The following is a 57,671-nucleotide window of genomic DNA, read 5'->3' as shown; positions in this document are numbered from 1 at the left end:
CTTTATATCTAATTTCCAACGTTTCTCTATTGAATCGCTTTCCTTGACAGGTTTCACACTCAACATATACATCTGGTAAAAAACTCATTTCAATGGTTCGAACACCAGAACCTTCACAAGTTTCACAACGACCACCAGAAACATTAAAGCTAAAACGACCTGGTTTGTAACCTCGAATTTGTGCTTCGGGCGTTTGGGTGAATAGTGAACGTATTTCGGAGAAAACATCGGTATATGTTGCCGGATTTGAACGAGGCGTACGTCCAATCGGACTTTGGTCGATATCAATTACTTTGTCTATATGTTCTAATCCTTCAATTTTCTTAAACGGTTGTGGTTTTTTAACGGCGTTGAAGAAATGCGTGTTTAGTATCGGATAAAGCGTCTCATTAATTAAAGTTGATTTTCCACTTCCGGACACACCAGTTACACAAATTAGTTTACCTAAAGGAAATTCGACAGAAACATTTTTAAGATTATTTCCCGTTGCTCCCGATAATTTTAACGATTTTCCGTTTCCATCTCTACGTTTTTTAGGAACTGCAATTTCCATTTTGCCATTCAAATACTGAGCAGTTATGGTGTTTTCCTTCAATAATTCTGCGGGAGTACCTTTACTAATTATTTCGCCTCCAAATCGTCCAGCTTTTGGTCCAATGTCTATAACGTAATCGGCACGTTCAATCATGTCCTTGTCGTGTTCAACAACAATTACCGAGTTTCCAATATCCCGTAACTGTTCTAAAGAACGAATCAGTTTTTCGTTGTCACGCTGGTGTAAACCAATACTTGGTTCATCTAAAATATACAATACACCTACCAATTGCGACCCAATTTGCGTTGCCAATCGAATACGTTGTGCTTCACCACCCGATAATGATTTTGAACTTCGGTTTAAAGCCAAATAATTTAATCCAACATCAACCAAAAAACTTAAACGTGCTTTGATTTCTTTTACAATTTCAGAAGCAATAGCCTTTTGTTTATCGGTTAGGTTTTCATTTAAATTGTCAAACCATTCGCTAAGCTCATCAATATCCATTGCAGAAAGCTCGCCAATATTTTTAGCATTGATTTTGAAATAAAGGGCTTCTTTTTTCAATCGGCTACCATGACACTCCGAACATTCAATTTCGTCCATGAATTCCTTAGCCCATCGTTTTATTGAAGCCGAGCCACTTTCTTCATATTGGTTTTTAATAAAATTTGATATCCCTTCAAAATCAATTTTATAATCTTTAGTGATACCCATTACTTTGGATACCACTGAAAATTTTTCGTTCCCACCGTTTAATATCATTTCCATGGCATCTGCTGGAATTTTATCAATGGGGTCAGTTAGTTTAAATCCGAATTTTTCTCCAATGATTTCCAATTGTTTGAATATCCATGAACTTTTTTGTTCACCAATTGGTGCAAATCCACCTTGTTTTATTGATAATTTCGGATTTGGTATGATTTTATTTAAGTTGATTTCGTTTACGGTTCCTAATCCATTACAATGTTCACAAGCACCTTTAGGGGAGTTGAACGAGAAGTTGTTGGGTTCTGGATTTGGATACGAAATACCGGTTGTAGGACACATTAAATTTCTACTGAAATATCTAATTTCCTGACTATCTTGTTCTATAATCATCATGATGCCATCACCATGATACATAGCAGTCTTGATGCTTTCGGTAAGACGTTTGTCGTTATCTTCGTTGTCTTCGATAACTAAGCGATCGATTACGGTTTCGATGTCGTGCGTCTTATAGCGATCGACTTTCATACCGTATTCTAAATCTCTGATTTCGCCATCAACACGAACTTTTAAAAAGCCTTGTTTTGAAATTTGTTCAAAAAGCTCGCGATAATGTCCTTTTCGGGAACGAATAATTGGAGCCAGAATATTGATTCGTTTTCCGTTGAAATTTTCGAAAATCAACGATTTAATTTGATCATCCGAATAGGAAACCATTTTCTCGCCCGTATTATAACTATAAGCTTCTCCGGCTCTAGCATATAATAAACGGAGGAAATCGTATATTTCTGTAATGGTTCCAACAGTAGATCGCGGACTTTTACTGGTTGTTTTTTGTTCTATTGCAATAACGGGAGATAAACCATCAATTTTATCTACATCGGGGCGTTCCAATCCGCCCAAAAATTGACGAGCATATGCTGAGAACGTTTCAATATAACGGCGTTGTCCTTCGGCATATATAGTGTCAAATGCAAGCGAAGATTTTCCCGACCCGGATAGTCCTGTAATCACCACAAGTTTTTCACGAGGAATGACAACGTCAATATTTTTAAGATTATGAGCGCGAGCTCCTAAAACTTCAATAGTTTCTTCAGAATTAAACATAATTAGCTGTGTAGTTGTGCAAAACGCAAAGGTACAGTTTTGTGGCTAATTTTTAGGTATTCGATGCAAAAGAAAAAGCAGGAATTATTCGATACGTAATGATTTAAGTTTTTCACGATAGGTGTGAAGTACATCAATCTGCTCGATATAACCCAAACATTTTTTGTCTTTTAAAACAAATAAGATATCATCATTAGAGCTTTCAAATTTATCCATCACTGTTTCCATAAGTTCATCGTAACAAATGGTTTCTTTTGGCTGTGTCATTACATCGGTAAGCAATGAATATTTCAATTGAAAATTATTGAAAAGTATAGGCCTGATTCGATTAAAATCGATTATTCCTTCAAATTCATCGTTTTCATTTACAATGGGAAAAACAAATTGTTTGGTTTCGGATAACAGTTTAGCAACATCCTCCAATTTTGTTGTATTAGGGATACTTATGAAATCTGTTTTAATATGTTTTGACAGTTCAATTGAAGATAAAATATTTCGGTCTTTATCACTTGTAAATACCGTTCCGGTCTCGGCTAAGGCTTTGATATCCATTGAATGGCCTTCCATCTTTTTCGATATTGCAAAACTTATAGAGGAAACAATTAACAAAGGTACCATTAAACCATAACCGCCTGTGATTTCGGCAATAAGGAAAATAGAAGTTAATGGGGCGTGAAATAATCCGCTTAGTAATCCAGCCATACCCACTACCGAAAAATTGGTAATAGGAATATCTTTATCGATACCTGTAAGTTGAAAAAATTTAGCAACAAAATAACCTAAATACGAACCAACAAAAAGAGAAGGGGCAAAGTTTCCACCGTTTCCACCACTACCTAAAGTCAATCCCGTGGCAATGGATTTAATCATCATGGTTAAACCGATAAAGATTAATAAAATCCATTCGTTGGCTTTGAATTTTTCTAAGAAAGTATTGTCTAGAAGAACATTAGGTGTAGATGAAGATAGTACTTTAATGCTTTCATACCCTTCACCAAAAAGCATTGGGAAAAAGAAAATTAGTACTGCAAGCATGCTGGCTCCAACCAACGCTTTTTTGTATGTAGATGATTTGAATTTATTAAAGTAATGTTCAACCTTTCTAAAATTTCGAGCATGGTAAACAGATACCAGTCCGGATAACAATCCTAATATAATATAATACGGAATGTTGTGGTAGTCGAATGATAATTGGTTTTTAAAGGATAATAAAATATCTTCTTTTAAAAGAACCGTTGCAACCAATGAACCTGTAGCTGCAGAAATCATAATAGGAATGAATGCTGTAACACTCATATCGGCTAAAATAACTTCTATGGCAAACAAAACTCCGGCAATTGGAGCGTTAAATGCTGCAGCAATACCGGCAGCAACCCCACAAGCCAACAATAGTGTTCTGTCTTTATAGTTGAATCTATATTTTTGAGCATAATTGGAACCAAAAGCAGCACCTGTAATGGTAATGGGCGATTCTAATCCTGCCGAACCACCTAAACCAACTGTAAGTGAACTGGTAATAATTTGAGCATACATTTGCTTACGCGGCATGATTCCTGAATTTTTCGCTACAGCAATCATGATTTGTGAAGTTCCTTTTTCAATACTACCATCTAGGAATTTCTTGATAATGAATGCGGTCAAAACAATTCCGATTACAGGAAGTAAACTGTTGGAGTACGGAAGATGTAAATAACTGTCTATATAATTGGCAAAACGAAAAACCCAGTGCGCAAATGTCTTCAAAACAATTACCGCTAATGCAGATGAAATCCCAACTAAAACACAGGATAAATATAAGAATTGACGGTTATTTAAAACAGATTTTAACAGCAATAAGGTGCCTTCCAATCGCTTAAACTGTTTGCGAATGAATAATGTGATTGGAGAAACTTTCCGAGTGGGCATTATAAAGGAGTACTTTTGTATTTAAAATTCAAAAATACACCTTTTTAAACGAATAGCGAATTAAAAAAAATCATAATTTTCGCAATGCCTCTCTTTTGCTTAAGGGTTTTAGTTCGGTTTTGTTCACAAATTGAGTGACGCCATTAGGGTTAAACCGACTGTAATCACGGAGTGCCCAGCCAATTGCTTTTTGAATAAAAAATTCTGAAGAGCCAGCATGTTTCTCACAAATTGAAAATAACAATTTGGCATTAGTTTTTGCTTTGTAATCCAATTGAAATAGAATCGCCGAACGATTTAACCACATATTTTCTGAATTCGAAAATCGGTTTACCACATTAATAATTTCTTCAGGAAACTGGTTCAGATAGTTGCCTAAAAGGTATTCGCCGGTTCAATAATCTAACGCAACTTTTTAAAGAAATTTATAAGTTCGTTAATTATGAAAAAGTACAGCCGATTAACTCTCAAAGAGCGTATTGAAATTGAAAAACTATTAGCTTTAAACCTCTCCTGCCCTGCCATTGCTTTAAGGCTTGGAAGACATAAGACTTCCATCTACAGAGAAATCAAAAAGTACCAGAAAAAAACTTATCAGTCTTGGGAAGCAAACATGAATTCTTATGACCGATGCATTAATAGAAAATATGGGAAAAGTAAAATAAAACTAAACCCAGAACTTCAAAATTACATTCATGACAAACTGGCTAAGTTTTGGTCACCTGATCAAATTTCTGTAAGTTTAAAACGTTTATTTCCTAACAACAAAAACATGCAGGTAAGCCACGAAACGATCTATCTTTACATCTATCTACATTCTAAAAAAGAACTCAAAAGCACGCTCATTTCCGAGTTAAGACAAAAAAGAAAATACAGAGGAAATACCCGAAGAGGAACAGATAAAAGAACAACCATTAAAGACCCTATAAGAATCGATGAACGCCCGGAGGAAGTAATCGGAAGAGAGATTCCTGGACATTGGGAAGGAGACTTAATTTTAGGTAAAAACAGAGAATCCGCAATAGGAACTTTAGTGGAAAGATCAACCAGAGCGGTCATATTGGTACACCTAAAATCAAGAGACGCTAAATCCGTTAGAAAAGCTTTTGAAAAGGAATTTAAGCAACTCCCTACTCTAATGAAAAAATCGCTTACTTACGACAACGGAACCGAAATGGCACAACATAAATTATTTACCAAAAACACCAAAGTACAGGTATATTTCACTCATCCATACAGCCCATGGGAAAGACCTACCAATGAAAACACAAACGGCCTTTTAAGAGACTATTTCCCAAAAGGAACAGATTTATCAACCGTAACAAAAAAACGCCTCAAACAAGTTCAAAATGAACTCAACGAAAGACCCAGAAAGGTACTCGACTATCAAACTCCAAAAGAAGTTTTTGATTCTATGATTTTAGAAATTATGTAATCTAAAAAAAGATATATTTGTGATACTCTAGCGTTGCGCTAGAAATTTGAAACCGCCATTTAGCAATTGTATCTACACTATCCCACCATGAATGGGTAACGATTACCATTTCAATGAGTTTAATGTCTTCTTTTTTGTAGTTTTTCTTGAGTTCTTTAATCAGAATCTCAATAGCACAATAATGAAATTCACGTTCTTTTTTTCCAAACAGTTGTTTTGCAATAACACGTGCATTTTCATTTATTTCTGTTTTGTGATTATTCCATATTGCTTTGAATAAATCGCGCCTAGGTGTAGTTTTGATGCCTAAAAAAGGAAAATTGTTTTTCATGTAGGCTTCCATAGGAGCAGCTAATTCTGTGGAAGCGTTCTTGTAAAAAGCGTTTTCAAGTTCGGTAACAAAGTTCATTACAAAATGGCAAGTTTTTGTTGGGCATGTGCACGTAATTCTTCAAAAAAAGTGGTAAATTCTTCTTCAAATTCAGTATAAAATTCTTTTAATTCCTGAACAGAATTTTGCATATGTGAACGATTTTTAGTGCGGTGATCCATCTGAAATAAAATTTTTCCAATACCCTCAACGGTAGCATACGAAACCAACCAATTTCTACCAATCATATAAGGCATCATGCTCTTGGTTTTCGGCGAAAGCCAGTCGTAATTTTTTTGTAATGATTGATAAAACCTATCTGCATAATGTTCTAATGTTTCTGCAGAATAATTTGACCAATTTTTAGCTAAAAAGTGATCATAAAATATATCCATGATAACACCGGAATAATGACCGTATTTTTCATGTAAACGATGCTTACTTTGCCTGAAAATGGGGTGGGCGTCCGTAAAAGTATCTATAGCTCGATGCAATAAAATTCCTTTTTGAACATCTATCGGGAATTGCTCATAGTCATGACCGCGAATACCATCGGCCATAAAATTGCCAATTTTTATCAGGTCGTTTTCTCCGGAAAGATAGATGTGTGCTAAAAAGTTCATAGGACCAATTTAATAATTTTAAATGATGAAATTTAAATTTTAAATGATTTTCTCAAAACCACAATTCGTTATATTTGTGACTCATTTATAATTTAAAATTCAAAATTTAGAATAAATCATATTATGACATTAATAAAATCAATTTCTGGAATTCGTGGTACAATTGGCGGAAAAGTTGGGGATAATCTAACTCCGGTTGATGCCGTGAAATTCGCTTCGGCTTACGGAACATTTTTAAAGCAAAACATTAAAAAAGATAAGTTAACGGTTGTTATTGGTAGGGATGCAAGAATATCTGGTCCAATGATTCATAATCTAGTTGTTAATACCTTGATAGGGTTAGGAATTGATGTAATCGATTTAGGGTTGTCGACCACACCAACCGTTGAAGTGGCAGTTCCTTTGGAAAAAGCCGATGGTGGAATTATTTTGACAGCATCCCACAATCCGAAGCAATGGAACGCTTTAAAATTGCTAAATGCAAAAGGTGAATTTTTGAGCGGAGCTGATGGTGCTAAAATTCTTGAAATTGCCGAAGCAGAAGCTTTCGATTTTTCCGATGTAGATAATTTGGGAACGATTACCGAAAACGAGGCATACATGGATATTCACATCGACGAAGTGTTGAATTTACCTTTGGTTGATGCAGATGCAGTGGCTAAACGAAAGTTTAAAGTGGTTGTAGATGGTGTAAATTCATCGGGAGGTATCATTATTCCTAAGTTATTAGAACAAATGGGAGTTGAAGTGGTGAAGTTGTATTGTGAACCGAATGGACATTTTCCACACAATCCAGAACCTTTAAAAGAACATTTAGGAGATATTTGTAAATTGGTTGTAGAAGAGAAAGCCGATTTCGGAATTGTAGTAGATCCAGATGTAGATCGTTTGGCATTTATTTCTAATGATGGAGAAATGTTCGGTGAAGAATATACTTTGGTAGCTGTTGCCGATTATGTGTTGAGTAAAACTCCAGGAAATACGGTTTCCAACATGTCATCATCTAGAGCTTTGCGTGATATTACCGAAAAACACAACGGAAGTTATCAGGCAAGTGCAGTAGGAGAAGTGAATGTCGTAGAATTGATGAAAGCTACAAATGCTATCATTGGTGGCGAAGGAAACGGTGGAATCATTTATCCGGAAATCCATTATGGTCGTGATGCATTAGTTGGAGTAGCGTTGTTTTTAACACATTTAGCAAATCAAACGCAAACCGTAGCCCAAATGAGAGCCGCTTATCCGCAGTATTTCATGAGTAAGAATAAAATAGAGCTTACGCCTCAAATAGATGTGGATAATGTGATGAAAGAAATAGCAGTGAAATATGCTTCGGAAAATTTATCAACTATTGATGGTGTTAAAATTGACTTTCCAACAGAATGGGTTCATCTGCGAAAATCGAATACCGAACCAATCATCCGTATTTACACAGAAGCACCAACGCAAAATGCGGCCGATGTTTTAGCGGAACGTTTTGTGAGTGAGCTGAAACAAATAGCTGGAATATAATAGAAAACCCTGAGTAACACTCAGGGTTTTTTAATGAAAATGCTGCCGTTTGTTAAAAATCAACCAAAGGTGTTTAAAATCAATAGAATCAAAGAATCAAATTTCCAAAAAACTGTATCTTTGAACTCAAATGCAAAATGAAATGACTACAACTGAAAAAACCACACAACTGGAACAGTATTTTCAGCAGTTTAGAGAGAATATTATCGGAATAAATCAGGAATTCCAATCACCGTTTGGGACTCAAAAAATAATTTATACCGATTGGACGGCTTCAGGGCGTTTGTATCGACCTATTGAAGAGAAGTTAATCAACGAATTCGGACCTTTTGTTGCCAATACACATACCGAAACTACGGTTTCTGGTACAGCTATGACAATGGCATATCACGAAGCGCGTCACATCATCAAAAAACACGTGAACAGTAATGCTGATGATGTTTTAATTGTTGACGGTACGGGTATGACTGGCGTAGTCAATAAATTTCAGCGTATACTAGGACTTAAAGTTCCTGAAAATCTTCAAAAATATACTCAAATACCCGATGAGAAAAAGCCTGTGGTTTTTATTTCTCACATGGAGCATCACTCCAATCAAACATCATGGTTGGAAACTATCGCAAAAGTTGAAGTAATCCCAGCTTGTGAAAAAGGGTTGATTTGTTTGAATAGCTTCAAAGCATTGTTGGAGCAATATAAAGATAGAACTTTAAAAATCGCCTCAATTACAGGATGTTCTAACGTAACAGGAATTCGAACACCGTATCACGAAGTAGCCAAATTGGTGCATCAGTACAACGGAGTTTGTTTTGTGGATTTTGCTTGTTCAGCGCCATATATTCAAATTGATATGCATCCTGCCGATAACCCTGAAGGATATCTGGATGCGATTTTCTTTTCACCACATAAATTCTTAGGTGGACCTGGTACTTCGGGTGTACTTATCTTTAATAAAAAACTATATAAAAATATGGTTCCGGATCATCCAGGTGGAGGAACTGTAAGTTGGACAAATCCTTGGGGAGAGCACAAGTATTTAGATAATATTGAAGAGCGCGAAGATGGTGGTACTCCTGGGTTTCTTCAGGTTATTAAAACAGCTTTAGCGATTCAGTTAAAAGAAAAAATGGGAGTGGCTAATATTTTAAAAAGGGAGCATGAAATTGTTGCCTATGTTTTTGAACAACTAAAAGCGATTCCTAATTTAAATATTTTAGCAGGTCAACACGAAGAACGTTTGGGTGTAATTTCATTTTACATTGATAATCTTCATTTTAATTTAGGTGTGAAATTACTAAATGATCGTTTTGGAATTCAAACCCGTGGAGGTTGTAGTTGTGCGGGGACTTATGGGCATTATTTATTACATGTAGACCAAGAACAATCACATTATTTAACCGATAAGATTACGGCGGGTGATTTAATTGAAAAACCGGGATGGATTCGTATGTCAATTCATCCAACAACCACTTCTGCAGAAATTGAATATGTTTGTAATAGCATAAAGGCATTAGCAGAAAATCACGAAGTATGGGCTAAAGAATATGAGTACAATAAAAACTCTAATGAATTTGTTCATAAACACGCCTTAAATAAAGAAAAAGAAATGGTAAACAATTGGTTTAAATTATAAAGAAAAAGCTCAGTATTACTGAGCTTTTTCTTTTCTGTGTTTCCAACGTTTGTGTGTCCAAAAATAATATTCCGGCGCTTCATAGATTTGTTTTTCTACTTCTTTTATGAACCTGCGACTAATTTCATGTTCGGGTAATGAAGCTGCATTATCACTTATAGGTATAAAAGTAGCATTATAATGACCTCTTTTTACTTTAGCAACTTTCATGTATAAAACATTCATGTCAAGGTTTTTAGCAAGATTTTCACCTCCTACATGAATAGGAACAGTATAGCCCATAAAAGTATCCCAATAATTTGTGCGGTTAGGCACAGGGTTTTGGTCACTAATAAAACCGTAAACACCCAATATTCCTTTTTCCTGATTTTTAGTTACCGTTTTAACCGTTGTTTTGGTGTCAATTAAAGTAGCATCAAATTTGGAGCGTATATCTTTTACAAGCTTATCAAAATAGGGGTTTTTGATTTTTTTATAGATACCAAATCCTTTAAAAGTAGTATAAGTACCTAATGTTGTAGACCATTCCCAACTGGCATAATGCGCATAAAAAAGAATGATACTTTTGTTTTTCTTTTCGTATTCGTGAAACAATTCAATATTTGAAAATGTAAAACGTTTTTGCATCTCTTTTTTAGAGATGGTCATCGATTTAATCATCTCCAGAAACATATCACACATATGGTGGTAAAACTTTCGTTCTACTTCTAATTGCTCGGCTTTTGAAAGATGAGGAAGTGTAAGTTGAATGTTTTGTCGAACTACTTTTTTACGATATCCTATTACGCGGTACAGTAAAAAGCAGATACAGTCGGATAAAAAATAAAACAAGGGAAATGGTAGAATGGAAACCAACAATAAAATGGGGTATACCAATAAATATATGATAAACTGCATTCGTTTAATTTTTTACAAATATACTTTTTAAACCTATTATTCTTTCATTAAATTAACATTCTGTAAAGAAACATTGGTTATTTTTACAAGAAGAAAATTCAAACCATGAATCCAGTTTTATTAATTCTAATAGCTATTACGGGCATTGTAAGTTACAAAGGTTTTACCGACCTGTCATTTTTTAAAAAATATGAGTTTCATGTAGGAAGCATACGAAGCGGAGAACATATACGTATGATTACTTCTGGATTTTTACACGCTGATTTTGGACATTTGTTCTTTAACATGTTTACGTTGTATTTTTTTGCCCCGGTGGTTATTGATTATTTGGGCGAGATTCATTTTTTAATAATTTACTTCGGAAGTTTAATTTGCGGGAGTCTTCTGAGTTTGTATTTTCATAAAAACGAATATTATTACTCAGCCATTGGAGCCTCTGGAGCAGTTACAGGCGTATTGTATTCAGCGATATTGTTAGAGCCGAATATGAGTCTGTATTTGTTTTTTATTCCAATTCCAATTCCGGCTTATCTTTTTGGTATTGGGTATTTGCTGTATTCTATATACGGAATGAAATCACGAACCGACAATATAGGACATTCGGCACATTTTGGAGGCGCTGTTGGAGGATATATTATAACCTTGTCGCAAGTGCCTTCAATGTTTCAAGACAATACAGAAATGGTTGTATTGTTATTTATTCCCATTGTAGCTTTGTTTCTGTTACATAAAAGCGGTAAGCTATAGTTTGGCATATTGTTTGACTTACAAATTGCAACAAAAAAATAATAGTATGAAAAAAGTATTTTTAACTCTAATGCTTGTTTTTGCCATGACAACATTTGCACAAGAACAAAAAAACACACAAGTTCCTCAAATTTCAGTAACAGGTGAAGGAAAAGTAAAAACCGTTCCAGATATTGCCGTTATTCGATTAGGTGTTCAAAATTCGGGAAAAGAGGCTGCCGAAGTAAAAAAACAAAACGATATTGCTATAGAAAAAGTTCTGAAATACATAAAAAAGTTTGGAATAGCAGCGTCAGATTATCAAACTACCCAAATGAATTTGTTTAAAAATTACGATTATCAAACCAAGAAATATTCGTACCAAGCTAATCAAACGATTACTGTAACGTTAAAGAATATTTCAAAATATAACGAATTCATGATGGATGTTACCGATACAGGTGTTAATGCTATTAACGATGTAGAATTCAGATCATCTAAAATGGTAGAATTGGAAAGTGAAGCGCGAAAAAAAGCAATGCAAAATGCCAAGAAAAAAGCAGAAGATTATGTTTCGGTATTAAACCAGAAAGTTGGTAAAGCACTTTTAATTTCAGATAATACCCAAGTGTATATTCCGCAGCCAATGTATAAAGGAGCCGCTATGGCAATGGCAGAAGATGCTTCAATGCCTAGAGAAACTCTTGCTGTTGGTGAAATTGAAATTACAGCTACCGTGCAAGTGAGTTTTATTTTGGATTAATTCATAAATAATAAATTAAAAAAGCCTGAACAATGTTCAGGTTTTTTTAAATACCTTCAAGAACAATATTGATACATCAATTATATTTGTATTCAAAATAATTGTGCTAAGTTTATGTAATTACTTATTGATAATATTGTAAACAATTATCGTTATAAATAGATATAAATGAAACGAAGCTTTTTAATTATTCTATTCGTTTTAAGTTGGAGTTTTATTTGGGGGCAAAGAACAATTCAATACGCAGACTCCATTCACAAAGCTTTTAACATACCTGAGATTAATTACGCAGTAATTGATGGTAAAACTATTTTTGAAATTGCATCAGTAGGGAAGCATTCTGTCAATCTGCCAGATTCTGCTACTTTGAACGATAGATTTCATATTGGCTCGAATACTAAAGCATTAACAGCTTTTATTATTGCTAAGTATGTAGAAAGAGGAAAATTGAAATGGACTTCAAAATTTTTCGATTTGTTTCCTGAATGGAAAGAATCTTCGAGGCCAGAATACGCAGACATAACATTACATGATTTATTATGTCATAAAGCTGGAATTCAGCCTTTTCAAGGTATAGAAGGTGATGATCCAATTATTCCAAATTTTAAAGGAACAAATCAACAAAAAAGAATCCAGTTTAGTCATTTTGTCTTAACCTTAGAGCGTTTGCAACTCGATGAACAAAATCCATTTATTTATTCTAATGCTGGTTATACTTTGGCTGCGTTAATGGTGGAAAAAGTAACGGGAAAAAGTTGGGAAAAACTAGTTGAAAAAGTATTTAATAAAGATTTGAAGTTACATGTAAAATTTTCTTGGCCGGAAAATCAAAAACAAAAAGATACTTGGGGTCATAGTACTGAAAATGGTAGATTAATACCTATTCCTTCTACTTTTGATTATCATCTAGATTATACTGAACCTGCAGGCGATTTGAATATTTCATTGAAAGATTATATTAAATTTATTCAGCTAAATCTGCAAGGACTTGAGGGACAAAATAATTATTTAAAATCCGAAACATACAATTTTATTCATAAAGGAAGTAGCAATTATTCTATGGGTTGGTTTAATATTTTCGAAAACGGTAAAGAGCTTTCTGTACATTCCGGTACAGGTGCAGAAACGTATTTTACAATTGTACATATTGATAGAATTAGTCTTAAAGCATATATTATTTTTACTAATGCATTCAATTCAGACATACAGCAAGGAGTCAGACTTTTAATGCGAAAACTTAAAGAAAATTACGGCAGTTAATTTGACAGCTTTTTATTTTAGAAAAAAAATAAATAGAAAGAGTATAAAAACAAAAAAGCAAGCTTATTTAGCTTGCTTTTTTATTTATTTGTGGGGAGAGCAGGATTCGAACCTGCGAAGACTTAGTCAGCAGATTTACAGTCTGCCCTCGTTGGCCGCTTGAGTATCTCCCCAACGCAAATCAGTATTGCGGTTGCAAATATAGAACTGTTTTTTCAGTATGCAAATTTAAAATAAAGATAATTGATAACTTTTTTTTAATGCATTGTATTTGAATTATATAAAAAAATCTCCCGAAGGAGATTTTAGTATAAAATAGCGTAAAGCGAGCCTTATTTAGCTAATAATTCGGCTACTTTAGCTTTCAATTCTTCTCCTCTAAGGTCTGTTGCAACAATTTTTCCAGTTGAATCCAAAAGGAATGTAGCAGGAATTGACTTAACATTATATTGTTTTGCAATAGGCTCATCCCAGAATTTTAAATTCGAAACATGTGTCCAAGTCAAATTGTCTTTAGCAATTGCTTCTTTCCACTTATCAGCGTTTTTATCTAATGAAACACCAATAATGTTTAAACCTTTCGCATGAAACTCATTATAAAGTGCTACAACATTTGGATTTTCTGCGCGACAAGGACGACACCATGAAGCCCAGAAATCAACGATAGTTACTTTACCTAAAGATTCTTTTAAAGAAATGGTTTTTCCATCTGGAGATTGTGCAGAAAAAGCTGGTGCTTCTTTACCTATTTCAACAGCTCCTAAAGCTTTTAGATATTCTTCTACACGAATTCCGCTTTTAGATTTTTTAATGTCTGATGATAAAGTATTGAAAAACTTCTGGATTTTTGCATTATCCATAGTTTGTCTGTTCATAAAGTTTTCTAACAATAATATAGACAAGAACGCTTGCGGATTTTTTTCGATGAATGATTCAGAAACTTTGTCCATTTCGGTTTGGAAAGTTCTGTTTTCTTTTTGTAAAGCATTGACAGTAATAGTATCGTTAGCTTTACTTGCTGCAACAAACTTGTCTTGATTTGCTTTTTGAAAAGCTACCATACGTTTGAAAATCGGACTAGTCTCGTCGTTATAACCTTGAAATTTATCGTTGTTACTTGTACCACCAATTCTAGACTTTTGAATAGTGTCTTTATCTACTGTAACAGTAATTTCGCCATTTTCAAGAATAAAAGGTACCATACCAGATCTCATACCCTCGATCATAATAAATCCAATTTCCGGTCCGTCGGTGTATTTACCTTCTAGTACAAATTTTCCATTTTCTACTTTAGCGGTATCTTTAGGCAACATACCCATTTCGTTTTGTACTTGTAAAATAGCCATTTTGCCATTTTCAATTCCTGTAGCAGTACCTTTAATTAGATATTCGTCTTTAGCAACTTTACTACAAGAAACAAAAGCAAATACTGCAGATAATAATAAAAATTTAGTATTCATTTTTTGAAATTTGTTTTTTTAATTTGTTTTCGATGCAAAAGTATTTAAAAAATAGTATCAATAATCATTTCCGTTTGCCAAATTTTTGTTAGGATGCGGAATAAAAAAAATCAGGACAAAGCCTGATTTTATATAAGTTAAATTGATTTAATTACTTTAAAGTTGATGGACAAACAAAGTTGGTCAATGCAACGCCAGCATTTCGAATCCCTGCAATTCCTTTTTCTACATTAATCATGTTATGATATCCTCTGGCTTTTAAAATAGAAGCCATAATTACCGAACGATATCCACCAGCACAATGCAAATAGAAATCACCATTTGTTGGTACTTCAGCCAATTGACTATTAACAAAGTCTAACGGAATGTTTATTGCGTTTTCAACATGTTCTGCACTATATTCCCCGGGTTTTCTAGAATCAATAACAGGAAGTTTGGTAGTGTCTTTTTCGTTGGCAAATTGCTCCGGTGATATGGAAACAATACTGTCGGTTTCGAAACCGGCGTTTTCCCATGCTGTTACACCACCATTTAAATACCCTAAACAATTATCAAACCCAACACGAGCTAATCTTGTTATAGTTTCTTCTTCACGGCCTTCTGGAGTAATTAATAAAATAGGCTGTTTAACATCCATGATTAAAGCTCCAACCCAAGGGGCGAAATTACCATCTAAACCAATAAATATCGATCCAGGAATGTGTTCTTTCACAAAAGCATCTTGGTTTCTAACATCTAAAATCAAAGCTTCTGTTTGGTTGGCAACAGCTTCAAATGCAGCAGGCTCTAAAGCAGTGTTTGCTTTATTCATAACCATTTCTAAGCTATCATAACCCTGAATGTTCATCAAAACATTTTGAGGAAAATATGCAGGAGGAGCTCCAAGACCGTCTAACAATTCGGCAATAAACTCTTCTTTAGTCATATCTGCACGAAGGGCGTAGTTGTTTTTCTTTTGATTCCCTAATGTATCGGTAGTTTCTTTACTCATGTTTTTACCACAAGCACTTCCAGCACCATGATTAGGATAAACAATTAAATCGTCCGAAAGCGGCATGATTTTGTTGCGTAACGAGTCGAATAACATACCAGCCAATTTTTCCTGTGTTAAATCGGTTACAAGTTTTTGTGCTAAGTCAGGTCGTCCAACATCACCAATAAATAAAGTATCCCCTGTAATAATCCCGTGCTCTTTTCCGTTTTCGTCAATTACAAGATAAGTTGTGCTTTCAAGCGTATGTCCAGGAGTGTGAATAGCTTTAATGGTTACATCGCCAATTTTAAATTCTTGGTTGTCTTCAGCAATTATTGCATCAAAATTGGGTTTTGCGGTTTGCCCGTACACAATTTTAGCTCCGGTTTTTTGTGCTAAATCCAAATGTCCCGAAACGAAATCTGCGTGAAAATGCGTTTCAAAAATATATTTAATGGTAGCATTATCTTTTGCTGCTTTGTCTATATAAGGTTGAACTTCGCGAAGCGGATCGAAAATAGCGGCTTCACCATTGTTTTCAATATAATATGCTGCGTGTGCAATACAACCGGTATAAATCTGTTCAATTTTCATAGTATTTATTTTTTTTTGTAAAAGTATTTTATTTCCAAGTATTGGAATGTGACAAAAGTCACAAACCAAAAATCTCTTTAATTAAAATAAAAACCGACATTAAAAGTACAAAGAAACCAAAACCTTTTTTAAGTTGGGCATCATTTAGGAACTTATTAAGATAAATGCCGATAAAAATTCCAATTACCGAAATAGAGGTAAAGACCAATAAAAAGGACCAATCTATCGTTAAATTTTGTAAATCCCCTAAAAAACCAATAAGCGAATTTAAGGTGATAATTAATAAAGATGTTGCTACTGCTTTTTTCATTGGAAGCTTTGCAAAAAACACCAACGAAGGAATAATTAAAAATCCGCCACCGGCTCCAATAAGACCGATTAAAACCCCTACCATAATAGTTTGAAAGTAGAATGTTAGTAATGATTTTTCGGAATCGTCAACAATCTCTTTCTTTTTTCGCAACATAGAAAAAGCAGCTAAAAGCATGATAATCCCAAAAAGTACCATTAAGAAAAACTCTTTGGTGATTTCAAACTCAAAAACCGAAAAGAAAACATCGGGTAGGGCAGGAACGATATAACGTCTGGTAAGATAAACCGCAGTAAACGAAGGTATAGCAAAAGCAATTCCTTTTTTTAACGCTACTAAGCCCTTAAAATAATTTTGAGTTGCTCCAAAAGCCGAAGTAGTACCTACAATAAAAAGGGAATATGCTGTTGCAGTAACAGGGTTGTAACCTAAAACATATACCAGTAACGGAACGGTTAAAATCGAACCACCGCCACCGGTAAGTCCTAAAATAAGTCCGATGCATAAAGCGCCAATGTATCCAAAAATTTCCATTTAGAATTCTAGAATTTCGATTTTGTTTCGGTTTAATTTTATTTTCCCTTCTAGTTCCAAACTCTTTAATAAACGGGAAATAACCACTCTCGACGTATGCATATCGGTAGCAATTTCTTGGTGGGTATTGGCAATTTCGGTCGAACCTAAAACTTTAGCCTTATCGGTTAAATATTTGTACAAACGTTCATCCATTTTCATGAAAGCCAGTGTGTCAATGGCTTCGAGCATTTCCATTAAACGGATGTTGTAACTTTCAAAAACAAAATTGCGCCACGATTTATAGGTAATAAGCCATTCTTCCATTTTAGCAATCGGAATCATGAGCAATTCGCCTTCCGTTTCTGCAATAGCGGTTATTTTACTTTTATTTTTTCCAAGGCAACAACTTAGCGTCATAGCGCAAGTATCACCTTTTTCCAAGAAATAAAGCAACAATTCATCGCCGTTTTCATCTTCACGTAAAATTTTGATAGCCCCATGGAGTAAAATGGGCATAAATTGCATTTGTTGTCCAACCTCAATAAGAATTTCATCGGGACTAAACTTTTTATAAACTCCTACAGCTACCATTTCGGTTAACAATTCTTCTTCAAATAAATAACCGTAAGATTCCCGTAATAATTGCTCTTGCATCTATTTGTAATTTTTAAACAAAGGTATTATTTATAAAAGCTCGCAGCGTAACTTTTGTTACTTAAGCACAGTAATATACAAAGTATTTCTAAAGGTTTGTTAAAATGTTTATTTGGGTGTTATTTTTATTTGAAAAATGATTTTGAGTATAGTAAAAAACCATATATTTGCTTGCTTTTTTTGAAAGCAAAAAGAACAAACAAACAAAATTTAAGTTGTAAATAATCAGAGTATGGCAACAGCAACAAAGCCTCAGCCTAGCATGTACGAGAACGTAAAAAATCAGTTCGACAAAGCAGCTAAAGTAATGGGATTAGACGAAACCGTTAAAAAAATCCTATCATCAACCAATAATGAAATTGTAGTACATTTTCCAGTAAAAATGGATAACGGGACTGTAGAAGTTTTCACAGGATACCGTGTACAACATAACAATGCCTTAGGACCTTACAAAGGAGGTTTACGTTACCACCCAACTGTAGATATCGATGCTGCTAGAGCATTAGCTACTTGGATGACTTGGAAAACATCGTTAGCGGGATTACCGTACGGTGGTGGAAAAGGAGGAATTCAATTGGATCCTAAAAAATATTCTCAAGGAGAATTAGAAAGAATTACACGTCGTTTTACATATGCTTTAGGTGATAATATCGGTCCGGAATATGATATTCCAGCTCCAGATGTTAACACAAATGCACAAATGATGGCTTGGATTGCAGATACATACATGTCTACAAAAGCACCAGCAGAGCGTTCTAAAAACCAACACGTTGTTACTGGTAAACCAGTTGGATCAGGAGGTTTAGAAGGTCGTGACCGTGCAACAGGATTTGGAGTAGTAGCTACTTTAGAGTCTTGGGCAAAATTAAGAAACACAACTTTAGAAGGTAAAACATATATTGTTCAAGGTTTTGGTAACGTAGGATATTGGGCTGCTCACTTCATGAACAAAAACGGAGCTATTTTAGTTGGAGTTCAAGATGCAACAGGAACAATTTATAACCCAGAAGGAATCGATCCAGAAGCGTTATTACGTTTTCAAGCAGACAACGGAACTATTTCTGGTTTCAAAAACTCACAAGATTATATTTCAGCTAATTTCTTCGATATCGATTGTGATATTGTTGTTCCAGCTGCTTTAGGAAACCAAATTACTGCTGATAATGCAGATACAGTTAAAGCTAAAGTAATTGCAGAAGGAGCTAATGGTCCTATCGATACTGAAGGTGAAGCTATCTTATTGAAAAAAGGTGTAGAAATTATTCCTGATATTTTATGTAATTCAGGGGGTGTAATCGGTTCATACTTTGAGTGGTTACAAAACCGTAACGGTGAAATCTGGACTATGGATGATGTAATCATCAAGTTAAGAAAGAAAGTAGAAGACGCTTTCAACCGTGTTGTAATTACAGGAGGTCAATACAAAACCGATTGGAGAACAGCTGCTTACATTCAAGCATTAGTTCGTATCGAAATGGCATACAAACAAAGAGGTATCTTCCCTTAATAGATACTTTATCAATAAAAAAAACCGCTCAATCGAGCGGTTTTTTTATGGTATATCTTTACGGTTACCAGATTTTAACACGTTTGTTTTCCGGTAAAAACATTTTACTGCTTTCGGTTACACCAAACGTTTTATAAAACTCAGGCATATTGCTTAATGGACCGTTAATGCGCCATTGCGCTGGAGCATGTACATCGGTCATGATTTGATTAGCCATAGCTTCATTCTTCATGTTTACCATCCAAGCATAACCATACCCTAAAAAGAAACGCTGATCGGGTGTTAAACCACTAATTTTTTGTTGCTTTTTGTATTGTTCTGTTTTCTTGAATGCTTCATACCCCATAACAATGCCACCTAAATCGGCAATATTTTCACCTTGAGTAGCATCACCGTTTAAATGCTTGTTTCCTAAAACCGTATAGTTGTTAAACTGTTCTACGATAAGTTTGGTTTTTTCCTGGAATTTTTTCAAATCTTCGGCAGTCCACCAATTATTTAAGTTACCGTTTTCGTCGTATTGCGCACCTTGGTCATCAAAACCATGAGTAATTTCATGTCCAAATGTAGAACCACCAATAATACCATACAAAATGGCATCGTCTGGCATACGACCTTCAAATCCTGGAACAATAATATTACAAGCCGGCACAACAATTTCATTATTGCTTGGGTTGTAGTACGCATTATAAGTTTGTGGATACATACCCCATTCGGTACGATCTACCGGTTTCCCAAATTTGTTAACCATATAATTATGATTCCAGATATTAGTGCGTATCACATTGGCACAATACGAACTACGATCTATAGTAAGATTACTCATGTCTTTCCATTTGTCAGGATAGCCCACTTTCATAACAATTTTACTCAATTTGCTTAAGGCTTTTTGTTTCGTTGCCTCGCTCATCCAGTCAAGCTTTTTAATTCGTTCGGCATATACATCACGAATGTTGTTTCCTATTTCTAACAGTTTTTCTTTAGAACCTTTCGGAAGGTATTCAGCAACGTAAATCTGACCAATTAGTTCCCCTAAAGCACCGTCAGTTTGTTCAACTACACGTTTCCAACGCGGTTTTTGTTCTTTAACACCATTCATAACTGTGCTAAAGAAATAAAAGTTTTGCTGATCTATAGCTTTAGGAAGGTAAGACGCATACGCATCAACCAAATGCCATTTTAAATATACTTTCCAGTTATCAATGCTATAGGTTTTAACAGCAGCATTTAAAGCCTTAAAAAACTCTGGTTGCCCAACAATAACTTCGTTTGCATTTTGAACCCCCATGGCTTGAAAAACCGATTGCCAGTTTACTGCAGGAGCAATAGCATTCAATTCGGAAACCTTCATTTTGTTGTAATTGCGAATTGGATCACGTAGCTCTTCCAACTTACGAGAAGCTTTTGCCAATTCGGTTTCCATTTTCATGATTAATTGCGCATTGGTCATAGCTGTTGCAGCATCTTGACCTGTAAGCTTTTGCATAGCTTCCAAATGCTTAACATATTCATTTCTAATGTTTGTAGTTTCTGCATCGGTATTAAAGTAATAATCACGATTACCCATACCCAAACCACCTTGCATCAAGAAAATGGCGTATTGCGTACTTATTTTATCATCTTGACCAACATAAAAACCAAAAGCAGGACCAGAACCTTGTGTTTGTAAGTACCCAATGGTAGTCATTAACGACGGAATATCTTTAATGGCATCAATGGCTTTCATTTGTGCTGAAAGAGGCGATAAACCCGCTTTTTCAATTCCGGCTTCATCCATACCGGCAGCGTAGAAATCTCCAATTTTTTGTTTGTTGCTCCCTTTTTCGGCGTGAGTGTCTTCCGACGCTTTAATACAAATCTGCTTGATTTGCGAATTGATAGTGTCGGCAATGGTTCTAAAAATTCCATTGCTTCGTTCTGAGTTCGGAATCGGATTGTCTTTAAACCACTGACCGTTGGCATAATGGAAAAAATCATCAGCCGCATTTACCGTAGTATCGCGGTGTGTAATTAAAGGATCGGGCAATTCGGTTTCCGCAATTTGATTGTCTTTTTTACAACCTACTAAAACCGTAGCCGACAAGCACAGCGAAAGTGCAAGTGTATTTGTTTTCATATTTAGTTTTTAGGTAATTAAATTTAATGCAATAAGTAGCAAAATACGAAATTTGTTACAAACTGATGAGTAACAAGAACCAGCCCGTAACCAATAACAAACCGCCTAATGGGGTAATAGGACCTAAAAAGCGCCATTTGTTACCGTTCATAGAGGTTAAACATAAGCCGTAAATGCTAAACGAAAAGAGGAAAGTTCCAATAACCATGCAATATACCACGGCATTATGCACGCTATCATTAAAAGGTAAAAGTAAACCTACCAGTAATAAAGCTAGGGCATGATACATTTGGTATTTCACTCCTGTTTCAAAGCTAGCCAGTAATTCGGGTTCCATTCTTTTTTTTAAAGCATGGGCTCCAAAAGCACCAAAAACTACCGCCAATCCACCGTAAAGAGCCCCAACAGTAAGTGCAATCTCTTTCATTTAAAATGTTTTTTTTCAAAGATAATTATTTAAGTTTAAGCTAAGTTTAAATGAGGTATTAACTACTACACTTTTCGACCTAAGAACGTGGAGCCGTTAAGAAAAATTATGAGTAATTCCGTTAAAAATTATTTTCTGTTTGAGCAGAGCGAGTTTAAATAATTTAGGGATTGCTCTTATTTTTTAGGCGAAGCGTTCTAGTCTTGATCTTTTGTTTCTTTTGTATCAAGACAAAAGAAAATAAAGTAATTTTGAAAATTATAAAACAATATAACAATCCATACCAAAATAAAGCCGAGTAATAAAAGCAACTATGCTAAAAACATACAACAAACATAACTTCCACAAACACACTTTTTGCGTATTTACCGAAGTCGCACCAGCAGCAGTAAGCACGTTAAAAGCCAATCATACCAGTAAGTCGGGGAGTACCTATTATTTTACCGAAAGCGGTGTGTATCGGGTTTCCAATCATTGGGGACGAGCCGCAAATTGCAGATGGCGCTTGGAGTCAGATAGTGAAATTGTGAACCAACATGTAAAAATAGGCTATGCCAATTGGACCGACTTTTACCCCAACAACGAGCAAGAGAATTTATTTTATATCGATGTAAATTGGACCACGCAATCCGTAACCTTTCAACACAAACAAAACCCGAAGTACAACGGTATGGCTCAGTTGCGCAATGCATCAGAAACTGCTAAAGTAATCCGAACAATTAATGAAGTTTTACAAACCGAGGGTTGGGCCAAATATTTAAGTTACAAATCGTTAAACGATTTGCGTAAAGAAGTGGTAACCCAATTAGTAACAACCAACGCCACGTTTATGGCTATAAAAAGAAAGTACACCACATAATGGGACGACGTAACGAAACCAACCGCTTGGCACACAAAAAGAAAGTGGATCAAAAAAAGAATAAATCCAAAGAAGCAGAACAACTTCGAAAGGAGAAGCTAAAAGCCATAGCACGACAATTCAATAAAAATAACTACAACAACGAAGAGGCATAACCATTACCCCTTCGTTGCTGTAGGGTGAGCTAACTTAATCCGGACGAAACTCCAATATATCAGCCGGTTGGCAATCCAAAGCCTTGCAAATAGCTTCCAACGTACTAAACCGAATGGCTTTCGCTTTCCCGGTTTTTAAAATCGATAAGTTAGAAAGCGTTAAATCGACTTTTTCCGAAAGTTCGTTTAATGACATTTTTCGTTTTGCCATCATAACATCTAAGTTTACAATTATAGCCATGGTTTATATGGTTAATTCGTTTTCGTTTTGCAATTCAATTCCTTTGGCAAAAATTACCGCAATAATATAAATTACCGCCGCCATTAAAATAAAAGCCTGACTGTCTTCCCAAAAAGAGTTTAAATGGTCTAAAGCATAACCACGGTTCACTAAGTTTTTACAGCATTGTCGGGCAATATAGCTTATTAAACCTATCGAAAACGTGTAGTAGCTTATTTTTAAGATTTTTTTCGAAACGAAATCATTAAAAGGTTTTGTCAAATCAATTTTATGCATCAATACCACAACAGTGTAAAACAGTAAAGCTTTTAAAAAAGCAAGCACAAGTACAAACGAATACATCTGAAAAAAAGCCGCTTTACTATAGGAGTACAATTCCCTTAAATCTAATTTCTGATATAAATTTTGTACCATGTCTGGTTTAGACAAACTGAAAATAAAATTTACCAGTAAAGCACCCGCTTCAATGCATAAGCCTACAAAAATAATCCAAGCTACAATATGTAACCCTTTAAATACGATGTTGTTTTTTTTCGACATGAGTATGAATGTTTTTTTTAGTTTAACGATACAAATTTATTGAAAAACAATAAATAAACAATGTTTTTAAATAAATATTTTTTGTTTTTGGTTAAATATTAATTGAATTACATTGTAAGAACAAGGTTGAATGTCCTGTAAATACAAGCCTTTTTCTAACAAGGGCATAGTATGAAATAAATAGAGGCTATCTGATAAAAATTCCTAAATTTGAGCAACACACAATCAATTTACATGATACCAAAGAATAAACTACGTGAATCCATTTTTCGTCATCTTGACGGTATAGCCTTAGCTCCAGTAGCTGTAACGCTTAACAACAAAGGCGTTTTACAATATCTAATCGATAAAAAAGCAACAACACTTACCGAAGTAAGCACCGCATGTAAAGCCAACGAAGGATATATGAATGTTGCCTTGCGCTTATTGGCTTCACAAGGTTTTTTAGAATATCAGGTAGATAATACCACAAATACGGTTAGTGTGGCTACCAATGCCGTTTCAGAATATGCTTTTTCATTAGTGCCTTTGTATGACGATGTGGTAAAGCTGTTACTAACTACCGATGTATTTACATCAAACACCATAACCGATAGCAGCATCGAGCAATTAGAGCCATTATTCAACAAGTACCGCAAGCATTACAATATGGTTTCTCATGAAAACGAAACCTATAGAGCTGTACAGGAGCAAATGCTTATGCATATAGAAGGCTATTTGGTAGCACCTTTAATTGTTAGTTTAGGTATGAGTGGTATGTTTCACAAGTATTTTATGGAAACCTCGTTTCGTGCAGAAGAGTTTCATAAAAACCCTGAAGCATTTACCAAAATGCTCGATTTCTTTACCCATTTACAATGGTTTACCGAGAAAAACGGAAACTATCAGTTTACCGAAGACGGATTGTTTTTTGCCAAACGCGCCACAGCTTATGGCGTAACGGTATCCTATTTACCCATGTTTAAACACATGAACAGCTTGTTGTTTGGTAACCCGAACGAAATACGCGATCTGGCACCCAATCAAGATGAAATTCACGTAAACCGCGAAATGAATGTATGGGGTAGTGGCGGTGCACATGCAACCTATTTTAAAGTAATAGACGATATTATCATTGCCTTGTTCAATCAGCCTATTGCCGAACAGCCTAAAGGAATTTTAGATATGGGCTGTGGTAATGGTGCCTTTTTGGAGCATATTTTTAATGTAATAGAACGCCATACGTTACGCGGTAAAATGCTAGACGAGCATCCGTTGTTTTTAGTAGGTGCCGATTATAACCAGGCTGCCTTAAAAGTAACCCGAGCCAATTTAATTAAAGCCGACATCTGGGCTAAAGTAATTTGGGGCGATATCGGCGACCCTAAACGCTTGGCCGACGACTTACAGGAAAATTACAACATCGACTTAAAAGATCTTTTAAACGTACGTACCTTTTTAGATCATAACCGTATTTGGGAAGAACCCAAAACCCGAACACCAAACCGAGTTAGTACTTCTACGGGAGCTTTTGCCCATCGAGGGAAACACCTAACCAATGCCGAGGTAGAAGACAATTTACTGGAACATTTTAGCAAATGGGCACCGTATGTGCATCGTTTTGGGTTGTTAATGATAGAATTGCATACCGTACCACCAGCATTAACCGCAGCCAATTTAGGAAGCACTGCCGCTACCGCGTACGATGCCACACACGGCTTTTCCGATCAGTATATTGTAGAAATTCCGGTATTGCATGCCATTGCTGCCGAGGCGGGACTACAACCTGATATGGCGTATTTCAAAAAGTATCCGGCAACCGATTATGCTACGGTAAGTATCAATTTATTAAAAGGCTAATAGGAGCGGGGCTATTCAAAAACTATCTTTGCCATAAATTACATACTATGGAAATCAACTTCACCGAACTTCAAATAACGGTACAGCAAATTATCGATTTGATTGCTGCCAAAGACATAAAAGCAGCTAACAATAAACTGGTAGACGCTAGTGAAATACTGGACGAATTACTGGATCATGCCGAAGAAGACGAACAACTTATCGAAATCAGCAAGTACCAAGTACTGTTAAATCAGTTGCATCAAAAAATAAGCGCGAGTAATTAATAGGGGAGAGTAATTAGGAGTTAGTGATTAGTTAAAAGCATACAGCCTACAGCCAAGTATTCAGTCGCAGTCGCAGTGTTCAGTAAATAAAAAAGCTTACAGCCTACAGCCTACAGCCAAGTTAAACAGTCGCAGTCACAGTGTTCAGTAATTAAAAAAGCTTACAGCCAATAGCTAAAAGTCAACAGCCAACAGCTAAAAGCTAACCGCTAAAAGCTAACCGCAAAGTAAGCATTCACAGTATTCAGTAATTAATAAGTAGCCATCAGTTATAAGCAAACAAAAAATGCAAAAAATTCTACTTTGTTTAGTAATCTTAACTTTTTGTTCTTGTGAAAAGGCATATAAAGTAATTTCCGATGAAAAATTTCAAAAGTTAACGGTACAAGAAATTTTGCTAAAAAAGCCAAATCTTATGGTAATGAAAGTTGGGGATTCTATGTCAGATGAATTTCCAAGACTAGTGGTAAAATCAGATCAATTGTATCTTTTTGATGATGATTGTGAATTAGAGTCCGATTCGACAATTCTTTCCTATTATCCTGCCTTTATAGTTGATGGAGATGGCGAATTTCGTAAAAACGGAATATGGGTTTATACAGAATTTTACTCAGAAGGAACTTTCCCTTTTCATGTTAATGGTATGAAATTCAGTGTAGATTCAATTCCTAAAAACTGGCATAAAAAAGTACCCACTGCAGAAGGTATTTACTTTTACGAAAACAATTCGTTAAAGCTGATGTCAAAAGAACAATCTGAAGAAAAATTTAAAGAGAAGAGGAAAAATGGCTTTTACTTTTTCCCCAACACAGGTAGACTTTTCGATAGATTATACATAAATCAATTAGAGTAGAAAGTAATTGCTTACAGCCTACAGCTTATTGCTTACAGCCAAGTTAAACAGTCACAGTCACAGTATTCAGTAATTAAAAAAGCTTATAGCCTACAGCTTACAGCTTATAGCCTACACAAAGTAAACAGTCTCAGTCACAATGTTCAGTAATTAAGAAAATCTAAAAGCTTACAGCTAAAAGCTTACAGCTAAAAGCCAACAGCTAAAAGCCAACAGCTAAAAGCTAACCGCTAACCGCCAAAAGCTAACCACTAAAAGCCAAATTAAAATATGTCCAAACCTTGTTTTTGTAGTTCCGAAAAACCCTTTTCGCAATGTTGCGAACCCTTTCTGTTAGGTACACAAAAACCGCCAACAGCCGAAGCTTTAATGCGGTCACGATATACCGCCTATTGCCTTCAAAATGCCGAATACTTGCTGGCAACTACACATCCGTCTACACGCAAATACCATAACCGTAAAGATATTTTAGCCTTTGCTTCCCAAAACCATTGGGTACGACTAGAAGTGCTGCAAGCCTCCGAAACCAAAGTTACCTTTAAAGCCTATTATCTGGATGCCCAATTACAACCACAATGCCACTACGAAAAATCTACGTTTAAAAAAGAAGGCGAACAATGGTATTATGTAGATGGGAGGTATGAGTAGTTAGTAGTTAGTAGTTAGTAGTTAGTAGTTAGTAGTTAGTAGTTAGTAGTTAGTAGTTAGTAGTTAGTAGTTAGTAGTTAGTAGTTAGTAGTTAGTAGTTAGTAGTTAGGGATTAGTGATATGCTAAATGCTTACAGCTTACTGCCTAAAGCCTACAGCCAAGTATACAGTCGCAGTCTCAGTGTACAGGGATTAGGAGTTAGGAATTAGTGATACGCTAAATGCTAACAGCTAATCGCTAGCAGCAAAGTTTTTAGTTGCAGTGTTCAGTTGGGTTTGTTTTCCTTTGTAACTTCTCCCTTATCCCTTTTAACTCACAACTCCTAATTCCTAACCCCTAATCACTAACCCCTAACTTAATGAATCGTATTATGCAAATGATCGGGGTTGTTGTTAAAGGGAAAACGTTCAATAATTTCAAACTGTTTAATTTCGGGGTTGAATTTCCGAATAACCACATGGTCGCAAACAAAATGCAAATCCACATCGTCAAACAAACCTTTTGCTTTATTTAAAGCATCGGGCGACAAACGTCGGGCGATAGATAGGTGAGGGTCAGAGCTTGTTTTCTTATCGCTAATACACAACGAGTTGTTTACGTGCTTCATGATAATTTTCAAACCCGTTTTAGAACAAGCGTCGGGCGCAATGTAAAACGCACCGTTGGTATAAGTACCAAACCGGTCAAGGTGTACGTGTATCGGTTCAAAACCGTTGCAAATATAGGTGAGTTGTTTTTTTATATTTTCCAGTTGCAACTCCGAACTTTTAAATTCGTTTATGGTAATATGCGCCTTCGAGTTCTTGCTATTGAACCAGCCCACCTCTTTCGTTAAATCCTCTTTCATGCTGCTAATGCACGATATCACTTCATCGGGTGGTGAAATTGCTATGGAATATAAATTTTGCATTCTAAAATAATCAGTATTACAAAGATACAAAATGTAAAACACTGATTTTTAGTTTATTGTACTTTTAACACTGTTTTGTTTACTTCGAAAACAACTGCTTTTTATCGAGATTCTCATTAATTATTGTCATTGTGTTTTGTATGATTATAGTTTTAAGTTTATGGTTTCGGGGTTGATGCCCATGTAGTGGCAGAATTCGTGTATGGTTACGGCTTGGTGTTTTTGTTTGTTGTTTTGGGTTTTTATTTTGGAGATGATGTTGCGGCATTGGCGCTCGCTTTTTCCTGTGATTTGTTGGATATCTTTCGGATAGATACAGATTCTTTGCATGGGATTTAGTTTTTTAGATAGTTAGACTTTTAGAAGGTTAGACTTTTAGAATGTTAGACTTTTAGAATGTTAGACTTTTAGAAGGTTAGACTTTTAGAAGGTTAGACTTTTAGACTCTTAGAATGTTAGACTTTTAGAATGTTAGACAATTTAGATTTTTAGATTATTCGATTCTTAGGTTTTTGGGTTGTTACATTGGTTGTTTTTTAGGCCTCAAATTTTTACTCGGGTTTACTCGGACTATATACGGCTTATATACGGCTTAAGTACGGCTTAAGTACGGAGTAAAAAAGAGGGTGTTTTTAATGATTTTTCTTTCAAATTTCGAATTCAAACATCGTGCCATTTTGTAGGAAAATTGATTATTTAGGAAATTTTTACACAAAAGGGTATTTTTTGGTATTAATCGGTAAAATGCGGCAATTTCGGCAATGGCACGAATTTTTGGCCTGGGCTTTGTTTTTAGTTTGGCATGAAACATTTATTAATTTTTAAAATTTTATATCATGGCAAAGTCTAAAGGAATTATCAAAATTGAAGGAACGGTTGAAGATTTAACTTTCTACAAACAAGAGGGACAATATTATGTTCGCAAAAAAGGTGGTGTAGATAAAAACCGTATTGCGAACGATGCTAATTTTGTTCGTACTCGTGAGAACAACTCGGAGTTTGGCGGTAGTGGCCGAAGTGGTAAAGTGCTACGCAATGCTTTGGGTACTATGGTGTTTAAGGCGAAAGACAGCCGATTGAGCAGCCGAATGCTTAAAATGATGCATGTGATTAAAAGTTATGATACGGTTTCGAGCCGTGGACAACGCAATGTGGCTGCTGGGCTTGCTACTCCGGAAGGAAAACAGGTTTTAAAAGGGTTTGACTTTAATGGTCGTGCGGAACTTAGCAGTATTTTGTATGCGCCTTACACGCTGGATACGGGAACGGGTGTTATTACACTAAACAACATTTTACCGGCGGAGCAGATTTTATTTCCGCAAGGGGCTACTCATGTGAGTTTTCAAGCGGCGGTTTTGGCGTTGGATTTTGCCACTGAGGAATCGGAAGTGGCGTATTCTAATATTGTAAACTTACCTTTAAACATGACGTTGAATACGGTTGTTTTAACTCCGACTAGTGTACCTACGGGAACGGGACAGCAGTTTTTCTTACTGATGCTTTCATTTTATCAGGAAGTGAACGGTGTACAGTATTCGTTACGTAATGAGGAGTATAATGTGTTGAATATTATTGAGATTGTTTAGAATTATGAATTATGAGTTATAAGTTTTTATTGATTTTTTTGGGAACCCTGTGCTTTGGCATGGGGTTTTCTTTTTTTTGAAATATCACTAAATTTAGTGATTGCGTAGGTGTTATATTATCGGTAAGTTTGGGAAAATTAGATAAACAAACTATGACTAACCAAAATCCTGAACAAATTGCTAGAGACGAAATCGATAAGCAGTTGCTTGCTTGTGGTTGGGTGATACAAAATAAGTCGCAAATTAATTTAGCAGCTAATATTGGTGTAGCAGTACGTGAGTATCAGACTAATGTTGGACCTGCTGATTATGTGTTATTTGTAAATCAAATTCCTGTTGGGGTTATTGAAGCTAAGCGTTCTGAATTGGGACAATCGTTGTCGATGGTGGAGGAGCAGGGAGAAGATTATGCGAAAGCCAAACTCAAATATTTAGATAACGAACCTTTACCATTCGTTTATATTAGTACTGGTGATATTACTAAATTCACTAACTACAAAGATCCAAAACCTAGAGCGAGAGAAGTATTTACGTTTCACCGACCTGAAACTTTAGGGTTGTGGTTGAAAAAAGAGAAAAGTCTTAGAGCTGGTTTATTGAATATTCCTGAATTGCCGACTGACCGCTTACGTGATTGTCAAATTGATACGATTACGAATCTTGAAAAATCGTTTAAGGACTTCAAACCGAAATCGTTGGTGCAAATGGCAACAGGTTCAGGGAAAACCTTTACTGCGATTACGTTTATTTACCGCTTGCTAAAATTTGCTAAGGCAAAACGTGTTCTTTTTTTAGTGGATACCAAAAACTTAGGGGAACAAGCCGAACAAGAATTCATGGCGTATTTACCGAATGATTCCAATAGTAAGTTTACCGAATTATATCCTGTTACTCGATTAAAAAGTAGTTTTATTCCGCAAGATAATCAGGTGTATATTAGTACGATTCAGCGTATGTATTCCATTTTGAAAGGTACGGAATTAGAAGAAAGTGCCGAAGAATTGAATCCGTATGAGTTTGTCCCTAGTAAAGAGCCTGTACCAGTAGTGTATAATGAAAAAATACCAATTGAGTTTTTCGATTTCATCGTAATTGACGAATGTCACCGCAGTATTTACAACTTGTGGCGACAAGTGCTGGATTACTTTGATGCGTTTCAAGTGGGCTTAACGGCTACACCTGATAACCGCACGTTTATGTATTTTAATCAGAATGTGGTTTCGGATTATGGCTATGAAAAAGCGGTGGTGGATGGTGTTTTGGTGCCGTATAATGTATTTACTATTGAAACTAAAATATCTAAAGAAGGTGCTGCTATTGGTTTAGGCGAACAAGTAGACAAACGCGAACGCTTAACCCGAAAAAAATTTTGGGAAACCGTAGATGAAGATATCAGTTACTCGGGTAAACAATTGGATAAAGACATTGTGAATCCTAGTACGATTCGAAGTATTGTTAAAGCCGTTCGTGATAATTTGCCGAATATGTTTCCTGACCGTTTTGACGAACATGGCAATTTTGAAGTACCCAAAATGCTAATTTTTGCCAAAAGCGACAGTCATGCCGAAGATATTATTGACATTGTTCGAGAGGAATTTGGCGAAGAAAATAAGTTTTGTAAAAAGATTACCTATCAATCTACTGAAGACCCGAAAAGCATTTTGAGTCAGTTTCGAAACGAATACTATCCTCGTGTAGCCGTTACGGTAGATATGATTGCAACAGGAACCGATATTCGTCCATTGGAAGTGTTGTTGTTTATGCGTGATGTGAAGAGTAAAAGTTACTACGAACAAATGAAAGGTCGTGGTACGCGAACTTGTACGTTAGAAGAATTACGCAAAACAGGAACACCAACTGCGAAATACAACAAAGACCATTTTGTGATTATTGATGCCATTGGTGTTGAAAAATCACAAAAAACCGATAGCCGACCCTTAGAAAAAGCCCCTGGTGTGGCGTTAAAAGATGTGTTGGGCAATATTGCAATGGGCAACCGTTCGGAAGAAATGTTAACGACTTTAGCTAATCGTTTGATTCGTTTAGACCGACAAATTAATCCTAAAGAAAAAGAAAAATTTGCCGAGTTAGCCAATGGTTTAGAGATTAAGCAAGTGGTACAAAAGTTATTGCAGGCATACGACCCTGATTTAATTCAGAATTTAGAATTTAGAATTCAGAATGATTTAAAAGGACAAGCGCCAGCCGTTATAGAACAAACCATTGAAACGGAACACCGTGCTATTATAGAACAAGCCGTTGCGGTGTTGCATAATCCTGATTTGCGCAATTACATTATAGACGTACGTAAAAAATACGACCAAATTATTGATACCCTCAATATAGACGAAGTAACCAATATGGGTTGGGTAAAAGACGTTACCGAGCAAGCGCAAAGCATAGTAACCGCTTTTGAAACTTGGGTAGCAAATAACCAAGACGAAGCCTTAGCCTTGCAAATTTTTTATGGTGAACCGTATCGTAGAAGGGAATTGACCTATAAAATGATACGCGATTTGTATGAGAAATTGGTTTTGGAACAACCTACCCTAAACGCACCTAAACTTTGGGACGCTTATGCCGAGTTAGAAGATAATCTAGACAAAGACAAGTTAGTAAAACGCTTACCAAGAACTGAAAAACCCAAACAAGATTTGGTACTCTTGGTTTCTGTAATTCGTAAAGCGTTAAAGATAGATGAGTATTTAACGGCTTATGATAAAACGGTGGATAGAAACTTTCAAGAATGGATATTTAAGAAAAATGCGGGACAACACAATACCTTTACCGAAGAACAAATGCAATGGTTGCGCATGATAAAAGATTATATTGCCAATTCCTTTCATTTAGATACCGAAGATTTTGAACTGAACCCGTTTAATGCACACGGTGGTTTAGGTAAGTTTTACCAGTTGTTTGGCAACCAGTATATGGAAATTATTGAAGAATTAAACGAAGTATTAGTAGCTTAAATTAAACCAAATGGGTTAAAATGATATTAAAATTTAACCTAAAAGTACAATAATTAAAATGTTTTTATAAATTTGCAAAAGATTTCATAATGAATTTTTCATTTAAAAATAAAGAATTAGAGAAATTATATACAACGGGAAAGTCAAAAAAACTAAAATTATCTAATGATATTATAGAAAAATTTTTTGCAAGAGTTCAACAAATCGAAGCGGCTGAAAATATTTATGATTTGTGGAATGATAAAGGTTTAAATTTTGAAAAACTCAAAGGAACCGAAAATACCTATTCTATGAGATTAAAATTAAAATATCGATTAGAAATGGAAATTGATTGGCAAAATAGTGAATTAACTATTGGTGATTTCTTACTAACAGACATTTCAAACCATTACGCTTAAACTTATGGCAACAACAAAATTAAGACCTGCTTTAAAATTTGGTCCTGGATATTTTATTAAAGAACAAATGGAATATCGTAATTGGACTCAAGAAGAGTTAGCAGAAATAATGGGAATTACAATTAAACATCTCAATAAAATTTTAAAAGACAAGCAATCCATAACCTTAGATATCGCAAAAATATTAGGTGAGGTTTTTGATACAACACCTCAATATTGGTTAAGTTTAGATGCTAATTATAGACTTTGGTTAGAATCCAAACAATCTGAAAAGGAGAAGCAAGCTGAACTAAAGGCAAACTTATATGAAAGAATGCCAATCAGAGATATGATCGCTAAAAATTGGATACCAAATTTTGAATCTGTTTATGATTTATACGATAGTGTCTTAGATTTTATGGGGGTAAAAAAAATAGATTTTACAGAATGGGATAGTAAAATTACTCCTTTATTAGCAAGAAAATCAGAAAGTTTTAATCAATATAAGGCATCTTATACCTACACATGGTATGTACAAGCGATGAAGGTGGCTGATAGCTATACTGTTACTAAATTCGATAAAAATAAACTGAATGAATTATTTTTAAAAATCAACGAATTTAGTGTTTCAGATAATGGGATTAACTTGTTTATAAAAGAATTAGAAAAAGCTGGAGTTATCTTTTTTGTATTACCTCATTTACAAAAAACCTATTTAGATGGTGCTGCTTTTTACAATAAACAAAATCCAGTAATTGTTTATACAGCTAGATATAAAAGAATAGATAATTTTTGGTTTACTATCGCTCACGAAATTGCTCATGTTTTGTATCACTTAAACGAAGAAAACACCTTCTTTTTAGATAATTTTAAAGATACAGATATAGATGAATTAGAAAAAGAAGCCAATGAAAAAGCAGCTGAAGTATTAAAGCATCAAGAAATTTTAGATTTCCTTAAATCCAAAATAAATTATCTATCTGTAAACGATATTACTAATTGTGCCCACTCAGTTATCATACATCCTGCAATTATTATTGGGAAATTAGCGTATGATAAAACCATTTCGTATGCCAATCAAAAATTGTTTAACGACAATGTTCTAGATTATATTGACTCTAAATATTTAAAAGTTGAATAAATGATTTCTAACTGGCAAACAAAAAAACTTGGAGAAGTTTGTAAATATTCTAAAGGTAAAAAACCTAAATTACTTGTTAAAGACAAGAAAGAAAATATTAACATCCCATACATAAATATAAAAGCATTCGAAAAAGGAATTTTCGATGAATATACTGATGGTGAAAAGTGTAATTTGTGTGAAGATGGTGATTTATTAATGGTTTGGGATGGTGCTAGAGCTGGTTTTTCAGGTAAAGCTAAAAAAGGTGCTGTTGGTTCAACATTAATGAAGATAGAGCCCATTAAAGAAATAGTTGAAAAAAATTATATCTACTACTTTTTACAATCTGTTTACAAAAAATTAAATACCAATCCTCGAGGTGTTGGTATACCTCATGTTGAACCTACTTTGTTATGGAATTCGGAATTAATCGTTCCCGCACTACAAACCCAACAATCTATCGTTTCCAAAATAGAAGAACTTTTTAGCGAGTTAGACCAAGGCATAGCCGATTTAAAAACCGCACAAACGCAATTAAAAGTGTACCGCCAAAGTGTGTTAAAACATGCATTTGAAGGAAAACTAACCAATAAAAATGTAAAAGAGGGCGAGTTGCCTGAGGGGTGGGAAGTTGATAAAATTTCTAGTGTTTCAACAATCAATCCCAAATTACCAAATAAGGAATTGATAAGTCTAGATTTAGAAGTTCAGTTTTTACCTATGAAACTTGTTGAAGAAATTAAAAATAAAATTCATTTAACAGAAATTAAAAAGTTTAGTGAAGTACAAAAAGGTAGTTATACACCATTTATAGATGGAGACATCATTTTTGCTAAAGTTACTCCTTGTATGGAAAATGGTAAGATTGCTATTGTTGATAAACTTAAAAATAAAATTGGATATGGTTCTTCAGAATTTCATGTAATTAGATGTTTAGAAAGGGTTTTAAATAAATATATTTTTTATTTCATTGTTCAAGACAGATTTAGAAGTGAAGCAGAAAATGAAATGACTGGTGCTGTAGGATTAAGACGTGTACCTAAACAATTTATAGAAAATTATTTTATTTCAATACCACCAATCGAAGAACAACACCTTATTGTTCAAGAAATCGAAAGTCGTTTAAGTGTTGCTGATAAAATGGAGGAAAGCATTCAAGAGAGTTTACAAAAAGCAGAAGCACTAAGGCAAAGTATTTTGAAAAAGGCGTTTAGTGGGGAGTTGGTTTAAAAGAAAAAAGATAGTAATGGCAAATTTAGATAACATAGCAAAAAATTATTCTTCACTTATAAATGAAGTTAAATCAGGGCAAATAAAAATACCACAGTTTCAAAGAAACTTTGTATGGGATATAAGAAGTTCTGCAAAATTGATAGATAGTATTATAAAAGGTTATCCTATTGGAACGTTTATTTTTTGGAGAACGGATGAAGAATTACGTTCTGTTAAGGATATAGGTAATATAAGTTTACCTAAACAAGAAAAGGGTGAATTTGTCAATTATGTTTTAGATGGGCAACAAAGATTAACATCTTTTTTTGCTGCGGTTAGTGGTGAAATAATAGAAAGAGCAGATAAAAGAAAAGAAAATTTTGCAAATATTTTTATAGATCTTGATGCAAGTATTGAGAATGATGATGAATTAGTAATTAATGACATTGAAGGAAAGTCTGAATATAGTACCATCAGATTAACAGATTTGTTAAATGCTGATTTTACATTTCTAGCTAGTTATCCAAGTGAGTATCAACAAAAATTAATCAATTATCAAAATATAATTAAAGGTTATAATTTCAATATTATTAATCTTAAAGATGCTTCAATAGATGTAGCTACAGAAGTTTTTACAAGATTGAATGTAGGTGGAAAGGCGCTAACTCTTTTTGAAATAATGGTTGCAAAAACCTATGACGTAAATTCTAATTTTGACCTAGCCGATAAATATTCTTTACTTATCAACGAACTTAGAGACGTAAAATATGAAGAAATTTCTTCTGCAACATTATTACAAATAGTTGCAATAATTGCTGAGAGAGATTGCACAAGAAAAACTATTTTGAAACTAGATAAACATGAGTTTATAAAAACTTGGGATGTTGCTGTTAGTTGTTTAAAAGATACAATAGATTATTTAAAATCTTATGGTATTCCTGTTTCAAGACTTTTGCCTTACAATGCTATTTTGGTGCCGTTTAGTTATTTCTTTTATAAACATAAATATAAACCTACGGGAGATATCAAAAAAATGCTTGATGACTTCTTTTGGAGAGTTTCATTAGGTAATAGATATTCATCTGGTGTTGAAGGTAAAATAGCACAAGACATAAATAAAATAGACCAAATTATCAATTCAATTTTACCTAAATATGAATGGTCAGTTGATATTTCTCCACAATTTTTAATGCATCCTTCAATAGGATATTTTAGTACAAGTAGAAGTTACATAAAGGCTATACTTTGTCTATATGCTATGAAAAAACCAAAATCATTTGATAATAATTTAGATGTAAAAATTGATAATAGCTATTTAAAAGTTACAACAAGCAAAAATTATCATCATTTTTTTCCAAAATCTTGGATGCGAAAAAATTATCCAGAAAAAGGATATAATGAATATAATCATATTCTTAACATTACTATAGTTGATGATTTTTTAAACAAACGTCAAATAGGAGCTAAATCACCTTCAACTTATATGGAAAAATTTATAAACGATAATGAAGAAATTTCAGAGACAATGAAAACTCACTTAATTAATGAGATTCAAGAATCTGGAATACTTAATAACGATTACGATTTATTTTTTAAATCAAGAGCATTAGCAGTTAGCCAAGAATTATCTAAAATGATTATTTCACAAGAAACTGGAAGTGAACATTATGAAGATATATCAGATTTTTCAGAAGAAGAAATTGAAATTGAGATAGATGAATTAATGGAATAGTTATGCTTTTACTACTTAATAATCTTATGAAATTTAATTTAGAAAAAATAGTTTTAAAGAATCATCCACTATTTGGAGAAACTTTTGAATTGAACCTAACTGACGAAACTGATTTTATTAATAATGAAAACATTTTTGATGCACCTTATGCAACCTTAATAATTGGTCCTAATGGCACGGGAAAAAGTTTATTGTTAAAAGAAATATCTGATATTTTTTTGTATTTAAAAAGGGCACGTGAAAGCGGGGATAGTTTCACAAAATATAACAGTTTTTTTGAAATTACTTATTCTTTATATGGTAATACGATTAGTGTAAAAAACTATTATAATGAAGAAGATAAGACAAAACGGTTACCTATTACAATTAATAAAAATAGAGAGGATATTCTTGTCAAAGACTTAGAATTACCTGAAAATATAATAGTTTCTTCTTTATTACTAAATGACAAGTTTACTGTTAATAGAGATTATCCAAATTATTATAAATATTTAGGTATTAGAAATCTAAAAACCCCTAGTTTAGCTGGTACTAAAAATAATATTAAAAGAACATTAGACTTAATTTATTATAATTTAGGTCAAAACCAAACCGAAATATTATACAAAATCAAATCATTATTAAGTTTTTTAAATTACGATGAAGCATTTAGAATTAATTACAAATTGAGATATAAAGATTATTTTTTTAATCAACCATTAACTGTTGATCGATTTGATTTTTTATTTCAAAATTTTAATGACCCAAATAAAGGTTTCTCAACAAGAAAAGATTCTGATTTTATTCCTTTTGGTGTTAGGTACTATAAAAGTAATGTTGAAAAAAATGTAAAATTAAAATCTGATATTGTAGAATTTATAAATTATATCAGAGAAACTAATTTAAACAGTTTATCGATTGATATATTTACTGATAAAATACCTTTAAATTATTATGCCCTATTAGGTGATTTAAATTCTTTAGACTTAATAACTTTTCCTCAATTAAACTTAAAAAGAAAAGAAAAACCTTTGAGTATAACTGATATTAGTTCTGGTGAATATCATATGCTTATGAGTTTTATAGGTATTTATGCATCTATTGAACATAATAGTTTAATCTTAATTGATGAACCTGAAATAAGTTTACATCCAAACTGGCAAATGCGATATATTTCTTATTTGAAAGAAATTTTTAAAGATTATCAAAGTTGTCATTTTTTAATAACTTCTCACTCACACTTCTTTGCTTCAGATTTGGATGGTAGACATTCTAAAATAATTGGGTTAAAGAGAAATGATATTGACAAAATTGATTTAGTTGATTTACCCAAAGATCTTAATACTTTTGGTTGGTCTGCTGAAGAAGTATTATACAGTATTTTTAATGTTAGATCCATGAGAAATAGTTTTTTTGAATATGATTTAACTAAAATCGTAACAATGTTGAATAGAAATTCAAATGATTATGCTGAAATAAGTAGATTAATTGAGAAATTTTCTTATATAAAATTAAGTGAGAAAGATCCATTAAATATAATTATTGAGAAAGCTAAAAAATATCTAGAAAGTAATGTTTAATATAACTCAAAGAATCTCCTTGTCTAGTAAGTCAAAAAAACTTATTAGAAAACTTATAAGAAAAAAGAAAGGTCTAAATAGTAAATCTTGGGACGATATTCAGAATAGTGTAAAAAATGAAATATCCAGAAAACTTCTTGAAACTCATGGGCCAAAATGTATTTATTGTGAGAGATATTTTATAGGGGAAAAAAATGAAATTGATCATTTTGCTCATAAAGGCGATTATTCACAATATACATTTATAACGACTAATCTATTCTATGCCTGTAATTATTGTAATTCAATGATTAAAAATCAAAGAGATACACTTAGAGATTTACCTAATATAAATTATAGATTAAATGATTTTGAAATAGCGCATCCATATTTTCATAACACAGATATAGAAATTGTTTTTAAAGATGCAGATAGAATATATTATGATTGGGATAATTGCACGGATTTAGGCAAAAGGACTATCACTTTTTGGGAATGGGATGAATTTATCTTTACTACTATAAGGTCAGAAACTCTAGTGCGTCAGAGATTAAATCCATTAACTTCGCAACAGGAAGAAAAGTTAATAAACAAAATAATAGCATATAAATAAAATGAGCAACGCAAATTCCACAATAGTAAGCAAAGTATGGGCATTCTGCCAAACCCTAAGAGATGATGGGGTAGGTTATGGCGATTACCTGGAGCAGTTAACGTATTTACTGTTTTTAAAAATGGCACACGAGTACAGTTTGCCTCCGCACAATCGTAGCTTAAATATTCCAACCAACTTAAACTGGGAAAGTCTTTTAAACAAAAGCGGAGAAGAATTAGAAGTGCATTATACGAAAATGCTGCGTGAGTTGGGGCAAAGCAAAGGTATTTTAGGGCAAATTTTTACCAAAAGTCAAAACAAAATACAAGACCCAGCCAAGCTTTTCAAACTCATCAAAATGATAGATGCTGAAAACTGGGTTATGATGGGTGTAAAAGACAAAGGCGACATATACGAAGGCTTGTTAGAGAAAAACGCAGAAGATACCAAAAGTGGGGCTGGGCAATACTTTACGCCACGTCCTTTAATCAAAGCGATGGTTACGTGTTTGAATCCGCAACCTATGAAAACCATAGGCGACCCCGCTTGTGGTACAGGAGGTTTCTTTTTAGCGGCTTACGACCATTTAACCGAGCAAAACTTAGACAAAGAACAAAAGCAGTTTTTAAAATACCACACGTTTAGAGGTAACGAAATTGTAGCGAGTACGCGTCGTTTAGCGTTAATGAACTTGTTTTTACACAACATAGGTGATATTGATTCGGATAATTTTATTTCGCCAAACGATTCCCTAGTAGCCGATAATGGCGACCGCTTTGATTATATCTTAGCCAATCCGCCTTTCGGTAAAAAAAGTAGCATGACCATTACAAACGAAGCAGGCGAACAAGAAAAAGACGATTTAACCTATAACCGTCAGGATTTCTGGGTTACTACCAGTAACAAACAGTTGAACTTCGTACAACACATTAAAACCCAATTAAAAGAAAACGGTAAAGCAGCAATAGTCTTACCAGATAATGTTTTGTTTGAAGGTGGTGCAGGAGAATCGGTTCGTAAAAAGTTATTAGAAACTACCAATTTACATACGATTTTACGTTTACCAACCGGTATTTTCTATGCCAATGGTGTAAAAGCAAATGTATTGTTCTTTGATGGTAAACCCGCTAGTAAAGAAGTTTGGACAAAAGAGATTTGGGTGTACGATTACAGAACCAATATTCATCATACTTTAAAGAAAAATCCATTAAAATATAGCGATTTACAAGAGTTCCTAGATTTGTATTTAGATGGTAATACGGCTAAACGTAAAGAAACGTATTCAGAGGCCAATCCAGAAGGCAGATGGCGTAAATTTTCTTACGATGATGTCATTTCCCGAGACAAAACAAGTTTAGACATCACTTGGTTAAAAGACAAATCCCTAGCTGATTTAGACAATCTACCCGACCCTGATGAATTGGCTGAAGAGATTATTGAGAATATTGAAGCGGGACTGGAGGGTTTCAGAGCTGTTTTAAATGGGTTGAAAATATAAAAGCATCATCTTTATTCTATACCACAACTTTGGTTTTGAAGTATTCAATTTTACAAGCTTATGGCTATTTTTCAATTCTTTTAAACTAATGTAATTGTATTGTGTGTTTTTTTACTAGGTTGGTTTTACATCCAATTCATTAATTTGAGCCTTGTAATTGTTGGGCAGGAGCAAAGCCTTTACCAGTCCGTCGAGTTTTAAAAACCGACTTATTTTATATGCAGGAACAGCGGGTGTAAGTATAGAGAACCCCTCCAGGTGTAACAAGCTTTTCACCTGAGGCGGCACCACCAGCTTTTGCGCTTCGAGCATCAGCATATAGCGAACATTGCCCAGGTGTTTTTGGTATTGTTGAAACAAATCGGCAGTAAAACGACTATGCAGTAAATTTTCGTTTAAATGCGCTTCGCGTACCGGTAACCATTCGGTATAAGTAAGTGGCAAATCCTTAAGCCCCATGCGGTCACCCACACGGTAAAACACGTTGTAGACCTCTTCTTTTTCGGCCTCCGTTAGGCGGCGTTCCAAAAGCTCGTACGAAGCAATAGAATAGTGAATAAGCATAAACAGCACATCGCGATACGCCCAGTCGGGTATTTGAGCCCCACGGTTTTGCTCTACAGCACTGTGAATATGGCGCATGGTATCGATGGCTTTGTTGGCATCTACAAGAGGAGCAAAAACAATCATTCGGGCATAACGCACCGTAGAAAAAAGTCGGCCTAGCGGGTCGGAGGGAAGCTTTCCGGTAAAATAAAGCCAGTCTACAGCCTTGTTCAGGGCGAATTCGGCAGCCGCTCCGGCAAAAATAAAGAGTATGGTATCGCTTTTGCCCCAAATGGTGCGTACAATGGAGTTTTGAGTTACGAAGTATTCCATTTTTAAGAATGTAATTTTTTGATGATGTGCTATACGTACAACGAAACCCAATCTTCTTTTAGTATATTTGAGGAGAACAAACTACACCTATAGTTACCTTATGAAACTACTCACCTTCAACAAAACCTACTTTCTGCTTACGGTTTTACTCTTTACGGTAGAAGTGCTCATTGCATTGTATGTGCACGACAGTTTTATTAGGCCGTATATGGGCGATGTATTGATGGTGATTTTACTCTACTGCTTTTGTAAAACCTTTTTAAAACTCCCCATGAAGCCAGTAGCCATTGGTGTATTGCTTTTTGCCTTTGCCATTGAGTTTTTACAATATTTGAATGTGGTGGAAGTGTTAGGATTACAACACTCTAAAATAGCACGTACGGTAATTGGAACATCGTTTTCGTGGGCCGATATAGTATGTTATGCCGTTGGTATTGCGGCTGTAGTGTGTATAGAACGTTTTAGCAACCCTTTTAAGCAATAAGCGTCTACTGTATTATGCTGTATTTCAAGATGTTAACCTTGTACAACTGCCCTTTTTTTCGTAAATTTGTATAGTAGTTTTAGCTGTTAGCTGTTAGCTTTTAGCTTTTAGTTGTTAGCTTTTAACTTTTAACTTTTAACTTTTAACTTTTAACTTTTAACTCATTCCTAACTACTAACCCCTAACTACTAACCCCTAACTACTAACTACAGATTATTAAAAAACAACATCATGGAACAAAGTATTGAAACATTCGATTCGCATCGTGCCGCTGTTGCTGCTTTAAAAGATTTAGGGGAGCACGGATTTCCGTTAGATAAAGTTTCTCTTGTGGGGAAAGCCGAAGTGGTAGACGATCATATTTATATAAAAGACACCGATGAAAGTACGAACATACCCGCCTATGTAGGTATTGGTGCTGGATCGGTAGTTGGATTACTAACCGGTTTGGGCGTTTTTTCCATTCCGGGTGTTGGGTTTCTATACGGAGCCGGAGCATTTGTAGGCTTAATTGCCGGTGCCGATTTGGGTATTGTATCGGGTGGATTTGTATCGGTTTTGGCTAAAATTTTCACCAAAGAAGAGCATGTAGTTAAATTTAAAGAACATTTGGACGAAGGTAAATTCATGCTTGTAATTCATGCTTCCGCAGAAGAGATAGAACGCGCCAAAGAAATTTTACATGTTGAAAATGCCCATTAGGGTTTACCATTGATGATTACCAATTTCTTTGTACTTGATTAAAATAGAATTAAGGTTGTAACGTATGGTTGCAACCTTTTTTATTTGCCAATACAGAAGTTCGCGAAGATGTTGCCCAAAAGCTCGTCGTTAGTAACTTGCCCCGTGATCTCACCAAAGTAATACAGCGCCTGACGGATATCGATAGCCATTAAGTCGGCCGATAACCCACCTTGCAATCCCCATTGTACTTTTTGGATTTCTTCTAACGCTTTTAACAACGAATCGTAATGACGGGTGTTGGTTACAATAGTATCGTTGTTGCGTAAAGCACCGGTATTAACAAACGAAAGCAGTTGGTTTTTTAACTCGTCTATACCTTCTTTGTTTTTAGCGGAGATGAATATCGTTGACAATTTTCGGTTTACCGTTGCCAGTTCTTCGCTGTAAAGGCTTAATCGGTTATTGATTTGCGACACTACTTCTTGCGGAATGATGTCTTTCTTATTGACAATAACAATCAACGATTTTTGAGGATATTGGTTTTGTATTTTACCGATTTCGTTAATGAAGGAATCCAATTGAGTATTTGCGGTAAACTGTGAACCGTCAACTAAATACAGAACCACTTGAGCTTGTTCAATCTTCTCAAATGTTTTCTTGATACCAATGCTTTCTACATGGTCTTTGGTTTCACGTATTCCGGCAGTATCAATAAATCGGAATCCAATACCGTTAATAACCAATTCGTCTTCAATGGTATCACGTGTGGTTCCGGCTATATCGGATACAATGGCTCTCTCTTCGTTTAATAAAGCATTTAACAACGTCGATTTTCCCACATTGGGTTCACCTACAATAGCTACCGGTATTCCGTTTTTGATAACATTACCCACCGCAAACGAATCGATTAAGCGTTTTAAAACAAATTCAATGCGATTTAAAAGGTCATGAAATTGAGTACGATCGGCAAATTCTACATCTTCTTCAGCAAAGTCCAGCTCCAATTCAATAAGCGAAGCAAAGTTTAAAAGCTCTTCTCTTAGCTTGGCAATTTCATTACTAAATCCGCCACGCATTTGTTGTATGGCAATTTGATGGCTGGCTTCGTTATCCGATGCAATTAAATCGGCTACGGCTTCAGCTTGCGATAAGTCCATTTTACCGTTCAAAAACGAACGTAAGGTAAATTCTCCCGCTTGTGCCATTCGGCAGCCGTTACGAAGCAATAACTGAATGATTTGCTGCTGTATGTATGTTGAACCGTGACATGAAATTTCGATAGTGTTTTCACCAGTGTACGAATTGCTGCCTTTAAAAATAGAAAGCAACACCTGATCTAAAACCTTACCATCGTCTACAATATGGCCCAAATGCAGGGTGTGGGTACGCTGTTTGGTAATATCCTTACCCGAAACCGACTGAAACACCTTAGCGGCTATGGATATAGCCTCTTTTCCCGATATACGAATTACGGCAATAGCACCGGCTCCCGAAGGGGTGGCTAATGCTACTATGGTGTCGTTTGAAATCATGTACAATTGGTTCTAGGGTTCAGTGGGGCAAAGGTACAAAGTTTTTTAGAAGTTAAGAGTTAAGGTGTAGTAATTAGGGAAGAGAGAAAAGGGAAGAGGGAAGAGGGGAGAGGGAAGAGGGAAGAGGGAAGAGGGAAAGGAGAAAAGGGAAGAGGGAAAAGGGAAAAGGGAAAAGGGAAAAGGGAAAAGGGAAAAGGGAAAAGGGAAAAGGGAAAAGGGAAAAGGGAAAAGGGAAAAGGGAAAAGGGAAAAGGGAAAAGGGAAAAGGGAAAAGGGAAGGATTGATAACTCCTAACCCCTAACCCCTAACCCCTAACCCCTAACACCTAACCATTAACTCTTATGTACTAATTCCCAACTCCTAACTCCTAACTCCTAACTCCTAATTCCTAATTCCTGAAAACTGCGACTAAAAATTGAGACTGAAAACTGCGACTGACCCTCAGGTTAAATAATTGATAAACTGATATTTATCAGATTTTATTTGCGTTTTTTTTAGTAACTTTATAGAACTAAATAAAGCCTGCAGTCATGAGAAAGATACTTTTTCCTACCGATTTTTCTGAAACCGCCAACAATGCTTTTGTTTATGCTTTGGAGATGGCAAAATCTATTGATGGCGAAGTAATTGTGCTTCATGTTTACGATTTACCTTCGGTTACGTATGGTGAAATTCCGATGGCAGTGGTAGAAATTTACGACTCTATTGAATTGAATAGCTTTGAGAATTTTAAAGATCAGATTCCGCATTTGCGTAAAATTGCCGAAAAGCACCAATTAGGCGATGTTAAAATGAGCCATGTATTACGCCATGGCGATTTGGTGCATATTATGAAAGAAATTTGCCATGATGAGCAAATTGATATGGTTGTAATGGGAACTAATGGAGCATCGGGATTACAAGAGATGTTTTTAGGTTCTAATACCGGTAATGCTATTGTTAATCTGCCAGTGACAGTACTAAGCGTACCCAATAAAGCTAAATTTAACCGAATTCAGCATTTTGGATTTACTACCAAGTTTAACGATTCCGACCGTGAAGCGCTGCATAAAGTTATAGCTATTGCTAAAAAGTTTTATGCTCGCGTAAAATGCTTAACAGTTAAAACACGCGGATTTAAAGTTACCGATGAAGGTATGGAATATTGGAAAGAAGAGTTTAAAGATGAACCGGTAGACTTTTTCTTGATTCCGCATGATAATGTAAAAGAAACGATTACTGATTTTATTCAAAACCAAGAAATTGACATATTGGCTATGGTAACACACAAACGTAATTTCTTTGAAGAATTGTTTACGCATAGCTTGGCTCAAAAATTATCGTATCATTCCGAAAAGCCTATTTTGGCATTTCATGATGAGTAGGGTTAGTGAAAAGGGAAAAGAGAAAAGTGAAAAGAGAAAAGAGAAAAGAGAGAAGATTTTATAATTACATAAAATAAAAAACCGCAATTCCAGTAAGGTCTTGCGGTTTTTTGGTATAAAGGGTTGGTTATAGCGCTTCTGAATTTAGAAATATGAAATTAGAATTTAGAATCGGATTTTTATGAATTCTAACTTCTGAATTCTAAATTAATTATTCAACATTACCGGCATTACCAACATGGTAACGGTTTCGCCTTCGTCTAATCCGTCAACTGGTGTAAGGATTCCGGCGCGGTTTGGTAACGACATTTCCAATTGAATTTCATCGGATTGTAAGTTGGTTAACATCTCGGTTAAAAAACGAGAGTTGAATCCGATTTGCATATCGTCTCCTTGGTAATCACACGTTAAACGCTCTTCTGCTTTGTTTGAGTAATCGATATCTTCTGCAGAAATGTTCAATTCGGCTCCAGCAATTTTTAAACGAATTTGGTGCGTGGTTTTGTTAGCAAAAATTGCCACACGACGTACCGAACTTAAAAACTGTGATCTGTCCATTACTAATTTGTTTGGGTTTTCTTTTGGAATAACCGCTTCGTAGTTAGGATATTTACCGTCAATTAAACGACAAGTTAAGGTATAATTATCGAATGAAAACGTTGCATTCGAATCGTTGTAATCAATTTTAACTTCAGCGTCTGAAGTGGCTAAAATCCCTTTTAAAATAGTTAAAGGTTTTTTAGGCATAATGAAATCGGCTGCTTGTGATGCTTTAACATCGGTACGAGCATATTTAACCAATTTATGTGCATCGGTTGCTACAAATATTAATCCTTCTGTAGAGAATTGGAAGAATACTCCAGACATTACCGGACGTAAATCGTCGTTTCCTGCTGCAAAAATTGTTTTGCTGATAGCAGTTGCTAAAACTTCTGCTGGTACTAGGGTAGAAGATGGCTCTTCTAAAACCACAGCTTTAGGGAACTCTTCACCTGGTGCGTATGCTAAAGCATATTTACCGGAATTAGAGCTGATTTCGATAGTATTGTTGTCTTCAACGGTAAACGTTAAAGGCTGCTCCGGAAATGTTTTAAGGATTTCCAACAATAATTTTGCTGGAACGGCTACACTTCCTTGACTAGTTGAATCGATTTCTAAAGTAGAAGACATAGTCGTTTCTAAATCGGATGCCGATACACGTAGCTGATTGTTATCTAATTCAAATAAGAAATTATCCAAAATAGGTAAAGTGTTACTACTGTTGATAACACTACCTAATACTTGCAATTGCTTTAACAAATACGAACTGGATACTATAAATTTCATCTTCTTCTTTATTTATGGAGTGTAAAATTGCACTTATATTTTGCAATTCACAAATATATTCTAATCTTATTAATCGTAAAAACAAATTTATTAACAACTACTTACCGTATTTTCGCTTACGTAAGAAAGTGAAAACAAATCCGAATAGCGCTAGTACAACTATTGGTAATCCGACAGTTAGGATTTGTGTAAAGGTGTAGTTTTCATAAACTTTTTCTTTGTCAAGCAACGGCAGGTTTACATCTTTACTGCGAATGTTAATAAGTCCGCTGTCATCTAAAAGATAATTCACACAGTTTAACAAAAATTCTTTGTTGCCAAACAGGTTGTTGGTCCATTTATCATATCCCAATTCTAAGGGTTGATACGCTTGATCTAACTGATTTTTAATTACATCACCATCGGAAATAACAATCATTTTATTGTCTTTTCCTACCGGTTTATATGTTGCATCTTTAAAAGGAAGGATACGGTTTTCGTACATAGAATGGAACTTCCCCTCTAACAATACCGAAAGCGGAATTAATCCACCATCGGGGTAATCTTTTGGTCCGGTTTCTTCAGACACCATCGCTAAACTCACTTGAGTAGGGGTTCCTACTGTTTTTGAGTATTGCGAAGATTCCATTAATACCGTTTTTTTAATATCATTTTTTAGAAGCTCAATAGGGTTTGCAAAATCGAATTTAACACCTTCGATATTTTTTACAATAGGGTGTTGGGATTGCGGGTATACAAACGGAGCGTATTTCCACGGATATTGCTCGTATTGGGTTTGGCTTCCCGGTTCACCGGTAGCAAGTTTGATAGGTGTAGCTTGTTCGTCTTTTACCAATGCCGGATTCATACGAATTCCGTATTTGAAGAACATATCCGTCAAATTCAAATCTTTTGGATAGGCTAGAATAGAACCGGTTTCGTTGTACAGGCTGTCCATTTCGGCAGTTACATTGTCTACCAACCAAAGTGTTTTACCACCGTTGATGATGTATTGGTCTAATACCTCTTTTTCTTCTTCCGTAAAACGTTTTGAAGGTTTTGCAATAATGGCTAAATCGTATTTTTTAAGCGCTTCTAGGCTTCCTTGTGGGTTTTTAGAAACCGAGTCCATTGTAAATGGCCCGATGTAATAACTCTCACGAACCGATTTTAAGAAATCGGCAATTTGTAAATCGTGTAGTTCACCAATACCTTTAATTACAGCGATTTTCTTTTCTTTTTGCTTGGTAATTTTATTGAACGCATCCGCAAAAGCGTATTCTAAATGTTGTACCGAACTTACCACTTTTTCTTCGGTGGTAGCACCCATCATGTTTTTAAGCAACTGTACTTTGGTTACTTTGTCGTTGTATGTGGCTACAGCCCATGGGAAAACTACTTCTTGCGATTGTTTGCCTTTATCGTCTACCGTAATGCTAATTGGAGTTAAGCCTCTTTGATATAACATTTTCATGTTGGCTTCACGATCGGCTTCTTTTTCTAACGGATTAACAAACTGAAAGATAATATTAGAATTATATGCTTTAAATTCTTCTAGCGTTTGATGTGTTTCGCTTTGTAAACGTTTGAATTCGCCCGGAAACTGACCTTCTAAATACACATCGATGTACAATGGGCTATCGACCTGTTTGATTAGGTTTAAAGTGGTTTCAGATAAAGTATAGCGTTTATCGGCAGTTAAATCGAAACGTTTGAAAAAATAATAACCGAAAACATTAATAGCCAGTAAACCGCCAAGTATTAGGGCAAGTTGCTTTAATCCTTGTTTTTTATTTTCCTTCATTACCATTTCAAAGATTTAAGTTGATAAACGGTTGCGGCTAAAAATGCAATGGTTATACTCAAAAAGTAAATGATGTCGCGTGTGTCGATAACCCCTCGGCTCATACTTTTAAAATGATAATCGAAACCAAAACTTGCAAACAAATCGCCAAAGCTTCCCATAAAACTAGCAATGCCTTCGAAACCGAAATAGAAAATGAAACACAAAAACACAGCGATTATGAAAGCTACAATTTGATTGTCTGAAATAGTAGAAGTAAAAATACCAATGGCCGAATAGGCTGCAATTAAAAACAACAAACCGAAATACGACCCCATAGTACTACCCATGTCTAGGTTTCCGGCTGGATTGCCTAAATCGGAAATTACAAAAACATAAATTAGTGTTGGTATAATAGCAATTACAATCAGTAAAAAAGCGCCAAGGAATTTGCCGTTTACAATTTCCCATGTGCTTAAGGGTTTGGTAAGCATTAATTCGATTGTACCTTGCTTTTTCTCATCAGAAAAACTACGCATGGTTACAGCAGGAATTAGGAAAATTAAAATCCAAGGTGCCAAAGTAAAAAACGGACTCAAATCGGCGAATCCACTTTTTAGAATATTAAACTCTCCTTCAAACACCCAAAGGAAGAGTCCGTTGAGTAAAAGAAAAATAGCGATAACCAAATACCCAATCGGCGAACCGAAAAACGATTTGATTTCTCTTAATAGCAATGCTTTCATTCTTTTTGTTTATTTGTTTATGCGGTAATTTTTAATTGACTACCTAAACCTAATTTTTTGCTTTTTATTGTTTTTAACTGTAAACTGAGACTGTAACTGTAACAGATTACTCTAAAGTTGCTAGTTTATCCACGCTCCAAGCTTCGGGTTTATCGTTGAATAACTTTTTGGTGAACGTCCAGACATCATAAAACAGTTCCGAATTACGGTAGTTTTCCAAATCTTGCTCGGTTTCCCAATAGCTGTATGTAAAAAAAATACACGGATTGTTTTTATCCTGATACAGTTCTAGAAAACGGTTTCCCGGTGCATTTCGTATTTTCTCTTTCATTTGTTCGAAATTTTCCAGAAATGCCGGAATATTTTCCTGATGAAAACTCAATTTTACAATGCGTACAAACATACTATTTTTTTGTTATTTGTTGATTTGGTTATTCGGTTATTTAAATTGAACGATTACCGTGTCTCTAAACTTAAGTCCTAACAGCGATGTAGCCGAACCAACCGTTGAAGGATTACTTTTGTATATGGCAATTTCTAAAAAGTTGGCTTCATTAAAAAGGGCTAATCGCTCACCTTCAAAATCTTTTAATGTAAATTTTTCAGAAATATTAAAATCAGAATAATTTTTATGAATTCGTTTTAGCGTGATTTCTTTAAAACGATAGGCCGATGATCCAAATTTGATTTCGAAATCACGACCTTTTCCAATACGTTCAAACATAGTTTTAGAAATATTGGTAACACAGTTTCCAAAATGGTCAATATAAACCACAAATCCTTTTAAGGAAGTAGAATCGTCTGAAACCGTTGCCTGTAACTGATTCATCTCTTTTAAAGCGTTGATTTCTGTTCCAATAGCATTGAGGGTACCTTCTTTCGCTAATACACAAGCGGCTTTCACCAGAACTTCTGTATCTGAAGCAGACGAAGGCATACTATCCTGTAGCGTTACTTCTACCAATTGTTGTGGCGCCACTTTTTCGGTAAGAATACTCAATATACCATTATCTGCACATATAAAATACTGATTGTTCCATAGCATGGCAATGTGTTTGTTTTCGGAAGTACGCTCCGAATCAACCCCAATAACATGAATAGTCCCGTTTGGAAAACTGGTATAGGTAGCGTTAATAATGTAACTCGCTTCGGCGATATTAAACAAATCGATGTCGTGAGAAATGTCAATAATTTGAGCCTGAGGATATTCTGTAATAATTTTGCCTTTTAACGCACCCACAAAGTGGTCTTTCAGGCCAAAATCGGTAGTTAACGTAATTATTGACATCATTTTGTTTATAACTATTACAGAAAGGTTTTCTAAAATTTATTAGATTTGAGATATGCAAAGCTAACTTATTTTTTTAATTAAATCTCGCTGCTTTTGAACGAAAGAACCATCGAATTGACAGACATTACTCCAAAGGATTTTTGGGGTACACAAGATGCTCATCTTGAACTAATTAAAAAATTATACCCAAAATTAAAAATTGTAGCCCGAGGCACGTTGGTGAAAGCTTACGGAGAAAAGGAAATTTTGGATGAATTTGAAGTGCGCTTCAACAGATTAATGACTCATTTTACACGTTTTAATTCCATTGATGATAATGTAATTGAGCGTATTGTTCAAACTAACAGTCAGGACGAACAACGCATGCCTGACCACGATAAAATTTTAGTACATGGTATAGGAGGAAAGCTTATTAAAGCGATGACTCCAAATCAACAAAAATTAGTTGATTATGTAAATAAAAACGATATGGTTTTTGCCGTTGGTCCTGCTGGAACCGGTAAAACATATACGGGTGTAGCTTTGGCGGTTAAGGCCTTGAAAGAGAAACAAGTTAAGCGTATTATTTTAACTCGACCTGCCGTAGAAGCTGGTGAAAACTTAGGTTTTCTTCCGGGAGATATGAAAGAAAAACTCGATCCATACATGCAACCGTTATACGATGCGTTGCGTGATATGTTGCCACCACAAACGTTGGAAGATTATATTCTAAAAGGTATTATACAAATTGCGCCTTTAGCATTTATGCGCGGTCGTACACTGGACAATGCTTTTGTAATTTTAGATGAAGCACAAAACACCACACACTCGCAAATGAAAATGTTTTTAACGCGTATGGGTAAAAATGCTAAATTTATTATTACTGGTGATCCAGGTCAGGTAGATTTACCTAGGAGAACGATTTCCGGTTTGAAAGAAGCTTTGCTGGTTTTAAAAGATGTAGATGGAATTGGTATTATTTATCTGGACGATAAAGATATTGTTCGCCACCGTTTGGTTAAGAAAATTATTGATGCCTATAAGAGCATTGAAAATCATGATTAAAAAGAGTTACAAAGTTACAATGTAGCTGAGTTACTTAGTTTTTTGGAGCGAGAGTTTAGGGAGTGTTTGGAAACGTAATTCCCGTCTTTCGCTCCAATTTTTTTGCTCTTTAGATAAAGAATAAAAAAAATCCGCTGCAACCGGGGCTAGTGAGAATTGGTATTGATTTTCAAAGGTTTCAAGGTCTCAGACTTTCAAGATTATTAATCAACTAGCTAACGAAAGGTTCAATTTTAAAAACTGAACTAAACTTTGCGACTCTGTAAACTTTGCAACTTAGCTACTTTATAATATCTTTGCACCACAAAAACAACAACACAATAGAATGAATACAATCACAACGACCAGTTTTAACTTTCCGGGTCAAAAATCAGTGTATCACGGTAAAGTACGTGAAGTATATAACATCAATGACGAACTTTTAGTAATGATTGCTACCGATCGTCTTTCGGCTTTTGATGTGGTAATGCCAAAAGGAATTCCGTACAAAGGGCAAATCTTAAATCAAATTGCTACTAAATTTATGCAATTAACCCAAGATATTGTTCCAAACTGGTTAATTGCTACACCAGATCCAAATGTTGCAGTAGGTCACTTGTGTACGCCGTTTAAAGTTGAAATGGTAATTCGAGGCTATTTATCCGGTCATGCCGCTCGTGAGTACGCATTGGGTAAGAGAATGTTATGCGGAGTTGCTTTACCAGAAGGATTAAAAGAAAACGATAAGTTTCAAATACCAATCATAACACCGTCTACTAAAGCGGATAATGGCGAACATGACGAAGATATTTCAAGAGAAGATATTTTAGCAAAAGGTATTGTTTCTGAAGAAGATTATATTGTTTTGGAGCAATACACAAGAGCATTATTCCAGAGAGGAACCGAGATTGCAGCTTCTCGCGGATTAATTTTAGTAGATACTAAATACGAATTTGGAAAAACTAAAGACGGTAAAATTGTTTTGATTGATGAAATTCACACGCCGGATTCTTCACGATATTTTTACACTGAAGGCTATGAGGAAAGACAGCTTAATGGTGAGGCTCAAAAACAATTATCTAAAGAATTTGTGCGCCAATGGTTAATTGCAAATGGATTTCAAGGTAAAGAAGGACAACAAATTCCAGAAATGTCAGATGAATATATCGCTACAGTTTCGGAACGATATATCGAGTTGTTTGAAAACATTTTAGGTGAGAAATTTGAAAAAGCCGATGTTACAAATATCCATGAACGTATAGAAAAAAATGTTCTTGCGTTTTTAAACAAATAAGATAATCCAATCTTAATAGTATACTAACCACGCTTTGCGTGGTTTTTTTGTTCTTTGTAGTAAGTTATTTGAAATTATATGTATCGTTGAATGCGCATTAAAAACCGATTATCAGTTAAGAATTGTTAAAGTTTTGTTATAGTAATCTTTTTTGGTAACGAAATCGATTTAAACGCGTCTATTACATTAAATCATCAACCGAGGCGTAACAAAATTATTTGGATCGTAGCGGAAAAATTAATCATCAATCAAAACCGAAGCGAAGCTAAATTATTTGCAACGCCTAGGGAAAAATTCATCAATCATCATGAAATCAATTATTTATTTTGGAATTGCTTTGGCAGCCACAACATGTGTAGCCACAGCTATGAATTGTCAGCAAATATCTTTAGGTGATGCGACAAGTTCAACATCACAAATGCATTTGAGTGAAAACAAATTGCTTGTCTCAAATGAAGAACACAACCGCGAACGCTGGACAAGTAACGAAAATAAAGCGGCGGAGAAAAATCCAATCGATTTAATAACCTTTAGTCCTTACGAAAAACCAATTCAGGAAGTTATTGCCGAGGATAATTTAATTATTGAAAATGCTATCGCTAATGATACGCATTCAGTAATTATAGAGTCTAATAAAGAAAATTTAAGTTTTGAGACTCTTTTTTCATCAGAATTGTATCCGGTTTACACAGAAAAATCAATAGCAGACACTATTAAAGAAGATAGTAAGATTATTGAAAGTTCCATTTTAAAAGAAAATTACTAATCAAAAGAATTCATTTTAATCATTAATCATAAATCAAGTATCATGAAATCAAACAATCAAATGAACAAAACGAACAGTTTTTTAAGAACAAGTAAAAGATCAATAGCCTATTTAGGTTTAGGCTTGTTGACTTTTTCTAATGTTGCAATGGCTTCCAATGGGGATTTTAAAGCAGCAAAAAGTATTGAAGTTGTTAATTACGATGTAACACCATTGTGTGTTGCTATTAGTAAAGGGGATTTGGCAACCGTTAAAAAGTTTGTGGAATACGGTATGGATATTAACGAAAGAAAAAACGGTATGACTCCATTAATGTATGCTGCTCGTTACAACAATGCAGAAATTGCAAAATTTTTAATTGAAAAAGGTGCTGACGTTTCTCTTAAAGATGATAATGGTCACACTGCACTTCAACATGCCGAAGCTGGAAATGCAACTCAAGTAGTTGAAATTTTAAAATCGGTTACTAAATAAGTCTTTTACTTAAAGGGTTAGTTCTATAAAAAAAACCACGCTTTAAGCGTGGTTTTTTTGATTAAGTAGTTTTAGTCGTGTATATTTAGTTGGTCATCAAAATATCAAAATAAAATTGTCCCATCCAACATGAGGCAGTTTGATCGCCAATTATATCGGTTCGAGTTACATTCATAGTTACAGAGCTTTGTGACTTAGATGCATAATTCAAACTAAAGGTGTCTGGGAATGAACTGTTATTATAGGCACTAAATATAAAACCTTTGGGGTTAAAGGGTAATTGTGGTGAAAAATCGTATCGTACTTGTAGTCTTTCAGGTCTTGCAGGTGCTAAAAGTACAGAGTTCCCACTAATGGTTGCTACTGCTCCCGCTGTAGTTTGTCTGGCTAAAATTGTCCATGTAACAGTAGTGCTAACTCCTCGAATAGGAATGGTGAAACTTCCAGTGCTACCATTTGAAACGGTATTACAAATTGGAATAACCATACCTTGTATAGAAACTAAATCGGGCATATTTGATATGCTATTTGCAGTAAGGTTTTGCCATGTTGCATTTCCAGAAGCATCAGATACCAATACTTTTCCTGCCGCTTGATTTCCATCAACAATTCGCAATGCTGCTGGAGCAGTAGTAGCCACTGTAATGTCGTCTACATACGCAGCATCTTCACCAGAAGAAGCCGAACTGTCTTTGCTGTATTCCCATCGTAAAGTTCTTGAACCAGCTGCAAGATTGTAAGTTTGCAAGGTCCAACCAACGGTACCAGACCATTGTGTTTGTTGAACGCCATCTATGTAAAAACGTAAATAATCAAAGCCAGATTCACTGCTAACTCGGTAATAAAATTTCAAAGTTGCACCTCCGGCTGGAACGATAACGGTGTTTGTCATGTAGGTTAATTGACTATCACCAATGGTTCCCGACTTAGCGGCATAGCTTCCAGTATTTTTTTGAGCTGTTTGTGTTGCCCAATTCGCACTACCACCAGATGTAAGTGGAGCTATAGAGTTGGTCTCAAAATTCTGATTCAGTAAACTACCTGGAACACCAATGTTTTCAATATGGAATTTGTTAGTAGGTGATGTGGTCCCGACACCCACATTTCCAGTATTGTTGTTGTAAATGTCGTTACCTACTTTAGTCCAATGGCTAATACCACCGGAAAAAGGAGTCCATTTTAAACCATCCCAATAATAAAACCCAACTCCTGTAGTTGTGTTAGTATTGTACACAACCAAACTAGTTGCTGGAGTTGTTACTGGGGCAGCGGCATTTAAATCGGGAATAGAAATTCGGGGTACTAGTAGGCCTTTGTCTGTTGCGGTTATGTCGAGCATGGAGCTTGGGTGGGGCGACGTGGTATTAATTCCAACTTGTGAAAAAAGTACCAAGGGAAAAAACAAAAGTACAAGTAACTTTTTCATTATGTTTTTGTTGTGTTTTGGTTATCACGACAAAAATTGTAAAAAGCCAAGTTGTAAAAAAAAATGTGGGATAAACAGAAACTTTTTAGGGAGAAAAAAACTAATCCTTTGGAATAAAGGCTGTTAATTTATCTAAGACTTCGTTTTTATAGGTTTTGGAAACAGGTATTTTTTTTGTGCCAATACCAATAAAGGTACTATTGAAACTTTTAATTTTAGTAGTATTTACAATAAAACCTTTATGGGTTTTTAGAAATGTATTTGGCAAACGCAATGAAAAATCTGTTATAGTAGAACGATGCCTGAAAACTTGTGTAGGTGTAACTATTAACAAGTAATTTTTTTGAGATTCCACGTATTCGATTTCTTCAAAATATACTTTTTCAAAAACTTCCTGATGTTTAATAAACAGATAGTCTTTCTTTGACTCGGTATTTTCGGTAACTTTTTTGGTGTAATTAAGAATTGCGATTTCAATTGCAGAAAACAAATCGGCTTTTTGAAACGGTTTTATTAAATAGCCATATGGATTGGTTGATATTGCTTTTTTAATGGTTTCATTATCGGAATAGGCTGTTAGGAAAATATGTGGAATTTCGTAGTTGTCCTGAATGTGATTTGCAATCCAAATGCCGTTTTTTTCTCCCTGAATAGTGATGTCTAATATAACCAATTCGACGCTTTGAGATTGTAAAACATTTAAGGCTTCTTCGGCATTCATTGCTGTACCAATTACATGATACCCCATTTCGGTTAAATAGACCGAAATTGTTTTTTGAGTAATATATTCGTCTTCTACGACCAATATTTTAAGTGGATGACTCATTTTAGTTGTGTGTTTCTTTAAAGAGTATAGTTATTGTTGTTCCGTTTTGGTTTTCAAAATTAAAATTTCCCTCCAATTGTTTTGTTAGACCTTGAATTAAATCGAATCCAATTGAGTTTAGTTTCGAAATGGCAAAGTCTTCCGGCAGTCCAATGCCATTGTCGGCTACAATTAATTCGTAATAGTCATTATTTTTATTCAAACTGATTTTAATTTTTCCGGTTTCTCGTCCTACGAATGCATGTTTAAAACTATTGGTTATGATTTCGTTGATAATTAAACTCAACGGAATAGCTGTATTGATGCCCAGTTCAATAGCATTAGCTTCAATTTCGAAAGTTACTCTAGTTTGGTTGTTGTATGTTGTTTGAATTGCTTGTAGTAAGTCGGTTAAGTAATTCTGAAAGGGAACTTTACTAAGGTTTTCAGATTGATATAATGTTTTATGAATTAAGGCAATTGATTGAATTCTTGCTTGTCCTTCTTTTAATATAATTCTCGCGGTTTCATCATTAATATTTAGATTTTGAAGCTCAAGAATTCCAGATATAATTTGTAAGTTGTTTTTAACTCGATGATGAATTTCTTTTAGTAACATTTCTTTTTCGGCTAAAGACTCATTAATTGTGCTGTTTTTTGCCGATATTTCTTCGTTTTTCTGCTCAATTTCTTTTCTTTTTTTTCTGGAATTGTACAGATAGATTAAAGTGATTGCAGAAATTATTCCCAGTGAAAGCGCTAAAATGGAAAGTATTCTTTTTTGGGTAGCATTAATATTTTGTTGTTGCTTTTCAATTACGTTGTCTTTTTGCTCCAAT

General features: G+C 34.8%; 54 protein-coding genes, 1 tRNA gene and 1 pseudogene (2 of these 56 running past the window's edge). 29 read left to right on the top strand and 27 right to left on the bottom strand.

Annotated elements, in window-relative coordinates:
- The 3 genes and pseudogenes from uvrA to ACZ1JT_RS01020 all read right to left on the bottom strand — a co-directional run.
- Positions 1-2,350: the 5' portion of an excinuclease ABC subunit UvrA gene (gene uvrA, locus ACZ1JT_RS01030; protein ID WP_465094313.1), read on the bottom strand. Its footprint begins 482 nt before the window's first position; only the first 2,350 of its 2,832 coding nucleotides appear in the window; its start codon is at positions 2,348-2,350; its stop codon lies beyond the left edge, outside the window.
- A gap of 84 nt (positions 2,351-2,434) precedes the next feature.
- Positions 2,435-4,255, bottom strand: coding sequence for a chloride channel protein (locus tag ACZ1JT_RS01025; protein ID WP_465094312.1), 1,821 nt, complete (start codon positions 4,253-4,255; stop codon positions 2,435-2,437).
- A 70-nt stretch (positions 4,256-4,325) separates the two neighbouring features.
- Positions 4,326-4,628 (bottom strand): annotated as a pseudogene (locus ACZ1JT_RS01020) (DNA alkylation repair protein); the annotation flags it as partial.
- 69 nt (positions 4,629-4,697) lie between these two features.
- Between ACZ1JT_RS01020 and ACZ1JT_RS01015 the strand changes: the two are divergent.
- On the top strand, positions 4,698-5,690 hold the full coding sequence (locus tag ACZ1JT_RS01015) for an IS30 family transposase (protein WP_465093876.1): 993 nt from the start codon (positions 4,698-4,700) through the stop codon (positions 5,688-5,690).
- 1 nt (position 5,691) lies between these two features.
- Here ACZ1JT_RS01015 and ACZ1JT_RS01010 read toward each other — a convergent pair whose 3' ends face one another.
- Both ACZ1JT_RS01010 and ACZ1JT_RS01005 read right to left on the bottom strand, forming a co-directional pair.
- On the bottom strand, positions 5,692-6,099 hold the full coding sequence (locus ACZ1JT_RS01010) for a DNA alkylation repair protein (RefSeq protein WP_465094311.1): 408 nt from the start codon (positions 6,097-6,099) through the stop codon (positions 5,692-5,694).
- Positions 6,099-6,683 (bottom strand): acyl carrier protein phosphodiesterase, encoded by a 585-nt coding sequence (locus ACZ1JT_RS01005; RefSeq protein WP_465094310.1) that lies wholly within the window; start codon positions 6,681-6,683, stop codon positions 6,099-6,101. The genes ACZ1JT_RS01010 and ACZ1JT_RS01005 overlap by 1 nt, the downstream gene beginning before the upstream one ends.
- A 123-nt stretch (positions 6,684-6,806) precedes the next feature.
- Here ACZ1JT_RS01005 and glmM point away from each other — a divergent pair, with 123 nt between their 5' ends.
- A complete protein-coding gene (gene glmM / locus ACZ1JT_RS01000) occupies positions 6,807-8,195 on the top strand; it encodes a phosphoglucosamine mutase (protein ID WP_465094309.1) in 1,389 nt (462 codons plus the stop codon).
- Positions 8,196-8,337: 142 nt separating this feature from the next.
- Positions 8,338-9,828, top strand: a complete 1,491-nt coding sequence (locus ACZ1JT_RS00995) for an aminotransferase class V-fold PLP-dependent enzyme (protein WP_465094308.1) — start codon at positions 8,338-8,340, stop codon at positions 9,826-9,828.
- 15 nt (positions 9,829-9,843) lie between these two features.
- Here ACZ1JT_RS00995 and ACZ1JT_RS00990 read toward each other — a convergent pair whose 3' ends face one another.
- Positions 9,844-10,725: a lysophospholipid acyltransferase family protein gene (locus ACZ1JT_RS00990; protein WP_465094307.1), complete on the bottom strand. Its 882-nt coding sequence runs from the start codon at positions 10,723-10,725 to the stop codon at positions 9,844-9,846.
- 105 nt (positions 10,726-10,830) lie between these two features.
- Here ACZ1JT_RS00990 and ACZ1JT_RS00985 point away from each other — a divergent pair, with 105 nt between their 5' ends.
- The 3 genes from ACZ1JT_RS00985 to ACZ1JT_RS00975 all read left to right on the top strand — a co-directional run bounded on the left by ACZ1JT_RS00985 (position 10,831) and on the right by ACZ1JT_RS00975 (position 13,474).
- Positions 10,831-11,472: a rhomboid family intramembrane serine protease gene (locus tag ACZ1JT_RS00985; RefSeq protein WP_465094306.1), complete on the top strand. Its 642-nt coding sequence runs from the start codon at positions 10,831-10,833 to the stop codon at positions 11,470-11,472.
- A 46-nt stretch (positions 11,473-11,518) separates the two neighbouring features.
- Positions 11,519-12,214 carry an SIMPL domain-containing protein gene (locus tag ACZ1JT_RS00980; protein WP_465094305.1) on the top strand — a complete coding sequence of 232 codons (696 nt, stop codon included), beginning with the start codon at positions 11,519-11,521 and terminating at the stop codon, positions 12,212-12,214.
- Positions 12,215-12,382: 168 nt separating this feature from the next.
- Positions 12,383-13,474 (top strand): serine hydrolase domain-containing protein, encoded by a 1,092-nt coding sequence (locus ACZ1JT_RS00975; RefSeq protein WP_465094304.1) that lies wholly within the window; start codon positions 12,383-12,385, stop codon positions 13,472-13,474.
- Positions 13,475-13,565: 91 nt separating this feature from the next.
- Here ACZ1JT_RS00975 and ACZ1JT_RS00970 read toward each other — a convergent pair.
- The 5 genes from ACZ1JT_RS00970 to ACZ1JT_RS00950 form a co-directional block, all read right to left on the bottom strand.
- Positions 13,566-13,647: transfer RNA gene (locus ACZ1JT_RS00970), tRNA-Tyr, on the bottom strand.
- Positions 13,648-13,806: 159 nt separating this feature from the next.
- A complete protein-coding gene (locus ACZ1JT_RS00965; RefSeq protein WP_465094303.1) occupies positions 13,807-14,934 on the bottom strand; it encodes a redoxin domain-containing protein in 1,128 nt (375 codons plus the stop codon).
- A gap of 151 nt (positions 14,935-15,085) precedes the next feature.
- Entirely contained in the window at positions 15,086-16,501 is a 1,416-nt protein-coding gene (locus ACZ1JT_RS00960) for an MBL fold metallo-hydrolase (RefSeq protein WP_465094302.1), read from the bottom strand.
- Between the two features lie 58 nt (positions 16,502-16,559).
- Positions 16,560-17,345 carry a sulfite exporter TauE/SafE family protein gene (locus tag ACZ1JT_RS00955; RefSeq protein WP_465094301.1) on the bottom strand — a complete coding sequence of 262 codons (786 nt, stop codon included), beginning with the start codon at positions 17,343-17,345 and terminating at the stop codon, positions 16,560-16,562.
- Entirely contained in the window at positions 17,346-17,981 is a 636-nt protein-coding gene (locus ACZ1JT_RS00950; protein WP_465094300.1) for a Crp/Fnr family transcriptional regulator, read from the bottom strand.
- 232 nt (positions 17,982-18,213) lie between these two features.
- Here ACZ1JT_RS00950 and ACZ1JT_RS00945 point away from each other — a divergent pair, with 232 nt between their 5' ends.
- Positions 18,214-19,488, top strand: a complete 1,275-nt coding sequence (locus ACZ1JT_RS00945) for a Glu/Leu/Phe/Val family dehydrogenase (RefSeq protein ID WP_465094299.1) — start codon at positions 18,214-18,216, stop codon at positions 19,486-19,488.
- 64 nt (positions 19,489-19,552) lie between these two features.
- Here ACZ1JT_RS00945 and ACZ1JT_RS00940 read toward each other — a convergent pair whose 3' ends face one another.
- Together ACZ1JT_RS00940 and ACZ1JT_RS00935 are read right to left on the bottom strand one after the other, a co-directional pair.
- Positions 19,553-21,604: a M13 family metallopeptidase gene (locus ACZ1JT_RS00940; protein WP_465094298.1), complete on the bottom strand. Its 2,052-nt coding sequence runs from the start codon at positions 21,602-21,604 to the stop codon at positions 19,553-19,555.
- A 55-nt stretch (positions 21,605-21,659) separates the two neighbouring features.
- Entirely contained in the window at positions 21,660-22,031 is a 372-nt protein-coding gene (locus tag ACZ1JT_RS00935; protein WP_465094297.1) for a DUF423 domain-containing protein, read from the bottom strand.
- A gap of 313 nt (positions 22,032-22,344) precedes the next feature.
- Between ACZ1JT_RS00935 and ACZ1JT_RS00930 the strand changes: the two genes are divergently transcribed.
- Both ACZ1JT_RS00930 and ACZ1JT_RS00925 read left to right on the top strand, forming a co-directional pair.
- Positions 22,345-22,890 carry a hypothetical protein gene (locus ACZ1JT_RS00930; protein ID WP_465094296.1) on the top strand — a complete coding sequence of 182 codons (546 nt, stop codon included), beginning with the start codon at positions 22,345-22,347 and terminating at the stop codon, positions 22,888-22,890.
- Positions 22,890-23,045 (top strand): hypothetical protein, encoded by a 156-nt coding sequence (locus ACZ1JT_RS00925; RefSeq protein WP_465094295.1) that lies wholly within the window; start codon positions 22,890-22,892, stop codon positions 23,043-23,045. Before ACZ1JT_RS00930 ends, ACZ1JT_RS00925 begins: the two co-directional genes overlap by 1 nt.
- Before the next feature lie 34 nt (positions 23,046-23,079).
- Here ACZ1JT_RS00925 and ACZ1JT_RS00920 read toward each other — a convergent pair whose 3' ends face one another.
- Together ACZ1JT_RS00920 and ACZ1JT_RS00915 are read right to left on the bottom strand one after the other, a co-directional pair.
- A complete protein-coding gene (locus ACZ1JT_RS00920) occupies positions 23,080-23,286 on the bottom strand; it encodes a helix-turn-helix domain-containing protein (protein ID WP_465094294.1) in 207 nt (68 codons plus the stop codon).
- A 3-nt stretch (positions 23,287-23,289) separates the two neighbouring features.
- Positions 23,290-23,826: a DUF2975 domain-containing protein gene (locus tag ACZ1JT_RS00915; protein ID WP_465094293.1), complete on the bottom strand. Its 537-nt coding sequence runs from the start codon at positions 23,824-23,826 to the stop codon at positions 23,290-23,292.
- A gap of 234 nt (positions 23,827-24,060) precedes the next feature.
- Here ACZ1JT_RS00915 and ACZ1JT_RS00910 point away from each other — a divergent pair, with 234 nt between their 5' ends.
- From ACZ1JT_RS00910 to ACZ1JT_RS00895, 4 genes are all read left to right on the top strand, one after another.
- Positions 24,061-25,665 (top strand): class I SAM-dependent methyltransferase, encoded by a 1,605-nt coding sequence (locus tag ACZ1JT_RS00910; protein ID WP_465094292.1) that lies wholly within the window; start codon positions 24,061-24,063, stop codon positions 25,663-25,665.
- A gap of 47 nt (positions 25,666-25,712) precedes the next feature.
- A complete protein-coding gene (locus ACZ1JT_RS00905) occupies positions 25,713-25,931 on the top strand; it encodes a hypothetical protein (RefSeq protein WP_465094291.1) in 219 nt (72 codons plus the stop codon).
- 286 nt (positions 25,932-26,217) lie between these two features.
- Positions 26,218-26,784 carry a hypothetical protein gene (locus tag ACZ1JT_RS00900; RefSeq protein WP_465094290.1) on the top strand — a complete coding sequence of 189 codons (567 nt, stop codon included), beginning with the start codon at positions 26,218-26,220 and terminating at the stop codon, positions 26,782-26,784.
- Between the two features lie 270 nt (positions 26,785-27,054).
- Positions 27,055-27,432 (top strand): YchJ family protein, encoded by a 378-nt coding sequence (locus ACZ1JT_RS00895; protein ID WP_465094289.1) that lies wholly within the window; start codon positions 27,055-27,057, stop codon positions 27,430-27,432.
- A 356-nt stretch (positions 27,433-27,788) separates the two neighbouring features.
- Here ACZ1JT_RS00895 and ACZ1JT_RS00890 read toward each other — a convergent pair whose 3' ends face one another.
- A complete protein-coding gene (locus ACZ1JT_RS00890; protein ID WP_465094288.1) occupies positions 27,789-28,343 on the bottom strand; it encodes a 2'-5' RNA ligase family protein in 555 nt (184 codons plus the stop codon).
- A 144-nt stretch (positions 28,344-28,487) separates the two neighbouring features.
- Positions 28,488-28,673 (bottom strand): hypothetical protein, encoded by a 186-nt coding sequence (locus ACZ1JT_RS00885; RefSeq protein ID WP_465094287.1) that lies wholly within the window; start codon positions 28,671-28,673, stop codon positions 28,488-28,490.
- Positions 28,674-29,179: 506 nt separating this feature from the next.
- On the opposite strand from ACZ1JT_RS00885, the gene ACZ1JT_RS00880 reads away from it, so the two are divergent.
- The 9 genes from ACZ1JT_RS00880 to ACZ1JT_RS00840 all read left to right on the top strand — a co-directional run bounded on the left by ACZ1JT_RS00880 (position 29,180) and on the right by ACZ1JT_RS00840 (position 40,976).
- Positions 29,180-29,929 (top strand): hypothetical protein, encoded by a 750-nt coding sequence (locus tag ACZ1JT_RS00880; RefSeq protein ID WP_465094286.1) that lies wholly within the window; start codon positions 29,180-29,182, stop codon positions 29,927-29,929.
- Between the two features lie 152 nt (positions 29,930-30,081).
- Positions 30,082-32,901, top strand: a complete 2,820-nt coding sequence (locus ACZ1JT_RS00875; RefSeq protein WP_465094285.1) for a type I restriction endonuclease subunit R — start codon at positions 30,082-30,084, stop codon at positions 32,899-32,901.
- A gap of 89 nt (positions 32,902-32,990) precedes the next feature.
- On the top strand, positions 32,991-33,299 hold the full coding sequence (locus ACZ1JT_RS00870) for a type II toxin-antitoxin system RelE/ParE family toxin (RefSeq protein WP_465094284.1): 309 nt from the start codon (positions 32,991-32,993) through the stop codon (positions 33,297-33,299).
- Between the two features lie 4 nt (positions 33,300-33,303).
- Positions 33,304-34,419 carry a HigA family addiction module antitoxin gene (locus ACZ1JT_RS00865; RefSeq protein ID WP_465094283.1) on the top strand — a complete coding sequence of 372 codons (1,116 nt, stop codon included), beginning with the start codon at positions 33,304-33,306 and terminating at the stop codon, positions 34,417-34,419.
- A complete protein-coding gene (locus ACZ1JT_RS00860) occupies positions 34,420-35,631 on the top strand; it encodes a restriction endonuclease subunit S (RefSeq protein WP_465094282.1) in 1,212 nt (403 codons plus the stop codon). It abuts the gene before it with no gap.
- A 16-nt stretch (positions 35,632-35,647) separates the two neighbouring features.
- Positions 35,648-37,345, top strand: a complete 1,698-nt coding sequence (locus ACZ1JT_RS00855) for a GmrSD restriction endonuclease domain-containing protein (protein WP_465094281.1) — start codon at positions 35,648-35,650, stop codon at positions 37,343-37,345.
- 26 nt (positions 37,346-37,371) lie between these two features.
- The gene (locus tag ACZ1JT_RS00850) at positions 37,372-38,904 is read left to right on the top strand and encodes an AAA family ATPase (RefSeq protein WP_465094280.1); all 1,533 of its coding nucleotides are present in this window, start codon (positions 37,372-37,374) and stop codon (positions 38,902-38,904) included.
- Positions 38,897-39,496, top strand: coding sequence for an HNH endonuclease family protein (locus tag ACZ1JT_RS00845; RefSeq protein WP_465094279.1), 600 nt, complete (start codon positions 38,897-38,899; stop codon positions 39,494-39,496). Before ACZ1JT_RS00850 ends, ACZ1JT_RS00845 begins: the two co-directional genes overlap by 8 nt.
- Before the next feature lies 1 nt (position 39,497).
- Positions 39,498-40,976 carry a class I SAM-dependent DNA methyltransferase gene (locus ACZ1JT_RS00840; protein ID WP_465094278.1) on the top strand — a complete coding sequence of 493 codons (1,479 nt, stop codon included), beginning with the start codon at positions 39,498-39,500 and terminating at the stop codon, positions 40,974-40,976.
- 114 nt (positions 40,977-41,090) lie between these two features.
- Here ACZ1JT_RS00840 and ACZ1JT_RS00835 read toward each other — a convergent pair whose 3' ends face one another.
- Entirely contained in the window at positions 41,091-41,855 is a 765-nt protein-coding gene (locus tag ACZ1JT_RS00835; protein ID WP_465094277.1) for an oxygenase MpaB family protein, read from the bottom strand.
- Between the two features lie 100 nt (positions 41,856-41,955).
- On the opposite strand from ACZ1JT_RS00835, the gene ACZ1JT_RS00830 reads away from it, so the two are divergent.
- Complete coding sequence (locus ACZ1JT_RS00830; protein WP_465094276.1) at positions 41,956-42,339, top strand: ribosomal maturation YjgA family protein; 384 nt, start codon at positions 41,956-41,958, stop codon at positions 42,337-42,339.
- Between the two features lie 231 nt (positions 42,340-42,570).
- Positions 42,571-43,041 carry a hypothetical protein gene (locus tag ACZ1JT_RS00825; RefSeq protein WP_465094275.1) on the top strand — a complete coding sequence of 157 codons (471 nt, stop codon included), beginning with the start codon at positions 42,571-42,573 and terminating at the stop codon, positions 43,039-43,041.
- A gap of 80 nt (positions 43,042-43,121) precedes the next feature.
- Here ACZ1JT_RS00825 and mnmE read toward each other — a convergent pair whose 3' ends face one another.
- Positions 43,122-44,555 (bottom strand): tRNA uridine-5-carboxymethylaminomethyl(34) synthesis GTPase MnmE, encoded by a 1,434-nt coding sequence (gene mnmE / locus ACZ1JT_RS00820; protein WP_465094274.1) that lies wholly within the window; start codon positions 44,553-44,555, stop codon positions 43,122-43,124.
- Positions 44,556-45,085: 530 nt separating this feature from the next.
- Between mnmE and ACZ1JT_RS00815 the strand changes: the two genes are divergently transcribed.
- Positions 45,086-45,919, top strand: coding sequence for a universal stress protein (locus ACZ1JT_RS00815; RefSeq protein ID WP_465094273.1), 834 nt, complete (start codon positions 45,086-45,088; stop codon positions 45,917-45,919).
- 207 nt (positions 45,920-46,126) lie between these two features.
- Here ACZ1JT_RS00815 and dnaN read toward each other — a convergent pair whose 3' ends face one another.
- The 5 genes from dnaN to ACZ1JT_RS00790 form a co-directional block, all read right to left on the bottom strand.
- Positions 46,127-47,245 (bottom strand): DNA polymerase III subunit beta, encoded by a 1,119-nt coding sequence (gene dnaN, locus ACZ1JT_RS00810; protein ID WP_465094272.1) that lies wholly within the window; start codon positions 47,243-47,245, stop codon positions 46,127-46,129.
- A 97-nt stretch (positions 47,246-47,342) separates the two neighbouring features.
- Positions 47,343-49,028, bottom strand: a complete 1,686-nt coding sequence (gene gldG, locus ACZ1JT_RS00805; protein ID WP_465094271.1) for a gliding motility-associated ABC transporter substrate-binding protein GldG — start codon at positions 49,026-49,028, stop codon at positions 47,343-47,345.
- Positions 49,028-49,753, bottom strand: a complete 726-nt coding sequence (gene gldF / locus ACZ1JT_RS00800; protein WP_465094270.1) for a gliding motility-associated ABC transporter permease subunit GldF — start codon at positions 49,751-49,753, stop codon at positions 49,028-49,030. Before gldF ends, gldG begins: the two co-directional genes overlap by 1 nt.
- Positions 49,754-49,859: 106 nt before the next feature.
- Positions 49,860-50,156 (bottom strand): putative quinol monooxygenase, encoded by a 297-nt coding sequence (locus ACZ1JT_RS00795; protein WP_237791105.1) that lies wholly within the window; start codon positions 50,154-50,156, stop codon positions 49,860-49,862.
- Positions 50,157-50,192: 36 nt separating this feature from the next.
- Positions 50,193-51,041, bottom strand: a complete 849-nt coding sequence (locus ACZ1JT_RS00790; protein WP_465095260.1) for an SAM hydrolase/SAM-dependent halogenase family protein — start codon at positions 51,039-51,041, stop codon at positions 50,193-50,195.
- Between the two features lie 96 nt (positions 51,042-51,137).
- Between ACZ1JT_RS00790 and ACZ1JT_RS00785 the strand changes: the two genes are divergently transcribed.
- The 4 genes from ACZ1JT_RS00785 (at position 51,138) to ACZ1JT_RS00770 (ending at position 54,601) form a co-directional block, all read left to right on the top strand.
- Positions 51,138-52,088 (top strand): PhoH family protein, encoded by a 951-nt coding sequence (locus ACZ1JT_RS00785; protein WP_465094269.1) that lies wholly within the window; start codon positions 51,138-51,140, stop codon positions 52,086-52,088.
- A 325-nt stretch (positions 52,089-52,413) separates the two neighbouring features.
- A complete protein-coding gene (locus ACZ1JT_RS00780) occupies positions 52,414-53,361 on the top strand; it encodes a phosphoribosylaminoimidazolesuccinocarboxamide synthase (RefSeq protein WP_465094268.1) in 948 nt (315 codons plus the stop codon).
- A 307-nt stretch (positions 53,362-53,668) separates the two neighbouring features.
- Entirely contained in the window at positions 53,669-54,127 is a 459-nt protein-coding gene (locus ACZ1JT_RS00775; RefSeq protein ID WP_465094267.1) for a hypothetical protein, read from the top strand.
- 42 nt (positions 54,128-54,169) lie between these two features.
- Positions 54,170-54,601 (top strand): ankyrin repeat domain-containing protein, encoded by a 432-nt coding sequence (locus ACZ1JT_RS00770; RefSeq protein ID WP_465094266.1) that lies wholly within the window; start codon positions 54,170-54,172, stop codon positions 54,599-54,601.
- Positions 54,602-54,686: 85 nt separating this feature from the next.
- Here the strand turns inward: ACZ1JT_RS00770 and ACZ1JT_RS00765 are convergent, their stop codons facing one another.
- The 3 genes from ACZ1JT_RS00765 to ACZ1JT_RS00755 form a co-directional block, all read right to left on the bottom strand.
- Positions 54,687-56,027 (bottom strand): hypothetical protein, encoded by a 1,341-nt coding sequence (locus ACZ1JT_RS00765; RefSeq protein ID WP_465094265.1) that lies wholly within the window; start codon positions 56,025-56,027, stop codon positions 54,687-54,689.
- Positions 56,028-56,127: 100 nt separating this feature from the next.
- On the bottom strand, positions 56,128-56,853 hold the full coding sequence (locus ACZ1JT_RS00760) for a LytR/AlgR family response regulator transcription factor (RefSeq protein WP_465094264.1): 726 nt from the start codon (positions 56,851-56,853) through the stop codon (positions 56,128-56,130).
- 1 nt (position 56,854) lies between these two features.
- Positions 56,855-57,671, bottom strand: partial view of a tetratricopeptide repeat-containing sensor histidine kinase gene (locus ACZ1JT_RS00755; protein ID WP_465094263.1) — the 3' portion only. The gene runs 1,133 nt beyond the window's last position; the window shows 817 of its 1,950 coding nt (coding positions 1,134-1,950); its start codon lies off the right edge, out of view; the stop codon is at positions 56,855-56,857.

This window comes from Flavobacterium sp. IC2-16, from assembly GCF_055521455.1.
Note: the sequence above shows the minus strand (reverse complement) of the source record. Positions and strands in the feature narration are given on the sequence as shown.

Excerpts from the sequence above, each read along its gene's own strand:
- ACZ1JT_RS01025 (WP_465094312.1), bottom strand. The coding sequence starts at position 4,255 with ATGCCCACTCGGAAAGTTTCTCCAATCACATTATTCATTCGCAAACAG.
- ACZ1JT_RS01015 (WP_465093876.1), top strand. The coding sequence starts at position 4,698 with ATGAAAAAGTACAGCCGATTAACTCTCAAAGAGCGTATTGAAATTGAA.
- ACZ1JT_RS01010 (WP_465094311.1), bottom strand. The coding sequence starts at position 6,099 with ATGAACTTTGTTACCGAACTTGAAAACGCTTTTTACAAGAACGCTTCC.
- ACZ1JT_RS01005 (WP_465094310.1), bottom strand. The coding sequence starts at position 6,683 with ATGAACTTTTTAGCACACATCTATCTTTCCGGAGAAAACGACCTGATA.
- glmM (WP_465094309.1), top strand. The coding sequence starts at position 6,807 with ATGACATTAATAAAATCAATTTCTGGAATTCGTGGTACAATTGGCGGA.
- ACZ1JT_RS00995 (WP_465094308.1), top strand. The coding sequence starts at position 8,338 with ATGACTACAACTGAAAAAACCACACAACTGGAACAGTATTTTCAGCAG.
- ACZ1JT_RS00990 (WP_465094307.1), bottom strand. The coding sequence starts at position 10,725 with ATGCAGTTTATCATATATTTATTGGTATACCCCATTTTATTGTTGGTT.
- ACZ1JT_RS00985 (WP_465094306.1), top strand. The coding sequence starts at position 10,831 with ATGAATCCAGTTTTATTAATTCTAATAGCTATTACGGGCATTGTAAGT.
- ACZ1JT_RS00980 (WP_465094305.1), top strand. The coding sequence starts at position 11,519 with ATGAAAAAAGTATTTTTAACTCTAATGCTTGTTTTTGCCATGACAACA.
- ACZ1JT_RS00975 (WP_465094304.1), top strand. The coding sequence starts at position 12,383 with ATGAAACGAAGCTTTTTAATTATTCTATTCGTTTTAAGTTGGAGTTTT.
- ACZ1JT_RS00965 (WP_465094303.1), bottom strand. The coding sequence starts at position 14,934 with ATGAATACTAAATTTTTATTATTATCTGCAGTATTTGCTTTTGTTTCT.
- ACZ1JT_RS00960 (WP_465094302.1), bottom strand. The coding sequence starts at position 16,501 with ATGAAAATTGAACAGATTTATACCGGTTGTATTGCACACGCAGCATAT.
- ACZ1JT_RS00955 (WP_465094301.1), bottom strand. The coding sequence starts at position 17,345 with ATGGAAATTTTTGGATACATTGGCGCTTTATGCATCGGACTTATTTTA.
- ACZ1JT_RS00950 (WP_465094300.1), bottom strand. The coding sequence starts at position 17,981 with ATGCAAGAGCAATTATTACGGGAATCTTACGGTTATTTATTTGAAGAA.
- ACZ1JT_RS00945 (WP_465094299.1), top strand. The coding sequence starts at position 18,214 with ATGGCAACAGCAACAAAGCCTCAGCCTAGCATGTACGAGAACGTAAAA.
- ACZ1JT_RS00940 (WP_465094298.1), bottom strand. The coding sequence starts at position 21,604 with ATGAAAACAAATACACTTGCACTTTCGCTGTGCTTGTCGGCTACGGTT.
- ACZ1JT_RS00935 (WP_465094297.1), bottom strand. The coding sequence starts at position 22,031 with ATGAAAGAGATTGCACTTACTGTTGGGGCTCTTTACGGTGGATTGGCG.
- ACZ1JT_RS00930 (WP_465094296.1), top strand. The coding sequence starts at position 22,345 with ATGCTAAAAACATACAACAAACATAACTTCCACAAACACACTTTTTGC.
- ACZ1JT_RS00925 (WP_465094295.1), top strand. The coding sequence starts at position 22,890 with ATGGGACGACGTAACGAAACCAACCGCTTGGCACACAAAAAGAAAGTG.
- ACZ1JT_RS00920 (WP_465094294.1), bottom strand. The coding sequence starts at position 23,286 with ATGGCTATAATTGTAAACTTAGATGTTATGATGGCAAAACGAAAAATG.
- ACZ1JT_RS00915 (WP_465094293.1), bottom strand. The coding sequence starts at position 23,826 with ATGTCGAAAAAAAACAACATCGTATTTAAAGGGTTACATATTGTAGCT.
- ACZ1JT_RS00910 (WP_465094292.1), top strand. The coding sequence starts at position 24,061 with ATGATACCAAAGAATAAACTACGTGAATCCATTTTTCGTCATCTTGAC.
- ACZ1JT_RS00905 (WP_465094291.1), top strand. The coding sequence starts at position 25,713 with ATGGAAATCAACTTCACCGAACTTCAAATAACGGTACAGCAAATTATC.
- ACZ1JT_RS00900 (WP_465094290.1), top strand. The coding sequence starts at position 26,218 with ATGCAAAAAATTCTACTTTGTTTAGTAATCTTAACTTTTTGTTCTTGT.
- ACZ1JT_RS00895 (WP_465094289.1), top strand. The coding sequence starts at position 27,055 with ATGTCCAAACCTTGTTTTTGTAGTTCCGAAAAACCCTTTTCGCAATGT.
- ACZ1JT_RS00890 (WP_465094288.1), bottom strand. The coding sequence starts at position 28,343 with ATGCAAAATTTATATTCCATAGCAATTTCACCACCCGATGAAGTGATA.
- ACZ1JT_RS00885 (WP_465094287.1), bottom strand. The coding sequence starts at position 28,673 with ATGCAAAGAATCTGTATCTATCCGAAAGATATCCAACAAATCACAGGA.
- ACZ1JT_RS00880 (WP_465094286.1), top strand. The coding sequence starts at position 29,180 with ATGGCAAAGTCTAAAGGAATTATCAAAATTGAAGGAACGGTTGAAGAT.
- ACZ1JT_RS00875 (WP_465094285.1), top strand. The coding sequence starts at position 30,082 with ATGACTAACCAAAATCCTGAACAAATTGCTAGAGACGAAATCGATAAG.
- ACZ1JT_RS00870 (WP_465094284.1), top strand. The coding sequence starts at position 32,991 with ATGAATTTTTCATTTAAAAATAAAGAATTAGAGAAATTATATACAACG.
- ACZ1JT_RS00865 (WP_465094283.1), top strand. The coding sequence starts at position 33,304 with ATGGCAACAACAAAATTAAGACCTGCTTTAAAATTTGGTCCTGGATAT.
- ACZ1JT_RS00860 (WP_465094282.1), top strand. The coding sequence starts at position 34,420 with ATGATTTCTAACTGGCAAACAAAAAAACTTGGAGAAGTTTGTAAATAT.
- ACZ1JT_RS00855 (WP_465094281.1), top strand. The coding sequence starts at position 35,648 with ATGGCAAATTTAGATAACATAGCAAAAAATTATTCTTCACTTATAAAT.
- ACZ1JT_RS00850 (WP_465094280.1), top strand. The coding sequence starts at position 37,372 with ATGAAATTTAATTTAGAAAAAATAGTTTTAAAGAATCATCCACTATTT.
- ACZ1JT_RS00845 (WP_465094279.1), top strand. The coding sequence starts at position 38,897 with ATGTTTAATATAACTCAAAGAATCTCCTTGTCTAGTAAGTCAAAAAAA.
- ACZ1JT_RS00840 (WP_465094278.1), top strand. The coding sequence starts at position 39,498 with ATGAGCAACGCAAATTCCACAATAGTAAGCAAAGTATGGGCATTCTGC.
- ACZ1JT_RS00835 (WP_465094277.1), bottom strand. The coding sequence starts at position 41,855 with ATGGAATACTTCGTAACTCAAAACTCCATTGTACGCACCATTTGGGGC.
- ACZ1JT_RS00830 (WP_465094276.1), top strand. The coding sequence starts at position 41,956 with ATGAAACTACTCACCTTCAACAAAACCTACTTTCTGCTTACGGTTTTA.
- ACZ1JT_RS00825 (WP_465094275.1), top strand. The coding sequence starts at position 42,571 with ATGGAACAAAGTATTGAAACATTCGATTCGCATCGTGCCGCTGTTGCT.
- mnmE (WP_465094274.1), bottom strand. The coding sequence starts at position 44,555 with ATGATTTCAAACGACACCATAGTAGCATTAGCCACCCCTTCGGGAGCC.
- ACZ1JT_RS00815 (WP_465094273.1), top strand. The coding sequence starts at position 45,086 with ATGAGAAAGATACTTTTTCCTACCGATTTTTCTGAAACCGCCAACAAT.
- dnaN (WP_465094272.1), bottom strand. The coding sequence starts at position 47,245 with ATGAAATTTATAGTATCCAGTTCGTATTTGTTAAAGCAATTGCAAGTA.
- gldG (WP_465094271.1), bottom strand. The coding sequence starts at position 49,028 with ATGAAGGAAAATAAAAAACAAGGATTAAAGCAACTTGCCCTAATACTT.
- gldF (WP_465094270.1), bottom strand. The coding sequence starts at position 49,753 with ATGAAAGCATTGCTATTAAGAGAAATCAAATCGTTTTTCGGTTCGCCG.
- ACZ1JT_RS00795 (WP_237791105.1), bottom strand. The coding sequence starts at position 50,156 with ATGTTTGTACGCATTGTAAAATTGAGTTTTCATCAGGAAAATATTCCG.
- ACZ1JT_RS00790 (WP_465095260.1), bottom strand. The coding sequence starts at position 51,041 with ATGTCAATAATTACGTTAACTACCGATTTTGGCCTGAAAGACCACTTT.
- ACZ1JT_RS00780 (WP_465094268.1), top strand. The coding sequence starts at position 52,414 with ATGAATACAATCACAACGACCAGTTTTAACTTTCCGGGTCAAAAATCA.
- ACZ1JT_RS00775 (WP_465094267.1), top strand. The coding sequence starts at position 53,669 with ATGAAATCAATTATTTATTTTGGAATTGCTTTGGCAGCCACAACATGT.
- ACZ1JT_RS00770 (WP_465094266.1), top strand. The coding sequence starts at position 54,170 with ATGAAATCAAACAATCAAATGAACAAAACGAACAGTTTTTTAAGAACA.
- ACZ1JT_RS00765 (WP_465094265.1), bottom strand. The coding sequence starts at position 56,027 with ATGAAAAAGTTACTTGTACTTTTGTTTTTTCCCTTGGTACTTTTTTCA.
- ACZ1JT_RS00760 (WP_465094264.1), bottom strand. The coding sequence starts at position 56,853 with ATGAGTCATCCACTTAAAATATTGGTCGTAGAAGACGAATATATTACT.